37 protein-coding genes (1 of these 37 running past the window's edge) are annotated in these 47,881 nt (G+C 49.1%); 22 read left to right on the top strand and 15 right to left on the bottom strand.

Annotated features, from left to right (window positions below; genetic code table 11):
* The 4 genes from T499_RS0113195 to T499_RS0113175 form a co-directional block, all read right to left on the bottom strand.
* Window positions 1-2,264 (bottom strand): SNF2-related protein (locus T499_RS0113195; RefSeq protein WP_369793407.1); only part of this gene is annotated, 2,264 nt, incomplete at its 3' end.
* A gap of 686 nt (window positions 2,265-2,950) precedes the next feature.
* Window positions 2,951-4,057, bottom strand: a complete 1,107-nt coding sequence (locus tag T499_RS0113190; RefSeq protein ID WP_033151352.1) for a hypothetical protein — start codon at window positions 4,055-4,057, stop codon at window positions 2,951-2,953.
* A gap of 239 nt (window positions 4,058-4,296) precedes the next feature.
* Window positions 4,297-4,911, bottom strand: coding sequence for a CdiA C-terminal domain-containing protein (locus tag T499_RS0113180; RefSeq protein ID WP_033151350.1), 615 nt, complete (start codon window positions 4,909-4,911; stop codon window positions 4,297-4,299).
* A gap of 78 nt (window positions 4,912-4,989) precedes the next feature.
* Window positions 4,990-5,775 carry a metallophosphoesterase gene (locus T499_RS0113175; RefSeq protein ID WP_033151349.1) on the bottom strand — a complete coding sequence of 262 codons (786 nt, stop codon included), beginning with the start codon at window positions 5,773-5,775 and terminating at the stop codon, window positions 4,990-4,992.
* Between the two features lie 497 nt (window positions 5,776-6,272).
* On the opposite strand from T499_RS0113175, the gene T499_RS0113170 reads away from it, so the two are divergent.
* Both T499_RS0113170 and T499_RS14755 read left to right on the top strand, forming a co-directional pair.
* Window positions 6,273-6,818: an HU family DNA-binding protein gene (locus tag T499_RS0113170; RefSeq protein WP_033151348.1), complete on the top strand. Its 546-nt coding sequence runs from the start codon at window positions 6,273-6,275 to the stop codon at window positions 6,816-6,818.
* Between the two features lie 58 nt (window positions 6,819-6,876).
* A complete protein-coding gene (locus T499_RS14755; RefSeq protein ID WP_157054619.1) occupies window positions 6,877-6,978 on the top strand; it encodes a smalltalk protein in 102 nt (33 codons plus the stop codon).
* A gap of 44 nt (window positions 6,979-7,022) precedes the next feature.
* Here the strand turns inward: T499_RS14755 and T499_RS0113165 are convergent, their stop codons facing one another.
* Together T499_RS0113165 and T499_RS0113160 are read right to left on the bottom strand one after the other, a co-directional pair.
* On the bottom strand, window positions 7,023-8,309 hold the full coding sequence (locus tag T499_RS0113165; RefSeq protein ID WP_033151347.1) for an HlyD family secretion protein: 1,287 nt from the start codon (window positions 8,307-8,309) through the stop codon (window positions 7,023-7,025).
* Between the two features lie 6 nt (window positions 8,310-8,315).
* A complete protein-coding gene (locus T499_RS0113160) occupies window positions 8,316-10,532 on the bottom strand; it encodes a peptidase domain-containing ABC transporter (protein WP_033151346.1) in 2,217 nt (738 codons plus the stop codon).
* 224 nt (window positions 10,533-10,756) lie between these two features.
* Here T499_RS0113160 and T499_RS0113155 point away from each other — a divergent pair, with 224 nt between their 5' ends.
* On the top strand, window positions 10,757-10,963 hold the full coding sequence (locus T499_RS0113155; RefSeq protein WP_033151345.1) for a hypothetical protein: 207 nt from the start codon (window positions 10,757-10,759) through the stop codon (window positions 10,961-10,963).
* 74 nt (window positions 10,964-11,037) lie between these two features.
* Here T499_RS0113155 and T499_RS0113150 read toward each other — a convergent pair whose 3' ends face one another.
* Window positions 11,038-13,086, bottom strand: a complete 2,049-nt coding sequence (locus tag T499_RS0113150) for a tetratricopeptide repeat-containing sensor histidine kinase (RefSeq protein ID WP_198021307.1) — start codon at window positions 13,084-13,086, stop codon at window positions 11,038-11,040.
* Between the two features lie 129 nt (window positions 13,087-13,215).
* Between T499_RS0113150 and prfA the strand changes: the two genes are divergently transcribed.
* From prfA to mnmE, 17 genes are all read left to right on the top strand, one after another.
* Window positions 13,216-14,331, top strand: a complete 1,116-nt coding sequence (gene prfA, locus T499_RS0113145) for a peptide chain release factor 1 (RefSeq protein ID WP_013063878.1) — start codon at window positions 13,216-13,218, stop codon at window positions 14,329-14,331.
* 38 nt (window positions 14,332-14,369) lie between these two features.
* Window positions 14,370-15,233, top strand: coding sequence for an orotidine-5'-phosphate decarboxylase (gene pyrF / locus T499_RS0113140; protein WP_033151343.1), 864 nt, complete (start codon window positions 14,370-14,372; stop codon window positions 15,231-15,233).
* A 43-nt stretch (window positions 15,234-15,276) separates the two neighbouring features.
* On the top strand, window positions 15,277-16,506 hold the full coding sequence (locus tag T499_RS0113135; RefSeq protein ID WP_033151342.1) for an HD domain-containing protein: 1,230 nt from the start codon (window positions 15,277-15,279) through the stop codon (window positions 16,504-16,506).
* A 37-nt stretch (window positions 16,507-16,543) separates the two neighbouring features.
* Entirely contained in the window at window positions 16,544-17,587 is a 1,044-nt protein-coding gene (gene lpxD, locus T499_RS0113130; protein WP_013064825.1) for a UDP-3-O-(3-hydroxymyristoyl)glucosamine N-acyltransferase, read from the top strand.
* A gap of 89 nt (window positions 17,588-17,676) precedes the next feature.
* Window positions 17,677-19,068, top strand: a complete 1,392-nt coding sequence (locus T499_RS0113125; RefSeq protein WP_143040074.1) for a bifunctional UDP-3-O-[3-hydroxymyristoyl] N-acetylglucosamine deacetylase/3-hydroxyacyl-ACP dehydratase — start codon at window positions 17,677-17,679, stop codon at window positions 19,066-19,068.
* A gap of 20 nt (window positions 19,069-19,088) precedes the next feature.
* The gene (gene lpxA / locus T499_RS0113120; RefSeq protein WP_033151341.1) at window positions 19,089-19,862 is read left to right on the top strand and encodes an acyl-ACP--UDP-N-acetylglucosamine O-acyltransferase; all 774 of its coding nucleotides are present in this window, start codon (window positions 19,089-19,091) and stop codon (window positions 19,860-19,862) included.
* Window positions 19,849-20,769 carry a tRNA (adenosine(37)-N6)-dimethylallyltransferase MiaA gene (gene miaA, locus T499_RS0113115; RefSeq protein ID WP_033151340.1) on the top strand — a complete coding sequence of 307 codons (921 nt, stop codon included), beginning with the start codon at window positions 19,849-19,851 and terminating at the stop codon, window positions 20,767-20,769. The genes lpxA and miaA overlap by 14 nt, the downstream gene beginning before the upstream one ends.
* Window positions 20,750-23,248 carry a transglycosylase domain-containing protein gene (locus T499_RS0113110; RefSeq protein ID WP_052173758.1) on the top strand — a complete coding sequence of 833 codons (2,499 nt, stop codon included), beginning with the start codon at window positions 20,750-20,752 and terminating at the stop codon, window positions 23,246-23,248. The genes miaA and T499_RS0113110 overlap by 20 nt, the downstream gene beginning before the upstream one ends.
* Window positions 23,248-25,026: an ATP-dependent DNA helicase gene (locus T499_RS0113105; protein WP_033151339.1), complete on the top strand. Its 1,779-nt coding sequence runs from the start codon at window positions 23,248-23,250 to the stop codon at window positions 25,024-25,026. Before T499_RS0113110 ends, T499_RS0113105 begins: the two co-directional genes overlap by 1 nt.
* 459 nt (window positions 25,027-25,485) lie before the next feature.
* Window positions 25,486-25,803, top strand: a complete 318-nt coding sequence (gene rplU / locus T499_RS0113100; RefSeq protein WP_013063597.1) for a 50S ribosomal protein L21 — start codon at window positions 25,486-25,488, stop codon at window positions 25,801-25,803.
* A 21-nt stretch (window positions 25,804-25,824) separates the two neighbouring features.
* Window positions 25,825-26,088 carry a 50S ribosomal protein L27 gene (rpmA, locus tag T499_RS0113095; protein WP_013064241.1) on the top strand — a complete coding sequence of 88 codons (264 nt, stop codon included), beginning with the start codon at window positions 25,825-25,827 and terminating at the stop codon, window positions 26,086-26,088.
* A 166-nt stretch (window positions 26,089-26,254) separates the two neighbouring features.
* Window positions 26,255-27,574 carry a serine--tRNA ligase gene (gene serS / locus T499_RS0113090; RefSeq protein WP_013065156.1) on the top strand — a complete coding sequence of 440 codons (1,320 nt, stop codon included), beginning with the start codon at window positions 26,255-26,257 and terminating at the stop codon, window positions 27,572-27,574.
* Window positions 27,575-27,594: 20 nt separating this feature from the next.
* Complete coding sequence (locus T499_RS0113085; RefSeq protein WP_013063141.1) at window positions 27,595-29,955, top strand: bifunctional dihydroorotate dehydrogenase B NAD binding subunit/NADPH-dependent glutamate synthase; 2,361 nt, start codon at window positions 27,595-27,597, stop codon at window positions 29,953-29,955.
* Window positions 29,942-30,742 carry a tRNA 2-thiocytidine biosynthesis TtcA family protein gene (locus tag T499_RS0113080; protein WP_033151338.1) on the top strand — a complete coding sequence of 267 codons (801 nt, stop codon included), beginning with the start codon at window positions 29,942-29,944 and terminating at the stop codon, window positions 30,740-30,742. Before T499_RS0113085 ends, T499_RS0113080 begins: the two co-directional genes overlap by 14 nt.
* A gap of 3 nt (window positions 30,743-30,745) precedes the next feature.
* On the top strand, window positions 30,746-31,876 hold the full coding sequence (locus tag T499_RS0113075) for a hypothetical protein (RefSeq protein WP_157054618.1): 1,131 nt from the start codon (window positions 30,746-30,748) through the stop codon (window positions 31,874-31,876).
* Window positions 31,877-31,888: 12 nt separating this feature from the next.
* Window positions 31,889-32,761, top strand: a complete 873-nt coding sequence (locus T499_RS0113070; protein WP_013064290.1) for a nucleoside phosphorylase — start codon at window positions 31,889-31,891, stop codon at window positions 32,759-32,761.
* Window positions 32,762-32,795: 34 nt separating this feature from the next.
* Window positions 32,796-34,142, top strand: a complete 1,347-nt coding sequence (gene mnmE, locus T499_RS0113065) for a tRNA uridine-5-carboxymethylaminomethyl(34) synthesis GTPase MnmE (RefSeq protein WP_033151337.1) — start codon at window positions 32,796-32,798, stop codon at window positions 34,140-34,142.
* A 10-nt stretch (window positions 34,143-34,152) separates the two neighbouring features.
* Here mnmE and T499_RS0113060 read toward each other — a convergent pair whose 3' ends face one another.
* From T499_RS0113060 to ettA, 4 genes are all read right to left on the bottom strand, one after another.
* Window positions 34,153-35,481, bottom strand: coding sequence for a uracil-xanthine permease family protein (locus tag T499_RS0113060; RefSeq protein ID WP_139294883.1), 1,329 nt, complete (start codon window positions 35,479-35,481; stop codon window positions 34,153-34,155).
* A gap of 493 nt (window positions 35,482-35,974) precedes the next feature.
* Window positions 35,975-38,788 carry a glycoside hydrolase family 2 TIM barrel-domain containing protein gene (locus T499_RS0113055; RefSeq protein WP_033151336.1) on the bottom strand — a complete coding sequence of 938 codons (2,814 nt, stop codon included), beginning with the start codon at window positions 38,786-38,788 and terminating at the stop codon, window positions 35,975-35,977.
* 1 nt (window position 38,789) lies between these two features.
* Window positions 38,790-41,075, bottom strand: coding sequence for a glycoside hydrolase family 2 TIM barrel-domain containing protein (locus T499_RS0113050; protein WP_033151335.1), 2,286 nt, complete (start codon window positions 41,073-41,075; stop codon window positions 38,790-38,792).
* Between the two features lie 29 nt (window positions 41,076-41,104).
* On the bottom strand, window positions 41,105-42,802 hold the full coding sequence (gene ettA, locus T499_RS0113045) for an energy-dependent translational throttle protein EttA (RefSeq protein WP_033151334.1): 1,698 nt from the start codon (window positions 42,800-42,802) through the stop codon (window positions 41,105-41,107).
* A 136-nt stretch (window positions 42,803-42,938) separates the two neighbouring features.
* Between ettA and T499_RS0113040 the strand changes: the two genes are divergently transcribed.
* On the top strand, window positions 42,939-43,244 hold the full coding sequence (locus T499_RS0113040) for a Dabb family protein (protein ID WP_013065314.1): 306 nt from the start codon (window positions 42,939-42,941) through the stop codon (window positions 43,242-43,244).
* On the opposite strand, the gene T499_RS0113035 is transcribed toward T499_RS0113040, so the two are convergent.
* A complete protein-coding gene (locus T499_RS0113035; RefSeq protein ID WP_033151333.1) occupies window positions 43,241-44,185 on the bottom strand; it encodes a D-2-hydroxyacid dehydrogenase in 945 nt (314 codons plus the stop codon). The genes T499_RS0113040 and T499_RS0113035 overlap by 4 nt on opposite strands.
* Before the next feature lie 76 nt (window positions 44,186-44,261).
* Between T499_RS0113035 and T499_RS0113030 the strand changes: the two genes are divergently transcribed.
* A complete protein-coding gene (locus tag T499_RS0113030) occupies window positions 44,262-44,792 on the top strand; it encodes a hypothetical protein (RefSeq protein WP_033151332.1) in 531 nt (176 codons plus the stop codon).
* An 82-nt stretch (window positions 44,793-44,874) separates the two neighbouring features.
* Here the strand turns inward: T499_RS0113030 and T499_RS0113025 are convergent, their stop codons facing one another.
* The 3 genes from T499_RS0113025 to T499_RS0113015 form a co-directional block, all read right to left on the bottom strand.
* The gene (locus T499_RS0113025; protein ID WP_013063070.1) at window positions 44,875-45,891 is read right to left on the bottom strand and encodes a GGGtGRT protein; all 1,017 of its coding nucleotides are present in this window, start codon (window positions 45,889-45,891) and stop codon (window positions 44,875-44,877) included.
* Window positions 45,892-45,906: 15 nt separating this feature from the next.
* Window positions 45,907-46,608: an iron-sulfur cluster assembly scaffold protein gene (locus T499_RS0113020; protein ID WP_013065322.1), complete on the bottom strand. Its 702-nt coding sequence runs from the start codon at window positions 46,606-46,608 to the stop codon at window positions 45,907-45,909.
* Window positions 46,609-46,737: 129 nt separating this feature from the next.
* Window positions 46,738-47,881: the 3' portion of a M3 family metallopeptidase gene (locus T499_RS0113015; protein ID WP_033151331.1), read on the bottom strand. 947 nt of this gene lie beyond the right edge of the window; the window shows 1,144 of its 2,091 coding nt (coding positions 948-2,091); its start codon lies beyond the right edge, outside the window — the gene reads right to left on this strand; its stop codon occupies window positions 46,738-46,740.

The following is a 47,881-nucleotide window of genomic DNA, read 5'->3' as shown; positions in this document are numbered from 1 at the left end:
GCACGCTCTTTGGATATAGGCGAGAAGAGTGTTAGCACCTTATTGAAATCGAGTTTTTCCTTCAACTTAAGCGTACTCCTTGCTTCTACATCACCCGTAACCAGAGCTACATTCAAACCATATTTAGATTTGATTTTGTCTGCCAAGCAATCATAAAGATAGAGAGCTGTATCTGAGAAAGCGGTGAAGATAATCACCTTCTTATTATCACCATTAATAGGATGGGCAAACTTATGCTGCAAATCTGCAATGAGCTGTTGCAGTTTTGAGTCGTGCTCAGGTGTGATACTCTCCAGCATCGTCAGCAACAGACTAATAACATCAAGGTCTTCCTTGATTTCACGCTGCCATGAGATATAGTCCATATCCTCCAGAAGGATACGGTTTTTCTTCTTACCAATCATGAAGTCCTGCTCATCCTCGTCGCCATCCACATCCTCGTAGTCATCAACAGAAATGCGCTTGTCACCACTTTGATAGCGCTTGATGGCATCGAGTGTTTCCTGCATATAGTCGCGAATACGCTCCAAAGTGAGGCGGAACGAGTTGACACTCGACTCCAGGCGTTTCAGCAACTGGATGTTCATCAGGCGCTGAATACCCTGCTCGCGCTCCTCGATACTCAGTCGGTGACCAGTAGTACTTTCCTCCTCTTTATATTTATAGAGCTGACTATCCAGGATAAAAGCAGAGGGTGCGTAGATGGCCAATCGGAGCGATTGTAACTGCTCGAATATCTCGTTGTAGTTGATAGCCGTATCAAGGTCAGTCAGATGTGGCTGACGAGAGATAGGTTTCAAGCGCTCAGGGAAGGTGCCAATATCTGTCGTGTCATAATACTGCTGGATATGCTTACGACTGCGGGCAATGGTGACAGCATCCAAAAGCTTAAAGAAATCGAAGCTGAGCATTCCCAGCAGGCGCTCAGTAGTGCGCTCCTCGGGTGAGAAGTTTGACCATAGATTATAGGCTGCTTGTGCCTGACGGAAAACATCATCAATACCACGCTCGGTGGGTAATAATTCGTTGAAGTCATCAGCCTTTCCCTCATAGGCCAACTGCAACTGATTTTTCAAATCGTTGAAACGATTGTTGACTGGTGTTGCAGAAAGCATCAGCACCTTGGTCTTCACGCCTGCACGAATCACCTTGTTCATCAGGCGCAGATAGCGATTTTCGCGAGGGTTCTCACCATTTTCGTCTGTACTCACCTTGCCGCCATTGCGGAAGTTGTGACTTTCGTCAATCACAACCAGATCGAATGTTCCCCAATTGAGTCGTTCCAAATCAACATCGTTGCTATAACCCTGGGTACGAGACAGGTCTGTATGATAAAGAATCTTATAGCTTAAACGATCCTTCAGCAATGGATTATTGGTGTATGGCTGGCGATAAGTATTCCAGTTCTCATACAATTTCTTTGGGCAAAGAACCAGTACAGTACGATTACGGCTTTCGAAATACTTGATAACAGATAGAGCCGTAAAGGTTTTACCAAGACCTACGCTATCAGCAAGAATACAGCCATTATACTTTTCCAGCTTATTAATAACTGCTATAGCAGCATCACGCTGGAAATTGTAGAGTTTGTTCCAGATGGCTGAATTCTTAAAACCTGTAGCTTCTTTGGGCAGTTCGTCCTCGCTGATATCTTCTAAGAACTCGTTGAAAATATTATAGAGCGCAACAAAGTAAAGAAACTCAGGTGCATTCTCCTTATAAGCATTACTGATGCTGTCAATCACCTCTTCGGTTACAACCTGAAGGCGACTGCTGTCATTCCATAGCTGATTGAATAGGTCGATATAAGCCTGAGAAAAAGGAGCTTCTGCCTTCTGAATCATCGTATAGGCATTGTTGCCCTTCTCACAACCCAAATCTACAGTTGTAAAACCATTAATGGGCGAATAGCTCGTATCATCGAGATTGATGAAGCCCATCATCTGCTCGTTGGTCTTATTCGACTTAAAGCAAGCTTTCTGTCGAATCCACTCTGCACATTCACGGGCTATAGCTTTCTGAGTGAGCTCATTGCGAAGCTTTACTTCAAACTCTGAACCATAGAGTGTTCGCTCTCGGTCTAATCGTGGGATATAGAATTCACGCTGCTGCTTAGGCGTTTTCTCAGCCGTAAATGTCGGCGAAGTAAAGATAAAGCGCAGTTCCTTGATATCTTTGAGTGCCGCTTTCAGTTCTTGAAAGGCATAGATGGAGAAGCATGAGGCCGCTATAGACAAACGGCTTCCTGCCTTTATTTGCTGCATAAGATCATCACGCAGCGTTTTTTTGACATTGTTTATCAACTCCATCAGAATGTTGGCTTTAGAGCGAATGGACTCTGTTCGGATGAATGTAGGTTCCAGGACTATAAGAAAGAAGAAGGCGTGAAACTGCCCTCATCTACTTCTTACGGTCCTAGGAAAACCTACATTGTCAGATAAGTCCAGTCCACGCCAAAGCGCAGACGTTGGCACTTATTCGAGACAATGTTCTATAGAGTTTCCTAGGTTCTAAGAAGTTCCGAATATAGCACAAACGCTATGTTATTTTACCCTCAAAAATCATACCGGCACCTCCTCTGAGGCTCTGTGACTGAGGAATTTACGTTCCAAGCCACCTCTGCCGTAGCAGCGTCGGGTTACGACGATTAGCCAGTACTTGATGGCAAAGGTACAAAAAGTTTTGGGAAAACACAAGAATGGGGCTAAAAAAATGCAGTATACATCAAAAAAGTCCCAAAATATTTGGAATAAAATAAAAACAATCCTATATTTGCTACAAAGAATAAGTATTTAGAGAAAAATGGGAATAAAGAAGGTTACGTACGAGAAAGCATTAGCACGCTTTAAACGTTCGCTTGAAATCAGGCGTAACGCTGAACGACGTATGGCTGATGAATGGGAAAAGATGGGGTTAAAAGGTACTGTCGAGTCCCTATGATTTTTTCTGCTCACATAGGGTATAATCCCCTTATGGTTTCGGCAGCTGTAGCTTCGTTATATTGGTATATATCCATTAACAACAGTTTGGCACATTCGCGCCAGGCAAATTTTCTTACTCCCATACGTGCAGCAATCTCGCGCGCAACCTTAACAAGTTCCTTAAATGGATCAAAATCTTTATCATTTTCGTCTAAGCCATGCAGATAACGTAAAATAGACGCGTGGGATTCACGGCCGAGTTTAGTCCAAAAATCGGAATCGTAAATAGTAGCGATGCCCATCTGCATAAAAATCTTGCTAAAGGTCATACTTAGTTTCAAACCTCTAGTCTGGAAACTTGTATCTACACCCAGCGACTCCAACTTATCAATCTTATCATAAAAAGCCTTGGCTACATCTTTTATATCGCCACAATTATTTAAACGGCGTTCGGTAACCTCAAGCGGTTCAAAACGGGTAAGATCACCAAGCGAGCGAACATGTTCGGTGCGGGCTGCTTGTGCCTTAGATAGCTGAGCATCTGTAAGGATGGTACGAACCTCGAAGACATTCTCTTTTCCCGACCGACGAATACCATGACCAGTACAATCGGTTGTGATACGGACCGTGATGCGTTCTACACCATTTTCATCGGGCTCCATCGGACTAACAGTGAACGATCTTGTTGAAGTAATAAATTTCATCAAGAGCTCGTTCTTATCGCCACTCACCCCCATACGCTCGGCATAACGCTGAAAAAAATGAGGGGTAAAAATGAGAACACAATTCATGTCGCCACCATGAATCAGTTCGTTAAAACCTACCATGAAAACACCAATAGAGCTGGCTGTTTCGAAATAACAAAAACAATTAGGCATGCAATTAGAAGCCAAGCTATCAGGATAGTAAAAGGCATTTTCGAAGCATATCCAACGATTGCCTTCTGACGAAGTGTAATAGACTGGCTTAGAGAGCATTGGACGCTGAGAATAAGCACACTTACGCAGCAAATCGTCGCGCATGGCTTCATAACGTTTTTCGCCACCGAACTGTTTAATCATCCAGTATTTAGCTTTTTCGTATTCTTTGGCCAAGGTGGCCCACATAACGTCTGATGGAGTATTTAAATTTATCATTTCATTTATTCAGTTTGTTAAGCGGGGCAAAAGTACAAAAAAGTTTTGTAAAAAATACAAGAATGGGGGTAAAAAATGCAATTTGCAACAAAAAAATCCCAAAATGTTTGGAACTTATTGAAAATGTTTTTATCTTTGCACCGTCAGAACATCTGTTTTGGCTATCCGGGTAGAATCCCGCGAGGGGCAAGGCTTTATCGATACTGCCCATTTAAAAACCACCTTCCGGGGTGGTTTTTTTATTTTGTATATTTCACCATAAAGTATTTGATATATGATTCGCCTAATGTGTCTTTGCGAACAATAGAGATAAATTTCTTTCCTTTTATTACAAGAACCTCTATTGCTTCTGGATTCAGTTCGAAGTAATGCTTTATACTCTTAGCCAATGGACGAGGTTCATAATTAGAAACCATATGAAGCAACACACGGTTAGTTTGACCAACAGATTCTTTTAAACGATTATCAACCGAGTTCGATCCCGAAATGGTTTTTAAATCAAACAGTTTATATACACCCTTGCGTTCAAAAATAAAGTCAGGCGTTCTAAACCTCTTGGGATTTGGCAATATAAAAACACGATAACCATGCTCAACAGCTTTCCTTGCTGCATTAATCAAATTCTGATAGTCATCACATGTTTCACCCGCAGCGCTAAAGATCTTCTCTTCATTCTCAACTGGTTCGAATGCTGGATGTTCAGCAATGCGTCGTAGTTGAGTATAAAAACCAGCTCCACTAAAATTGGGCAAATCTTCCAATAACGTATCAAGATTTTGATATGGAGGCTCGCATACCAACATGCAAGTCTCCTCTAATATAGAATATCCTTCCGTTAAATTCTCTTCAGACATAGTTGATTCATTTACAATTGCAAAGATACAAATAAAAAGCGATGTAACAAAAAATTAGCTAGAAAAAACTCATATTTCTTAAAGAATCTCTCTTAACTCCATTATATCGAGCATGTGGTATCTTACCTGATCTATTTCGGCGTGCCAGCTCTCGTGGAAATGTCCGTAATACCAATTACTTAAAGGATGATTCTTGCTATAAAGATAATCATAGATCTGGTCCATCACCTGGCGCTCATATCTCACATCGTCTAACAAATCAGCATCGTGTGCAGCCCAACTCTCCAAGAAATTGTGAGATGACAACTCACAAAATGACGGCGAGGTATGGGTTATTACGGTGTCAACAGCACATTGCTGATTTATCGCATTTAGCTTCTCCTTGTTGAATTCAGGAAGCTCGTTTGACCAATAAAGATTTGGCATAAGTGGATCAGCCGGATTGGGCAAATGAAATTTATTAGAAGCCATACGAAGAGTTCTGTCGATGGAAGTTGCTCCGCCTACACAGAGAATTGTATGGCCACAAGCTTTAATTACCGAATAGTCGCTTAGCGTACGCCAGCGTTGATGCTTTATTGGCAGTCTATTAAAATAAGCAGGATTGTCGTGATTTCCTCTTATAAAAGCAAGCCAGTTGTTGGATTTTGAAAGTCGAGTACGGCAACGATCATAAATCCCCTCATAATAGTCAGGCTTATCAAAGCCAAAACCACAATCGCCAGCTACAATGATAAGGGTATCAGTCATTTCGTACTGTACGCAGCACTTAAATACGATCTGAGTAAAATCGCCATGAATATCGCCACTTACCACGATATTCTTGGCCTGAGGAAATTCAATAATAGTACTACTCCTGCTCATTTATTTTATATTAAGATTTATGTATGCAAAGATAACAAAAATTTTTGATGTAACCAAATATTGCATAGAAAAAGTGACTCAGATATCAGATATCAGTTTATTTATGGATAGGTGGCTTGGGTAGGTAAAATTGAATCTATTATAATTACTATTATATATATTATAATATATATAATAGTAAAACTTTTGGTTACAGTTTTTGTGTGCTCATTAGAAAACTGATATCTGATATCTGAGTCACATGTTGCACTTGTTTACAATTTAACAATTCATTAACAGTTGATATTTCATAGTATGACGAAATTTTCGTACCTTTGCATTGTCAAGATAAAGATGGAGATGAGGCTCCCACACGAGGAAAAAGATTCTCCCACGTGCACTAAGAAAATCTCCCTCACGTGAACGTAAATCTACATCGGAGTTGAGACATTAAACATTAAAGATTAAACATTAAACATTTTATTTACAAACAACAACACAAAAATTAAACTAGAATTATGGCATTGAAAGTTAAAGCACAGGAAAAGTTGCAGAAGATTGGCAAGTATGAGGGCACTTATCGCTACATCATGATGCCGGAGTTGTACACCTCGCTCTCTCAGGAAAAGGTGATTAAGGAGGCTGCCCTGCGCAGCGGAGTTAGCAAAGGCATTATGCAGGCCTGCTGGGATGCTGCTGGCGAGGTGATTAAGGCTTGGGCCACAGAGGGTCACTCGGTTGCGCTGCCAGGTTTGGGAACCATGCGATTCGGCATCCGCGCCAAGAGTGTAGCCAAGGTGGACGAGGTGAAAGCCGGACTGGTAACCAGTCGTCGCATCATCTTCACCCCTGCGGTGGATCTGAAGGAGGAGCTGGCAGGCACAGCCATCCAGATTACCTGCTACGACCGCGATGGTAAGGAGATTAAGCGTGTGACCTCGACAGACCCAGGTACGGTTGAGGATCCCGACGAGCCAAGCAATACCGGTGGAAACACTGGTGGCGGCAACCAAGGTGGTAATACCGGTGGCGGCGGAAATCATAACGAGCCGATTGGTGACTAAGGGCTTGGGGCGAAAGCCCCGCCCTTCCTATTAAACATGAAACATTAAACATTAAATTATGACAAAGAAGGAAACATTTAAGTTCATCGTGCAGATGATAGCGTCGATCGCGACGGCGATAGTGACGGCATTGGGAGCCACCTCGTGTATGGGGTATTAACAAAAGAAACAGAGGATGTCCAACTGGGCACCCTCTGTTTCGTTTTATACGTTGTGATGGAAGATGTACCGCAGGGGTTGGATGATGCGGACGGCGAGGCTGATATCCTCGGTGATGACCTCGGCCTGGCCACTCAACTCGCCAGTGAACCGTAGTTCACGTCCAACGGTGGTATGCAGGCCCTGGGGTAGTGTGATGGTGGCCACATACACATCCTGATTGGCGACTGCTGAAAGACCGCTTACCGTGCCACGCAGATAGCCGAACTCGAGATAGGGATAGCCATCGAGCATGATGTTTACACGCTGGCCCTCCTTGACCTTACCGAAGCCTGTGGCTGGCAGAAGCACCTTACCTACAAAGTGCGATTTGCGCGACTCGACAACGGAGAAGATATGCTGGCCTGTAGTGATATTCTGATTGACCGCCCACACATTGGTGTACGACAGTTTACCGGATGCGGGGGCCACAAGAGCATAGAGATGCTCCCACTGACCGATGGCCACCTTGAGGGTGTTGAGCGCCGACTGCAGCGTGGCCGTAACGTGCTGCATATCCTGCTGGTACTGCACCTGAAGCTCGGCCAGGCGATTATCTATCTGGGCTATGCTGAGTTGGGTTTGGGAGATGTCGGTGCGTACCTGCTCGACGGAGAGCTGAGCCGAGATCAACGAGCGCTGACTCTGTTCCATTTCGGCATCGGAAGTGAGCTTGCGTTCGTGCAGGCTTTTTTCGCGGTCGCGATCGTGCTTCACCAGATCGGCTTGCTGCTGACTCATTTCGAGCTGACGTTTGAGATTACTTTCGTGGCGCAACAACGAGGCATGCTCTTTCTGTGCCGACAGTATCTGCTGGCGATAGATATTGAGACGAACGGCCTGATTGTAGCTGACGACGGCATCGCAGAACTGATTATAGGCATCCTGCACCACGCCCAGGCGCAACGACTGATCGGCAGCGAAGGGAATGGGCTCGCCACTAACCGACAGCTTACCGACGGCCTGTTTCACACTCACCACATCGTCGGTATTGGCGGTATTCTCGACCACAGCGATGATGGCGCCTTTTGATACCTGCTGACCATCGGCCAGGCGAAGCTCCTGCAAACGACCATCGGCACGGGCCACAATACGATTGGGAGGGGTATCGCCCGTGACTACCACCCTACCCTGCACCACATCGGGATAACGGAAAATAAAACTGCCAATGACAACCAGCGCCACCACAGCGGCAATGACTGTAATACCATATTTTATCAGCGACGATGGCGGACGCGAGATGATGTCCTGTACCTCGTCGCTATGTAGTTCGATTCTATCTTCTTCCATCATTTTCTGCTAAACATTCAGTTGGTTCTTTACCAGTTCGTAATAGATGCCGCGACGCTCTAACAGCTGGGCGTGATTACCCGACTCGACAATGCGACCCTCGCTCATCACCAGGATATTGTCGGCATCTACCACCGTACTGAGTCGGTGGGCAATGATGAGCGACGTACGGTTATGCAGGAAGCCAGCCAGATTCTGGATGATGGCATGCTCGTTCTGCGCATCGAGCGAGTTGGTAGCCTCGTCGAAGAACACGTAGTCGGGATTCTTATACACGGCACGGGCTATCAGGATGCGCTGCTTCTGACCCTGACTCAAGCCACTGCCCTCGGCACCAATCTTGGTGTTATAACCCAGCGGCAACTGGCGGATATAATCGTCGATCTCGGCCACGCGAGCTGCCTGCACCAGTCGCTCGGTATCAATCACCTCGAAACCGGCAGCGATATTGCGGGCGATGGTATCGGAATAGATAAAGCCATCCTGCATTACCACACCACAATGCCTGCGCCATGCACGCTTGTCGTAGTTTTCCAGATCCGACGAGCCAATCACCACCTCGCCGGCATCGGGCTTATAGAAGCCGAGAATCATCTTGAGCAGCGTGGTCTTACCACTACCACTCAGTCCGACAATCGCCGTGGTCTTGCCGTGAGGTATCACCACATCAATATGGTCGAGTGTAGGTTTGTCGTTCAGTTTATCGTAACGGTAGGTAAGATTCTTGATCAGGATATCACCATCGCCGCTCACCTGGCTGATAAGCTGGCGATCGGGCTGCACCTCATCGTCCTTCTCGTACACCTCCTGCAGACGCTCCAGACTGAGGCGGGCATCCTGATAGCGATGGATGAAATCGACCAGCTGATTGACAGGACCATTCAGACTACCGATGATATACTGCACCGACAGCATCATACCGAGTGTCATATCGCCACGAAGTACCAGCATGGCCACCAGCGCCGTGATAACCAGATTCTTCACCTCGTTGATGAACGTGGCACCCGACTCCTGATACTGATTGAGCGCCAGGCTCTTGATATTGAGACGGAAGATGCGCGCCTGCACACGCTCCCACTCCCAGCGTTTCTGCTGCTCGCAGGTGTTGAGTTTAATCTCCTGAATACCATCGATGAGTTGCACAATCTTACTCTGATTGGCCGCGTTCTGGGCGAACAACTTGGTATCGAGCTTGGCACGACGGCGCATGAACAGCAGCACCCAGAGCACATAGAGCGCACTGCCCAGCATGAAGATAAAGAAGATGCGCCAGTCGTAAATGAGGATAACGGCACCGAACACCACGATATTGAACAGCGAGAGTATCAGCGACAGGCTGCTACCCGTGAGGAACGTCTGGATACGGTCGTGATCGTCGATACGCTGCAGGATATCACCTGTAAGGCGCGTATCGAAATAGCTGAAAGGCAAACGCATCAGCTTGGCCAGATAGTCGGACAAGAGCGACAGGTTTACGCGCGTAGAAACATGTAGCAGTATCCAACTCTGGATAAACTGTACCGAGGTGCTACCTATCATGAGCATCAGCTGCGCAATAAGCACCAGGACGATGAAACCGAGGTCCTGGCGCGAGATACCGAAATCGACGATAGCCTGCGTGAGGAACGGCAGTACCAGTTGCAGCAGCGAGACCACCGTGAGCCCTAAGAACAGCTGCGCGATGAGCCGCTTATAAGGTCGCATATACGACAGCAACAGCATAAGGCTGCGCTTACGGGCCTTGCGGTCGCTGTCATCCTCGACATACTCGTCGCAATTAAAATCGGGTGTTGGCTCCAGCATCAGGGCGATACCTGCGGGCTGTCCTTCTTCGGTATCCGAAGCCCAGTAGCGCAAAAACTCGCGCTCGGTATAGGTGACACGCTGACCTACAGGATCGGCCACCTTGAACTGTAGCCCCTCTTTGGTTCGCTTCACCTTGTAGAGCACTACAAAATGCCCCTGATTCCAATGCAGGATACACGGAAGCGGAACCTCGTCGACCAACTGTTGCAGCGTAGCTTTCACGCCTGTGGTATGCATGCCTAACTGCTCGGCAGCCTCAGCAACACCGAGTAGCGACACGCCATCGCGCTGTATATGACACATATCGCGCAACCGTTCCAGCGGATAGTTGCGCCCATAATAGGCCATCACCATGCGTAAGCAGGTTGGGCCACATTCCATCACATCGTGTTGAGTGAATATTGGGAATGGTTTATTCATTTACCTTGTTTTTTAGCAATCTGGCCACAAAGTTAGCAAGAAAATGGCAAATAAAACAATAACTTCAAGTTTGTTAACATTCTGTTAATATTTATTTAAACTACGTTAATTAAAACAGCTATTATTAGCATCATCCAAATTATTTGCTTACATTTGCCAAGGAATAAAAAAACTGTTTTCAAATAATTCAAAAGTACAATTACAAATTAATTAAATCAACAATTATGAAACAATTAGAAAGAGCGCAGCTCAAGGCTGTTAAAGGTGGTGACGGATGGATACTGTTTCCTGGTGGTGTTATGATGTTGACACCTACCACTTCACTGATCACTACAACAGGTACAAATGGTAATCAGGATACAAATACTTCTACATCTCTGCTTAATTCTCTGATTAATGCAATCAAGAATAAGATGAATAACAAGAAGTAAAAGTAGAATGTAAAAAACTGCACGAAAAACAAAGTGGCAGCGAGGTAATTCTCACTGCCACTTTATTTTTTGGGTTATTTTCTCGGAAGTGTCATCACAAAGCGGGCACCAGCGGTATAAGTAGTGTCGAGCTTCACATCACCACCCAAACGACGGGCAAAACTGCGGGCTACCGTGAGTCCGATACCTGTACCATCATAATACTCATCGAGCTGTACAAACTCATCAAAGATGCGCTCAGCCTGATTGGCAGGAACACCCATACCTGTATCTTCGACGATGAACTGCACAAGCGTATCGGTAATGCTTACCTTCAAGACGGCACGCTGTTTCTTATCAGCAGCGTCATGATGACCGTAGGCCTCGGCTGGCGCCGTGAACTTGCGTGCATTATCGAGCAACAGCGCAAGCGCACGAACAGCTGCACGCTTATTGGTGGCGATACGCACCGACGAAGCCTCGATGCCTGCCTGCATCTCGAACACTAAATGATCGGCATCGGCTATACCCGAAGCGTCGATAGCATCGGTGGCTATCTGTTCAACTGATACCTGATCGGTAAGATCGATGACCGTACGACTGCTCACATCCGACAGCTCCAGCATCTTATTAACCAGGTTGGTAATGCGGTTGGTATTTTCGAGAATCTGGTGATTGGCATCCTGACGCATGTTCTCGTCGAGATAGGCATCCGAATCTGTGAGCACCTGAGCAAAACCCGAAAGCACATTCAGAGGCGTACGGAACTCGTGCGAAATCTGCTGGATGAACCTGGTCTTCATGCGCGATGCTTCCTCGGCACGGGCATTGGCTATCAACAGCTGCTCGTTCTTCTGGTTCAGACTGGCAGCCGCACGACGACGAGTGAAGGCATAAATAAAGAAGAACACCAAAAGCAGCACAATCACTATCAACAGTACAACTATGCGCATCTGGTTGATCTTAGCCTCTTTTTCGGCAATCTCGGCATCCTTCTTACTCATATCATAGATGGTAGCCAACTCGGCTGTCTTGTCACGTCTCTGCCATACCTCAGCCGAATCGAGTCTGTCAAGAATGCGTGTAGCTACGGCAAGGGCAGAGTCGCGATGACCTGCACCCATATGGGCATCGAACTTTAACTTAACAATACCGTTAAGTGTCTCAAGATCCATCTTCATGCCCAACTGCCCCATCACAGTTTCAACATCATTGATATTACGCTCGGCCTCCTCATAACGATGACTACTATTGAGATATGAAACCGAATTGATACGAGCAGCAACTGATTTAGAAAAGGGGTTCTTCGTAAATTCGTCATAGGCCTGAGCAGCCTCCTGATGATGGCCTGCCTTTTCGAGAATATAGGCTTTGACGCAACTAACCTGATAGCAGAACATGGGGTAAAGCGACTTATCGACACGAGGATTATCCGCCATATTCTGAAGATATTTTTCTGCACGATTCATCCAGGCCTCTGCCTCATCCCATTGGTGCATATTACAATAAGAAATCATAGCGGCAACAGCGAATTGCGTACGCTTAGACGCCCAATTATGCTGTGCAACAGAGTCGTTTACAGACGTTTTCTCAAACTGATCAATCAGCTTCATCACATGCTGCATGTACTTTTCACCCTCGGCTGAACGTTCCAGAAGGATATAGCAAAGTGCCAGATTGTTATAGGCCAACAGATAGCCCGTTTGCAGCAGATAGTGGCGATTGATAAAACTGGTATCAACACTGTTGACCAACTGCTGAGCCTTTCGCAAACCCGACTCGTAGTGACGACTCACGTAGTCAAGCTCAGAATTATTGGCTGCTATCAGGAAGTGATAGATGCGATCCCGTTCTGTGACGACTGGACGCGCCAAGGCGCTATCAGCAATCATACATGAACGATTTACATTACGGCTCATGTTATACGACATATTATAAAAGTCGGCACACATCTGACTGATTTCACCCAGCGCCATCAAACTATCGACGGTACGAGGGATGGAATCAGAATATCGCATGATGTTATGCACACGATCGAATTCCAAATCATGACTCTGCTGAGCTTTGTCACACGATGAGAGAAGCATCACGGTTGCTACTAGGGCTATCCATGAAAACTGAAAAGTTTTTTTAAGTAATGACATATGTTGGTACATTTTTGGGCACAAAGATAGCGATAAAAAACAGAAAAACAACATTAAAACCCAAAAATATTTTGAAATCTTCGCATTTTTTTGTAACTTTGCCGCCCAAATATAATATATATAAATAAGATGGCAGAAACAAGTAACAGCATTCTTCAAAAATTAGATGGACTGGAGGCACGATTCGAGGAGGTTTCGACCCTGATTACCGACCCCGCCGTGATTGCCGACCAGCAGAGATTCGTTAAACTGACTAAGGAATACAAGGACCTGGGCGATATTATGGACGCCCGCAAACGTTATATTGCGTGCTTGAACGGTATTAAGGAGGCTAAGGACATTCTGGCTAACGAGACCGACCCTGAGATGAAGGAGATGGCACGCGAGGAACTGGCTATAAACGAGGAGTTACAGCCACAGCTGGAGGAGGAAATTAAGATTGCGCTGATACCGAAAGACCCAGAAGATGCCAAGAACGTAGAAATGGAGATACGTGCAGGAACAGGTGGCGATGAGGCTGCCCTGTTTGCTGGCGACCTGTTTAAGATGTACAAGAACTACTGCGAGTCGAAGGGCTGGCAGGTGTCGATTACCTACGTATCTGAGGGTGCCGTGGGCGGATTTAAGGAGGTTGACTTCTCGGTAACAGGTGCCGACGTTTACGGTACACTGAAGTACGAGAGTGGTGTACACCGCGTGCAGCGTGTGCCAGTGACCGAGAGCAACGGGCGTATGCAGACGAGTGCTGCCACCGTAGCCGTGCTGCCCGAGGCCGACAAGTTTGAGGTACACGTGAACGAGGGTGAGATCAAGTGGGATACCTTCCGTTCGAGTGGTGCCGGTGGTCAGAACGTGAACAAGGTTGAATCGGGTGTACGCTTGCGTTACATGTGGAAGAACCCTAACACTGGCGAGACCGAGGAGATCCTGATTGAGTGTACCGAGACCCGCGACCAGCCTAAGAACAAGGAGCGCGCACTCTCTCGTTTGTACACCTTTATTTATGATAAGGAGCACCAGAAGTACGTGGACGATATCGCTAACCGTCGTAAGAGTCTGGTTTCTACCGGCGACCGTTCGGCTAAGATTCGCACCTACAACTTCCCACAGGGTCGTGTAACCGATCACCGCATCGGCTATACCACACACGATCTGCAGGGTTTCCTGGGTGGCGATATTCAGGCCATGATTGATGCGCTGACCGTAGCTGAGAATGCTGAGCGCATGAAGGAAAATGAACTTTAATACATTAAACATTAAAGAATTAAATAATTAAATCAGATATGACCAGAAAAGAACTGATTGAACAGATTCGCGAGAAGCAGAGCTTTCTGTGCGTGGGACTGGACACAGACCTGGACAAGATGCCCAAAGGCCTGAAGGAGATTGTGAAGAAAGAGTATGAGGAGGAAGAGATGACCTTCGGCATGCTGTTTGAGTTTAGCACCCGCATTATTGATGCTACTGCTCCCTACTGTGTGGCCTACAAGCCCAACCTGGCCTTCTACGAGGCTTACGGCATTGAGGGTATGGCTGCTTTCGAGGGCATTATCGAATATCTGCAGGAGAACTATCCCAAGCACCTGATTATAGCCGATGCCAAGCGCGGCGATATCGGTAACACATCGAAGATGTACGCCAAGACTTTCTTTGAGCAGTACAATGTAGATGCGCTGACCGTTGCTCCTTACATGGGCGAAGACAGCGTTACACCATTCCTGGGCTACGACGGCAAATGGGTGGTGCTGCTGGCTCTTACCAGCAATAAGGGCAGTCACGACTTCCAGTTGATGAAGGACGAGAATGGCGAGCGCTTGTTTGAGAAGGTACTGAAGAAGAGTCAGGAATGGGGTAACGACGAGAACATGATGTACGTAGTTGGTGCCACACAGGGACAGATGTTTGAGGACATCCGTAAGCTGGCTCCTAACCACTTCCTGCTGGTTCCTGGCGTTGGTGCTCAGGGCGGTAGTCTGGAGGAGGTTTGCAAGTACGGCATGATTAAGGACTGCGGTCTGCTGGTTAACTCTTCTCGCGGCATTATCTACGCCAGCAACGAGAAGGACTTTGACGAGGTGGCTGGACAGAAGGCCCAGGAGCTGCAGCAGCAGATGAAGCAGATCCTGACCGAGGCAGGAATCTGCTAATGGTCAATGGTCAATGTTCAATGGTCAATGTTCAATGTAACAAGTGGGCGAAGTTAAGATCATCAACGACCCGGTTTTCGGGTTTATCAAGATACCACGCGGCATACTCTACGGGATTGTAGAGCACCCGCTTTTTCAGAGGCTGAACCGCATCAATCAGTTGGGGTTGGCCTCTGTGGTGTATCCTGGGGCCAGGCATACGCGATTCCAGCACTCACTGGGTGCTTTCCACCTGATGAGCGAGGCTATACAGAACCTGCAACAGAAGGGACAGTTTATCTTCGACTCGGAAGCCGAGGCGGTACAGGCCGCCATCCTGATGCACGACATCGGTCACGGTCCGTTCTCGCATGTACTGGAGAACACGCTGATTAGCGGCATCAGTCACGAGGAGATTTCGCTGATGATGATGGAGGAGATTAACCGCTCGCTGAACGGACAGCTGAACCTGGCCATATCGATATTCAAAGGCGAGTATCCAAAGAACTTCCTGCACCAGCTGATATCCAGTCAGTTGGATATGGACCGACTGGACTACCTGCGCCGTGACTCGTTCTACACGGGTGTTACCGAGGGTAACATTGGCAGCGCACGTATCATCAAGATGCTGAACGTGGTAGACGATTCGCTTGTAGTAGAACAGAAGGGTATCTACTCGCTGGAGAACTATCTGACCACCCGCCGCCTGATGTACTGGCAGGTGTATCTGCACCGCACATGTGTGGCTTACGAAAAGGTGCTGGTAAACATGCTGAACCGCGCCAAGTGGCTGATACGTAATGGCCAGCAGGTGTTTGCATCGCCCGCCCTACTCTACTTCCTGGAGAACGACATCGATGCCGAGTGGTTTGCCACCCATGCCGAGGCGCTGCAGTACTACAGCGAGCTTGACGACAGCGACATCTGGAGTGCCATGAAGGCCTGGAAGCACCACAGCGACAAGATACTGGCCACACTGGCTACCGACATGCTGGATCGCCACATCTTCAAGGTAGAGGTGCTGGAGGAAGAGCCCACAGCCGAGCGCCTTGACGAGCTGAAGCGCAGCATTGCCCAGCACATGGACATACCTTACGAGGACGCCCACTATCTGATGAGTCTGAACACCATCCAGAAGGACATGTACAACGTAGATGATGACAAGATACAAATACTTTACAAAAACGGCGAAATCAAAGACATATCGGAAGCCTCGGAGCTGCTAAATGTTCAGTTACTTTCAAAAAAAATACGAAAATATTATCTTTGTTATCAAAGATTTGAAGAAAAATAGTTATCTTTGCACGGATTTTTAAATAATTGCAAACAATATGGAGTTTACAGCCAAACAAATTGCAGAACTGATACAGGGAAGAGTGGAAGGCAATGAGAATGCAGCCGTTCGCACTTTCGCTAAGATTGAAGAGGGTGTTGAGGGCGCCATTTCGTTCCTCTCAAACCCAAAATATACCCATTACATTTACGACACCAAGTCGAGCGTAGTACTGATTAACGAGGATGTAGAACTGGAGCGCCCAGTAAGCTGCACACTGATTCGCGTGAAGAACGCCTACGAGTGCGTGGCCAAGCTGTTGCAGTTCTACGAGAGCATGAAGCCTGCCAAGACGGGTATCGACCCGCTGGCATCAATCTCGCCCAAGGCTAAGGTTGGCGAGAACGTGTATATCGGTGCGTTTGCCGTGATTGGCGATGGCGCAGTGATCGGCGACGGCTGTCAGATTTATCCCCACACCGTGATTGGTGATGGCGTACAGGTAGGCCAGAAATGCTTGTTCTACCCCCATGTAACCATCTATCAGGGATGTAAGATTGGAAATAATGTTACAATACACGCAGGTAGCGTGGTAGGTGCCGACGGCTTTGGCTTTGCACCTAACACCGAGGGCTACGATAAGATTCCACAGATTGGTATCGTAGTAATCGAGGATAACGTTGAGATTGGTGCCAACACATGTATCGACCGCAGCACCATGGGACAGACCACCATCCGCAAGGGTGTGAAGCTGGATAACCTGATTCAGGTGGCTCACAACTGTGAGATTGGCGAGAACACCGTGATGAGTGCCCAGGTAGGACTGGCAGGCAGCACCAAGATTGGTGCCTGGTGTATGGTTGGCGGACAGGCTGGATTTGCCGGACACATCCAGGTGGCCGACAAGACCTTTGTAGGTGCCCAGTGCGGTGTGATCAGCAACACCAAGGGTAATGGTGAGCAGCTGATTGGTTCGCCCGCCGTTAATCCAAAGATGTACTTCAAGGCACGCGCCATCGACGCCAAGCTGCCCGACATGTATCGCCAGGTAGCCGCCCTGCAGCGCGAAATCGACGCCCTGAAAGAAAAACTGGAGAAATAATAATTTAGCAACGGACTACAGGACTGAAAGAAAAAAATCCTCGTGATAAAAAAAATCCTAAAGTCCTGTTGTCCGTTGCAAAAAAGAAAATAAATGATATGAAACAGAAAACACTGAAAGGCAGCTTTTCTTTGTTCGGAAAAGGTCTGCATACAGGTTTGAACCTGACCGTTACATTCAACCCTGCACCCGAGAATACAGGTTATAAGATTCAGCGAATCGACCTGGAGGGTCAGCCTATCATCGACGCCATTGCCGAGAACGTAATCGATACCCAGCGCGGTACCGTACTGGCTAAGGGCGATGCGCGCGTTTCGACCGTTGAACATGGCTTGTCGGCCCTCTATGCACTGGGCATCGACAACTGCTTGATTCAGGTAAACGGTCCAGAATTCCCTATCCTCGACGGTTCGGCCATCCTCTACGTCAACAAGATTCAGGAGGTAGGCATCGAGGAGCAGAACGCACCCAAGGATTACTATATCATCCGCAAGAAGATAGAGATTAAGGACGAGCAGACAGGATCGTGCATCACTATCCTGCCCGACGATGCATTTACCATCACCGCTATGTGTTCGTTCGAGAGTAAGTTTATCAACTCGCAGTTTGCAACACTCGACGACCCCGCTAAGTATGCCACCGAGATTGCCAGCGCACGTACATTCGTGTTTGTACGCGATATCGAGCCTCTGCTGCAGGCCAACCTGATTAAGGGCGGCGACCTGGATAACGCCATCGTTATCTACGAGCGTCAGACCACTCAGGAGCGTCTGGACATGCTGGCTGATATGCTGCACGTTGAGCATCGCGACGCTACCGACCTGGGTTACATTCAGCACAAGCCCCTGCAGTGGGAGAACGAGTGCACACGTCACAAGCTGCTGGATATCATCGGCGATATGGCACTGATTGGCAAGCCCATCAAGGGACGTATCATTGCCACACGTCCTGGCCACACCATTAATAATAAGTTCGCACGCATGATGCGCAAGGAGATTCGCAAGCACGAGATCCAGGCACCTATCTACGATCCGAACGAGGAGCCAATCATGGACGTGAACCGTATTCGCGAACTGCTGCCACACCGCTACCCCATGCAGCTGGTAGATAAGGTGGTAGAGCTGGGCGCAACCACTATCGTAGGTATCAAGAACATCACCGCCAACGAGCCTTTCTTCCAGGGACACTTCCCACAGGAACCCGTAATGCCAGGTGTGCTGCAGATTGAGGCTATGGCCCAGTGCGGCGGACTGCTGGTACTGAACACCCTGGAGGAGCCCGAGCGCTGGAGCACCTACTTTATGAAGATAGACGATGTGAAGTTCCGTCAGAAGGTAGTACCAGGCGACACCCTGATTTTCAAGGTTGAGCTGCTGGCACCCGTACGTCACGGTATCTCATCAATGAAGGGCTACGTATTCGTAGGCGACCACGTAGTAAGCGAGGCCACCTTCACCGCCCAGATTGTGAAGAATAAATAAAGTTCAAAGTTCAAAGAAAAATGGCAAATCAGATACACCCAATGGCAATTGTTGACCCCGAGGCAAAACTGGGCGACAACAATATTATCGGCCCTTTCTGCGTGATCGACAAGAACGTAGTAATCGGCGACAACAACAAGCTGTATAACGGCGTAACACTGCACTTTGGTACCCGTCTGGGTAACAACAACGAGATTTTCCCAGGTGCATCAATCTCTACCAAGCCCCAAGATCTGAAGTTCGTGGGCGAAGAGACCACCTGCGAGATTGGCGACAACAACTCAATCCGCGAAAACGTAACCATCAGTCGTGGTACTGCCTCGAAGGGTAAGACCACCGTTGGTAACAACAACCTGCTGATGGAGAATATGCATATCGGACACGACTGTGAGATTGGTAACGGCTGTATCATCGGCAACTCAACCAAGTTTGCCGGCGAGGTAGTAGTTGACGACTGCGCCATCATCTCAGCCTGCTGTCTGTTCCACCAGTTCCTGCACGTGGGTGGATATGGAATGTTCCAGGGCGGTAGCCGTACCAGTCAGGACATTCCTCCCTACGTGATTGCAGGTAAGGAGCCTATCCGCTATGCTGGTGTGAACCTGATCGGACTGCGCCGTCGTGGTTTCTCGAACGAGACCATCGAGGCCATCCACGATGCCTACCGTATCATCTACTCTAAGGGTATGATGAAGGAAGGTGTGGCCGAGGCCCGCGCTAAGTACCCCGACTCTAAGGAGGTAGAATATATCTGCTCGTTTATCGAAAATTCGAAGAGAGGTGTCATCCGCTAAGACGCTTATCGTGATCACAGGGCCAACGGCCGTAGGCAAAACAGCCTTGTGTCTCGACATAGCCCAGCACTTTGGCATACCTATCATCAATGCCGATTCGAGGCAGATTTACAAGGAACTGAAGATAGGGACAGCAAGTCCCACAATCGAGCAAATGCGACGAGTGCCCCACTACTTTGTGGGTTCGCTCTCGCTGCACGATTACTACAGTGCATCGCTCTTTGAACAACAGGTTCTGGAAATTCTGCAGCGCGAATTCGAGCATAGCGACTATGCCCTGCTTACTGGCGGCAGTATGATGTATATTGATGCTGTGTGCAACGGTATCGACGACATACCGACTGTGGACGATGAGACGCGCGAAACCCTGAAACGCCGACTGGCCGACGAAGGACTTGAAGCGCTGGTGGAAGAGCTGCGACAGCTTGACCCTGAGTACTACGAGATAGTTGACAAGCAGAACCCTCGCCGCGTGGTGCACGGACTGGAGATATGCCTGATGACAGGTAAGACTTACACCTCGTTCCGCAAACGCGAAAAGAAAGAACGCCCGTTCCGCATTGTGAAAATCGGACTGAACCGCGACCGCGAGGAACTGTACAACCGCATCAACCAACGCGTTGACCAGATGATGACCGACGGACTGCTGGACGAAGCACAACGTTTGTACCCGATGCGCCACATGAACGCGCTCAACACGGTGGGTTATAAAGAGATGTTTGCCTACATCGACGGCACCTGGACACTGGAAGAGGCCGTTGAACGTATAAAGGGTAACACCAGGCGATACGCACGCAAACAATTAACATGGTATAAGAAAGATGAACAGATAAGGTGGTTTCACCCTGACGAAATAGAACAAATTTATAGTTACATATCTCAAGACTATGAGCAACGAAACAACTGAAAAGATGATGGGCTGGCTGAATCTGGCTCAACAGAAAATCAAAGGCTTCTGGCCTTGGTATAAAGGCTTGTATCAGGGACGTGCCTGGTACGTAAAGACACTGGTGGGCATCGCTTCGCTGGTGGTGGCTTTCTTCCTGTACTTAGGAGCCGTTGACATGAACTTCCTGTGGCTGTTTGGTAAGAGCCCCTCGATGAGCACCATCAAGAACAAGCGCCCAGCCGAGGCTTCGATGATTCTCAGTGCCGATGGCAAACAGATTGGTAAGTTCTTTAGCGAGAACCGTACCCCTGTAGGCTACGACGATGTTAACCCCGCCTTCTGGAAGGCCCTGATTGATACCGAGGATGAGCGTTTCTACAGTCATCATGGTATCGACTATCAGGCTTTTGCTGCTGCCCTGAAGGATTACGCCCTTCATCACGATGCACGTGGCGCATCAACCATCACACAGCAGTTGGCCAAGAACCTGTTCCGTACACGTTCGGAGTATTCTACAGGTTTGCTGGGTAACATCCCCGGTATCAAGATGCTCATCCTGAAGAGTAAGGAGTGGATTACAGCCTACAAGCTGGAGTTCTTCTTTGATAAGAACGAGATTCTGACACAGTATGCCAACACCGTGGATTTCGGTTCGAACGCATTCGGTATCAAGACAGCTTGTAAGACTTACTTTGGTTGCTCGCCAAAGGATCTCACTACCGAGAATGCAGCTGTGCTGGTAGGTATGCTGAAGGCTACCACCTACTACAACCCGCTGATTAACCCCAACAACTCGCTGAAGCGCCGTAACATTGTGCTCGACCTGATGCACCAGCACGGCGACCTGACCAAGCAGGAGTGCGACTCGCTGAAGCAGCTGGAGATTAAGCTCGACTATAGCGTGGAGAATGCCTACGACGGCGAGGCGAACTACTTCCGCGAGGCTGTGGCCGACTTTATGAAGGGTTGGTGTACCGACTACTACGGCGAGAACAACAAATACGCTTACTACACCGAGGGACTGAAGATTTACACCACACTCGACTCGCGTATGCAGAAGTATGCCGAGGAGGCTGCCGTGAAGCAGATGAAGCAGGTGCAGAAGAGCTTTAACTCGCACTGGGGCAGCACTAATCCCTGGCAGGACGAGCGCCACGTTGAGATTCCCCACTTTATCGAGGATCTGGCCAAGAAGACACCTTATTATAAATATCTGAGTAGAAAGTTCGAGGATAATCAGGATTCTATCGATTACTATCTGAACCTGCCTCATAAGGTACGCCTGTTCGACTACGACAGCGAGACTGGCTATATCGAGAAGGAGATTTCTACACTCGACTCGCTGCGCTATATGGAGCGCTTTATGCACTGCGGATTTGTGGCCATCGAGCCTCAGACCGGACACGTAAAGGCTTGGGTGGGCGACGTTGACTTCAAGACCTGGAAGTACGACAAGGTTACCGCTATGCGTCAGCCTGGTTCTACCTTCAAGCTGTTTGTTTACACCGAGGCCATGAATCAGGGCATCACCCCTTGCGACACCCGTAAGGACGAGTACTTCTCGATGAAGGTGATGGATCACGGCGAGGAGGTGACATGGGCACCAACCAATGCCGACGGACGTTTCTCGAACGCCGACATCACCCTGAAGCAGGCATTTGCTATGAGTATCAACTCGGTAGCCGTTCGCCTGGGTCAGGAGTGCGGTATCGACAATATCGTTAAGACTGCCCACGACATGGGTATCAAGAGCAAGCTCGACGCTACCCCAGCCTTGGCTCTGGGTTCGAGCGACGTAAACCTGCTGGAGATGGTAAGCGCTTACTGCACACCTTGTAACGATGGTGTACAGCACGATCCCGTACTGGTAAGCAAGATTGAGGACCGCGACGGTAACGTGATTTACGAGGCTCCCACACAGGGCGAGCAGGCCATTCCTTACCGCAGCGCCTTCCTGGTACAGCAGCTGCTGATGGGTGGTATGAGCGGTACCAGCTCACGACTGAGAGGATTTGTAGGTTATGACGTGACCGACACCGACTTTGGTGGAAAGACCGGTACATCAAACAACCACTCTGATGCCTGGTTTATCGGCACCACACCTAACCTGGTTTGTGGCGCATGGGTAGGCGGCGAGTATCGTTGCATCCACTTCCGTTCGGGTATGCTGGGTCAGGGTAACCGTACGGCACTGCCCATCTGTGGTTACTTCCTGGGTAGCTTGCTCAAGGATCCTGCCTTCCAGAAGTATCACGCTAAGTTTGGTGCATCAAAGGATAATTCGCTCACACAGGCTATGTATGGTTGCGGCGGTTATCTGGCTATGCCTTCGGATTCCGACTCAATCGCTGTTGACTCGCTCCACGTTTCGGAGAGCGGCGAACTGATTGAGGTGCAGGGCGACGGCAGTATCAAGACCGGTGAGGCCGACCACGAGAACGCCAACACCACACCAACACCAAACAATAACGGCGAAGCTACCGAGAAAAAAGATTAATGCAAGCAGAACAGCAACTTGATTTGGACAACAAAGAGTGGCAAGACGCTCTCCAAATCATCAACTATACACGGCGCTCGCTTTTCCTAACCGGAAAAGCGGGCACTGGTAAATCTACCTTTCTGCGCTACGTTTCGAAGAACACCAAAAAGAAGCACGTGATACTGGCACCTACCGGCATTGCAGCTATCAATGCAGGTGGCTCAACACTTCACAGCTTTTTTAAACTCCCCTTCCACCCGCTATTGCCCAACGATGTGCAGTACAGTTGGAAGAACCTGAAGAAAACCCTGAAATATAACGGCGCCCAGTGCAAACTGATACGCGAGGTGGAGCTGATTATCATCGACGAGATATCGATGGTGCGTGCCGATATTATCGACTTTATAGATAAGGTATTACGCGCGTACACGCGTAACCCCGAGCCGTTTGGTGGCAAACAGCTGTTGCTGGTGGGCGATATCTACCAGCTGGAGCCTGTGCTGAAGGACGACGACCGACAGCTGTTGCAGCCCTTCTACCCTTCGGCTTATTTCTTTAACGCCAAAGTGTGGCAGACCATGCCGATTGTGTCTATCGAGCTGCGTAAGGTGTATCGCCAAACCGACGATAAGTTTATCGCCATCCTGGATCGCATCCGCAACAACACCGCCACCCTGCACGATCTGGATTCGCTGAACAGTCGCGTACAAACCACTAACACCCAACACCCATCACCCACCACCCAACTAACAGTAACCCTCGCTGCCCGCAGGGATACCGTTGATTTCATCAACGACCAGCAACTGGATGCGCTGGACGGCGAAGTGAGCATGTTTAAGGGCGAAATCAAAGGCAACTTCCCTGAGAGCTCGTTGCCCACCCCTATGGAGCTGCACCTGAAACCAGGCGCACAGATTATCTTTATCAAGAACGATAAGGAGAAGCGTTGGGTTAACGGTACGCTGGGCACCATCGAGTATATCGACGAGGAAGGCGGCGTGATTGGCGTGATGACCGAAGATAACGAGGAGTTTGACGTGGAGCGCGACATCTGGGAGAACATGCGCTACACCTTTAACGAGAAGGAACAGAAAATTGAGGAAGAACTTTTAGGCACCTATACCCAATTCCCGCTGCGCTTGGCATGGGCCATAACGGTACACAAGAGTCAGGGACTGACATTCTCGCAAATCTCGATCGACTTTGGTGGCGGTGGCGCTTTTGCAGGCGGACAGACTTATGTGGCCCTTTCGCGTTGTACATCGCTCGAAGGCATCACACTGAAAGAGCCCTTGCGCCCCAGCGATATCTTTGTACGCGCCGAGGTAGTAAGGTTTGCCAATCAGTACAACAACCAGCAGATAATTAACCAGGCCCTGCAGGAAGGTAAGGCCGACCGCGAATACCACGATGCCGTAACCGCCTTTGACCGAGGTGATTTCAAATCATTCCTCGACTCATTCTTCAAAGCCATCCATCTGCGCTACGATATCGAGAAGCCGCATATCCGTCGTTATATCCGTCATAAGCTGGAGATTATCAATCGCCAGAAACGCGAGATAGAACGCCTGAAGGACGACCACGAAGCAGAGATGGCCCAGCTGAAGAACGAACTGGATGCCAAGCGCGAGATGCTGAAGCGCCTGGCTGCCGAATACACCATCATGGGCCGCGAGTGCGAGCACGAACACATGACCGAAGCCGCTATCCGCAACTATCAGAAAGCACTCGAATTATACCCTGATGCCGGCGACGCACAACGCCGACTGAAAAAACTTCAGAAAACAACTAAATAAATCACCCCCTCCTCTTTGTTCATAATTCTAAATTCTTAACTATCAAAATACCCCCATTTTGCAATCGTTTACATAGCAATTTTTGTTAATTTTGTTTAAATAGCAACTTTGTGTAGGCACACAGAGCCGATTCGTCAAAAAAAAACGCGAAAAAATTTGTGAGTTTCCAAAAAAAGCCTTACCTTTGCCACCGTTATCCTGAAAACAATCTTTTTACCTTAGAAGACTAATACCTATTGAAGATATGGAGCGATCGCTTGCGAAAGTCATTGCTCTTTTTTTTACCCCTACCCGAAAGGTTAATTTTTCATAAATAATAATAAACTATCAACTATAAACTATCAACTATCAATTAAAATATGTACCTTTGCACCCCGTTAGAGTCCGTTGGGGCAGAGTTAAGTGTGTACGAACGTATGCCGCCTCGCGGAAAAACCCCTAAATACAAATAAAAAGCAAATGTACGCAATTGTAGAAATTCAGGGTCAGCAGTTCAAGGCCGAGCAGGGCAAGAAGCTCTTCGTGCACCACATCAAGGATGTTGAGGCAGGCAAGACTGTTGAATTTGACAAGGTACTGCTCGTAGATGCTGACGGTGCAGTAAAGGTAGGCGCTCCCACCGTAGACGGAGCAAAAGTAGTGTGTGAAGTAGTGAACCCACTCGTAAAGGGTGACAAGGTCATCGTTTTCAAGATGAAGCGTCGTAAGGACTATCGCGTTCGCAACGGTCATCGTGAGCAGTTCACAGAAGTAGTAATCAAGTCGGTAATCGCTTAAAAACGTAGGAGGAACAACATTATGGCACATAAAAAAGGTGTAGGTAGTTCTAAGAACGGTCGTGAGAGCGCAGCTCAGCGACTTGGCATCAAGATCTTCGGTGGTCAGCAGTGCGTTGCTGGTAACATCATCGTTCGCCAGCGTGGTACAAAGCACAATCCTGGTAACAACGTTGCCATCGGTAAGGACGACACTCTCTACGCTCTCGTAGATGGTACCGTAAACTTCCACAAGGGCAAGTACAACAAGAGCGTTGTATCAGTAATTCCAAACGCTGAGGCCTAAGAGAATTATTAAGAAACACTTATTCCAAACAAACAACAGGATCCCGCACTCCGCAAGGAGTAGCGGGATTTCTGCTTTTTTTAGCTTATTTCTTTGGCTATTTAACCGATTATTTGTACCTTTGCGCCTTAGATAAAGAATATAAACTAATAAATACGTATTTAAGATGTTAACACTCAAACTCATCAATGAGGAAACAGAACGCGTAATTCGCGGATTGGAGAAGAAACACTTCGCCGGCGCCAAGGAGGCTATCGACAATGTACTGGCCGTTGACAAGCAGCGTCGCGAAGCTCAGCAGGAACTTGATAAATGCCTGAACGAGCAGAAGCAGCTCTCAGGACAGATAGGCCGTCTGATGAAGGAAGGCAAGAAGGACGAGGCCGAGCAGGTAAAGGCTCAGGTGGCTCAGCTCAAGGAGAAGTCAAAGGAGCTCGACGAGACTATGGCTAAGGCTCAGGAGGAGATGACCACTCTGCTGTGCCAGATTCCTAATATCCCTTACGACGAGGTTCCCGAGGGCAAGGTAGCTGAGGATAACCACGTAGTAAAGAGCAACCTGAAGGAGTGCACCGCTAACGACACCGTTGGCAACTGGGACGTTAACCCATCACTTGGTATCGCTAATCCCCTGCCCCACTGGGAGCTGGCCAAGAAATATAACCTCATCGACTTTGATCTGGGCGTAAAGATCACTGGTGCCGGATTCCCCGTTTATATCGGTAAGGGTGCCCGTCTGCAGCGTGCCCTCATCAACTTCTTCCTCGACGAGGCCCGTAAGAGCGGCTACACCGAGATTATGCCTCCTACAGTAGTTAATGCTGCATCAGGCTACGGTACAGGTCAGCTGCCCGATAAGGAGGGACAGATGTACCACTGCGAGGTTGATGACTTCTATCTCATCCCAACAGCCGAGGTACCTGTAACAAACATCTATCGCGACGTGATCCTCGACGAGAAGGATCTGCCTATCAAGAACTGTGCTTACACAGAGTGCTTCCGTCGTGAGGCTGGCTCATACGGTAAGGACGTTCGCGGACTGAACCGTTTGCACGAGTTCTCGAAGATTGAGATTGTACGTATCGATAAGCCCGAGCACTCAAAGGAGAGCCACAAGGAGATGCTGGAACACGTTGAAGGCCTGCTCAAGAAGTTAGAGCTTCCCTATCGTATTCTGCTGCTTTGCGGTGGCGATCAGAGCTTTACAAGCGCTATCTGCTACGACTTCGAGGTTTACTCAGAGGCTCAGGGACGCTGGCTCGAGGTATCAAGTGTATCTAACTTCGACACCTACCAGGCTAACCGCTTGAAGTGCCGCTATCGTAACAGCGAGACCAAGAAGACCGAGCTGTGCCACACACTGAACGGATCGGCTTTGGCTCTGCCTCGTATCGTGGCTGCCCTGCTGGAGAACAATCAGACCGAAAACGGTATCAAGATCCCAGCAGCACTCGTACCCTACATGGGTTGCGACATGATTGATTAATCAACAACTTACAAATACTTATGAACAAAATCGTTAGAAAAGAGCAGTTCTCTGAGAAAGTATTTCTCTTCGAGATCGAAGCTCCACTGATTGCAAAGAGCCGTAAAGCCGGTAACTTTGTGATTGTGCGCGTAGGCAAGAAGGGTGAGCGCATGCCGCTGACCATCGCTGGCGCAGACATCGAGAAGGGTACCATCACACTGGTTGTACAGATGGTGGGACTCTCATCTAAAAAACTCTGTGCCCTGAATGTGGGCGACTATGTGACCGACGTGGTTGGTCCATTAGGTAACCCCACAAAGATTGAGAACTACGGAACGGTAGTTTGCGCAGGTGGTGGACTGGGCGTTGCTCCTATGCTGCCCATCATCCAGGCCCTGAAGGCTGCTGGCAACCGTGTGCTCTCAGTAATGGCAGGTCGCTCAAAGGACCTGATTATCCTTGAGGATAAGGTACGCGAAAGTTCTGACGAAGTAATCATTATGACCGATGACGGTAGCTACGGCGAAAAGGGCGTAGTAACCGTTGGTATCGAGAAATTCATTGAGCAGGAGCCACACGTGGATAAGGTATTCGCCATCGGACCTCCAATCATGATGAAGTTCTCGAACCTCACCGCTCAGAAGCACAACATTCCTTGCGAAGTTAGCCTGAACACCATTATGGTTGACGGAACAGGTATGTGTGGCGCATGCCGACTCACTATCGGAGGCAAGACCAAGTTTGTTTGTATCGACGGTCCTGAATTTGATGGTGCTCTGGTTGACTGGGACGAGATGTTTAAGCGTATGGGCACCTTTAAGCGCGAAGAGCAGGAGGAGCTGGCCCACTACGAGGAGCATCTGGACAGTCTGAACGCCGAGGAGAAAGCCGAGGCTAAAGGTACCGACATCAAGATGGACAGCGATCCTACCAACGATCCCATCGAGGTGCTGACCGACCGCAACGCTGCTTGGCGCGATGAGCTCAGAAAGAGCATGAAACCAAAAGAGCGCACTCAGATTGAGCGCGTGATTATGCCTGAGCTCGACCCCGTTTATCGTGCTACCACACGTACCGAGGAGGTAAACATCGGACTTACCAAGGAGATGGCAATGACCGAGGCTAAGCGCTGTCTGGACTGCGCCAAGCCAACTTGTGTTGAGGGCTGTCCTGTAAACATCAACATCCCATCGTTCATCAAGAACATCGAGCGCGGTCAGTTCCTGGCTGCTGCTAAGGTGCTGAAGAACACCTCTGCCCTGCCCGCTGTGTGCGGACGTGTTTGTCCTCAGGAGAAGCAGTGCGAGAGCAAGTGTATCCACCTGAAGATGAACGAGCCCGCTGTAGCCATCGGCTACCTGGAGCGTTTCGCAGCTGACTATGAGCGCGAGAGCGGCAACATCAGTCTGCCTGAGATTGCACCAGCCAACGGTATGAAGATTGCCGTAGTTGGTTCGGGTCCTGCCGGACTGAGCTTTGCTGGCGATATGGTGAAGAAAGGTTATGATGTATATGTATTTGAGGCATTGCACGAAATCGGTGGTGTGCTGAAGTACGGTATCCCCGAGTTCCGTCTGCCAAATAAGATTGTAGATGTAGAAATCGAGAATCTGGCTAAGATGGGCGTTCACTTCCAGACCGACGTGATTGTGGGTAAGACCATCAGCGTAGAGCAGCTTGAGGCTCAGGGCTTCAAGGGCATCTTCGTTGGTTCGGGAGCCGGACTGCCAAACTTCATGAATATCCCTGGCGAGAACAGCATCAACATCATGTCATCAAACGAGTACCTTACCCGTGTGAACCTGATGGATGCCGCCAACCCCAAGACCGATACCCCACTGAACCCCGCCAAGAGCGTACTGGTTGTAGGTGGTGGTAACACCGCTATGGACTCTTGTCGTACAGCCAAGCGTCTGGGTGCCGATGTTACTTTGGTATATCGTCGTAGTGAGGTTGAGATGCCAGCCCGACTGGAAGAGGTGAAGCATGCTAAGGAAGAGGGCATTAAGTTCCTCACCCTGCATAATCCTATCGAGTATATTGCCGACGAGACGGGTGCCGTTAAGCAGGCCGTTCTGCAGGTGATGGAGCTGGGCGAGCCCGATGCATCAGGTCGCCGCAGTCCTGTTCCCGTTGAGGGTAAGACCGTAACACTCGATGTTGATCAGGTGATTGTGGCCGTTGGCGTATCACCAAACCCACTGGTACCAAAGAGTATCGAGGGCTTGGAGCTGGGCCGCAAGAACACCATCGCTGTGAGCGAGGAGATGCAGTCGTCTCGTGCTGAGATCTTCGCTGGTGGCGACATCGTGCGTGGTGGTGCAACAGTCATCCTCGCTATGGGTGATGGCCGTCGTGCTGCATTGAATATGGATAAGCATCTGCGTGGAGAAGCTTAATCAAGATAAAGAGAGCCATCGCCTCTGGCATCGTCTCAATGAGCGTTTTGTCAAGGCGATGGCTACTTATCATCTGATAGAAGATGATGACCGCATACTCGTGGGCCTATCGGGCGGTAAGGACTCGCTCCTGTTGCTCGAAATGCTGGCCAAGCGCTCGCGCATACAGCACCCACGTTTTACGGTAGAGGCCTTGCACGTTAGGATGGCAAACATCCACTACGAGACCGACACCAGCTACCTGCAGCAGTTCTGCGACAACCTGGGCGTAAAGCTCCACGTGCTAACTACTAGTTTTGAGGTTACCGATGAGGAAATCGCGAGCAATGAGAACCTAAAGTTCAAAGCTCAAAGCTCAAAGTTCAAAAGAAAGCAAAAGACGCCCTGTTTCCTGTGCTCATGGAACCGCCGCAAGCAGATGTTTAATCTGGCGCAGGAATTAGACTGCAACAAGATTGCCTTAGGGCATCATCAGGACGACCTGCTGCACACGGCATTAATGAATCTCACCTTCCAAGGCCGATTCGACACCATGCCCGCCCTACTCAGGATGCGCAAGATGCCACTCGCCATCATCCGTCCGCTGTGTATGATCGAGGAGAAAGACATCAAGCAATACGCTGAGTTGCAGGGGTATCAGAAACAGCAGAAACTCTGTCCCTACGAGACCCACTCGCATCGCGCCGACATCAAGCACATCTACGATGCTATCGAGCAGATGAACCCTGAAGCCCGCTACAGCATGTGGAACGCGCTGAACGCTGACAACAAACTAATAGAAGAATAAGATATGAACCTGAGAAAGATTACGATACTTGCATTGGCCGTACTGCTGTCGCTCCCGATGGCAGCACAGAAACGTAAACGTGTAAAGCCCAAAGCAAAGCCCGTGCCTGTGATCGAAGAGCTACAGGAGGATCCACGCATCACCAATATGCGCGAGATGACACAGCAAATTGTGATTATCGACAGTATCGTAACCGATAAGGAGCAGTTCTTGGCTTCAATCCGACTCTCATCCGAATCGGGTAAGCTGATGCCTACGGGCACCTTCTTCAACAATCAGCAGCAGGGTTGCCTTTACATCAACGAGATGGGTAACAAGGTGTACTTCAGTCAGCCTGTCGACACGCTGCAGCAGCTCTTCACATCCGACAAACTGGGTAACGAATGGAGCCGTGCGCAGCGCCTTACTGGTATCAGCGAGGGCATCAGCGAGGCCTCCTACCCCTTTATGCTTGCCGATGGCGTAACCTTCTACTTTGCCGGTAAGGGCGAAGAGAGTATTGGTGGCTACGACATCTTTGTGACACGCTACGACTCGCGTAGTGGTTCATTCCTGAAACCCGAGAATATCGGTATGCCTTTCAACTCTGAGGCCAACGACTACATGTACGCTATCGACGAAACCAACCGTATCGGTTACTTCGCCAGCGATCGTCGCCAGCCTGAGGGCAAGGTATGTATCTATATCTTCGTGCCATCAGAGACACGTAAGACTTACGATGGCGCCGTGTATTCAGAAGAGCAGATCCGTAATCTGGCTGATATCACCAGCATTGCTGATACCTGGGGCGATGGCGCTGAGCGTCAGGCTGCCCTCGAGCGTATCAAGCAGAAATACGCCGCTGGCACATCAGTCGAAAAAACAAACAACAAAGGTAAAGCGACAGTAAACTTCCAATCGAAAGAAGCCAAATCGCTCTACCCTGAGCTGGTGGAACAGCAGAGCAAGCTGGATACCGCCAACGCACGCCTGGCCCAGTTGCGCCAGCAGTATCACACAGCCAACACCAACGGTAGAAAAGTGCTGAAGAACGAGATTCTGAAGCTCGAAGCCGAGGTGGTAGAGTTGAACGCCAACGTAAAACAGTTGGATAAAGCAATCCGTAATGCAGAAATTAAAAGTAAAATTAAATAATACATACAGTCTATGAAGAAGAATTTTCCAGAATCAGAACTGATTATCAATGCCGATGGTTCATGTTTCCATCTGCATCTGAAGCCAGAACAGCTGGCCGACAAGGTGGTGCTGGTAGGCGATCCAGCCAGAGTAGACACCGTTGCAGCTCACTTCGACTCAAAGGAGTGTGAGGTTAGCAGTCGCGAGTTCCACACCATCACAGGTATGTATAAAGGCAAACGCATCACTGTACAGAGTCACGGTATCGGTTGCGACAATATTGATATCGTAGCCAACGAGCTCGACACGCTCGCCAACATCGATTATAACACCCGCGAGGAGAAAGCCGAGCATCGCACCCTCACCATGGTACGTATCGGTACCTGTGGCGGTTTGCAGCCCAACACCCCTACCGGATGTTTCGTAGCCAGCGTAAAGAGCATTGGTTTTGATGGTTTGCTGAACTACTATGCCGACCGTAATAAGGTGTGCGACCTGAAGCTTGAAGAGGCTTTTAAGCAGCACATGAACTGGAACCCCATCAAGGGTGCTCCTTACGTATCGGTAGCCGATGCTGAGCTTATCGACCGCATTGCAAAGGACGATATGGTTCGTGGTTATACTATCTCGTGTGGCGGATTCTACGGTCCTCAGGGTCGCGTGCTGCGTGCTAACATCGAGGATCCCAAGCAGAACGAGAAGATTGAGAGCTTTGAGTATGATGGCTTGAAGATCTGCAACTTCGAGATGGAGTCATCAGCCCTCGCCGGTATGGCATCGCTGCTGGGTCATCGTGCTATGACCTGCTGCATGGTTATCGCCAACCGCTACGCCCAGAAGATGAACACCGAGTACAAGAACAGCATCGATACCCTTATCGAAAAAGTTCTCGACCGCATCTAATGTTTAATCTTTAATGTTTAATCTTTAACGTTTAATGTCGGTCGACACAATTTGCGCACTCGCTACCGCCCCTGGCGGAGCAATAGGAATAGTAAGAATCTCAGGTAACGAAACACTTGAGATTCTTTCCCGTGTATTTACCAAGGACCTCACAAACGCCCATCCCAACACCATTCATTATGGGCATATCAAGAACGGCGAAGAGACGATTGACGAGGTTCTGGTAAGCGTATTCCGTGCCCCCCACTCTTATACGGGCGAAGAAAGCGCAGAGATTTCGTGTCACGGTTCACGTTATATCCTGAATAAGGTGTTAGCCTTGCTGATAGCCAATGGTTGTCGCCAGGCGGGCCCAGGTGAGTTTACACAGCGTGCTTATCTGAACGGCAAGATGGACCTCTCGCAGGCCGAAGCTGTAGCCGATCTGATAGCCTCAACCAATCAGGCTACCCACCAGATAGCAATGAGTCAGCTGCGTGGTCATTTTTCATCCAAGCTGGCCCAACTGCGCGAACAGCTGCTCAAGCTCACCTCACTCTTAGAGCTCGAGCTTGATTTCTCCGATCACGAGGATTTGGAGTTTGCCGACCGCAGCGAGCTGATGGATTTAACGAAAACGATTGACAATCACATTACCCGCTTGGCCAAAAGCTTCGAAACAGGTCAGGCACTTAAGCAAGGTATCCCTGTGGCCATTGTGGGCAAGACCAACGTGGGAAAATCTACCCTTCTGAATCGCTTATTGAAGGATGATCGCGCTATTGTGAGCGACGTTCATGGTACCACCCGTGATACCATCGAGGACACCATCGACATCAACGGTATCACCTTCCGCTTTATCGATACAGCAGGTATCCGACAGACCCAGGACGAGGTAGAACAGATAGGTATTACCCGCACATATGCCGCTATCGACAAGGCCCGCATCGTGCTTTGGCTGATTGACGCAGAACCTTCAACAGAAGAAATTAACGATATAATACAACACACTGAAAACAAGAAACTTATCGTTATCAAAAATAAAGCCGACAAGGCGGATAACAATAGTTACAAACTGTTAAATCGTCCATTTATCACCATCAGTGCTAAGTTTGGTACCGGTATCGAAGAGTTAGAGCAAGCCATCTACGAGGCAGCTAATATTCCTGCCCTAACCGAGAACGATATCATTGTTACCAACGCCCGTCATTACGACGCTTTGGTGCGTGCTCACGACAACATCCAACGCGTGATCGACGGTCTCCAAATGCAACTTAGCGGAGACCTTCTGAGTGAAGATCTCCGCCAAGCCCTTGACACCCTCGCCGAAATCACCGGCGGTCAAATCACCCCCAACGAAGTTTTAGGAAATATCTTTAAAAACTTCTGCGTGGGAAAGTGATTCTTGGGTTTTATTTCTTTTCCTTACCGTGAACGCTCTTAATCTTCATGCCTAACTTACCAGGCAGGACGGCGTTAAGACCTACGCCTACGATAGCCGAGAGGGCTAAGCCTGAGAAGTGGATAGGACCGAAGCTTACGTTATCGTCGGCACCGTATTTCACGCCGATGGCGATAACCAGAATCAAAGCAGCCACAAACACATTACGTGAAGAGTTGAAATCTACGCTATCCTCAACCAGGTTACGAACACCCACAGCCGAGATCATACCGTAGAGAATCAAGCTTACACCACCGATGGTAGCAGCAGGCATCAAGCCAATCAAGCAAGCGAACTTAGGACAGAACGACAGCAGGATGGCAAAGACAGCAGCCAGACGAATCACAGCGGGGTCGAACACCTTAGTAAGGTTCAGCACGCCGGTATTCTCGCCGTAAGTGGTGTTAGCAGGCGCACCAAACAGCGATGCAAAAGCAGTAGCCAGTCCGTCGCCCATCAGCGTACGGTGCAAACCGGGTTCCTTCAGGAAGTCCTTACCTACAGTAGAAGAGATAGCACACATATCACCGATGTGCTCCATGATGGTAGCGATGGCGATAGGCATGATGGCGATGATAGTAGAAATCAGGAACGTGGTATCCATATTATCCCACACAGCCAGCGCGGTCTGCTCCTTGCTGAAAGGCAAGCCAATCCAGTCGGCCTCGCCCAGCGAAGTAAAATCAACCTCGCCCATTGCAACGGCAACGCTATAGCTTACTACCACACCCAGCAGAATTGGAATAATCTTGATGATGCCCTTACCATAAATGCTGGCAACAATCACCGTTACAAGTGCTACGAGTGCCAATGGCCAGTTGGTGGTACAGTTCTGAATAGCGCTACCCGAGAGCACCAAGCCAATAGCAATAATCATAGGACCAGTAACCAAAGGTGGGAAGAAATGCAACACTCTCTCGATGCCAAACGACTTGATGAGTCCGGCCATCACGAAATAGCACAAACCGGCAAAGAGCACGCCGATACAGGCATAATCCAAAGCCAGCGTCTCGCTCATTCCCTGCTCTACGCCCAGTGCCTTCACCGACAGATAGCCGCCCAGGAAGGCAAACGATGAGCCAAGGAAAGCAGGCACCTTAAACTTGCTGATAGCATGGAACACCAATGTGCCGATACCCGCAAACAGCAAGGTCGACGACACTGACAAACCGGTTAACACAGGCACCAACACAGTGGCACCAAACATCGCAAACAAATGTTGTACACCCAAAATAATGTATTTTGGCATGCCCAGTTCTCTGGCATCAAAGATGCCCTCTTTTTCTTCTATCTGATTCATCTAAGTGAGAAATTTTATAAAATCGTGCAAATATACAAAAAATCCACAATACTCTCATGATTTTCCCCATTTTTATTTTTACCGAAAGAACTGTTTTCGCACACAATTTAGCTGTGTTCGCACACAATAGCTTGATGTATATCAAAAGAAATGCATTTTATTGCAAAAAGTATATCATTTTTATTGTATGGTAACGAAAATCGCCGTACCTTTGCATCGTCAAAAAGATACAGAGGTATTAGTTAGGTAATATAGATTGATTTAGGTTTTTATTTAGAGTTAATAGTTAGTTAGAATTTGGTTTTAGGTTTATTAGTTAAATTGGAGATAGGTATTTCTAAGGTGTTAGAAAAGATTTGTTAGTAAGGATAACAAAGACGCAGTGGTGACACTCCGTTTTTTCTCAGAAAAAGGTTTTTAGTTATTCATAGATTGTTGGTGCCGCCCTCGAGTCGTTGATGACTCTCGAGCGGCTTTTTTATGCACCAACAAACTAAATACAAGTTAGAATGAACGCATAGTGATATGGTTTGTTACCATCAATGGTGTATTGGGGCAGTGTGCGGCGCCCCCAGGTGTCGATGCCACCAACACCATGAATATTCAAATCGATATTGAGATTTACAAACTGCCCACGCTGAATTTCATACGGATGACGAGCCGCCTCAAGGTTTTCCTCACCATAATCCCAGGCACGAATGCAGAGTGGTTGTAATCCATCAATACGCAATGTGTTAGAACCATTAGATATACAGAACCAACGCACATCAGTACGGCATCCATTGTCTTGAGGACGTATGTATTCGGTTTCGAATTGTGACAATGGCATCTGATAAAGACCGAGGAAAGCACTCCGTTTGCGATCAGGATAGTTTTCCCAGGGTCCACGACCATAATACGCTATATTTGTCATATCAGCTGCCAAACGCATACGCATGCCCAACTTTGGTATAATTGGGCGATTTGTTTCTGTGGGCTGATAGTCAACATCAACAAGAATGCTACGCTCATTAAGCACGGTGTAACGCACCTTCACATCTTTTACCTCTTTCCACATAGCTACACGCCCCGCAAAACCAGCGGCATGCTGATTGTCATTTTCTGGTTTCCAGAAATATGGTTCGAGGGGGGCTTGCAGCACTTCGCGCCCATCTATCATCCATGACGTGAGTGCGTTACCACGGATGGTAATGCCATTACCTGCAACAAGAGAATCAGAAGGAGTCACTACTGGTTTCGGGAACACATAAGGCGAAAGCACAAACTGCTCACTGGCTACCACAAATCCTTTCTGAGCCCAAGGCATATCCTGACGCAAATGCGCAGCCACATTCAACAGTCGTTCACCATCAATCACGATAGTATCACACGTGATGTCGTACTCACTCACATCAGTAAAACTGTCACGATTGATAATATGAATGCTATCCCCTTGTAACACAAACTGCAAAGGTTGATACACATGTTGTACCTCATAGTAATGTGGATGTGGCGTACGGTCGGGTGCCAGCAAACCATTGATACAGAAGGCATCTAAGTTTGGTTTATCACCAAAGTCGCCTCCATAAGCCCAGAACTTCTTATCCCCATCTTTCTTAACGAGTCCCTGGTCCACCCAATCCCAAATGGCAGCGCCACAGATACTTGAGTCGGCATATATCACATCCCAGTACTCCTGCAGGTTACCCACGGAGTTACCCATGGCGTGGGCATATTCGCGTGCTATCAGCGGTTTCTCAGTTTCTTTGATAGCCTCACTGCGCAGTTCGTCGGGTGCAGGATAACCAAAGTCGTGCAGAGCGGAGTAGCGTGGATGACAATCGTAGAAAGGCAGGCGTGTAGAGTCAAGCTCGCACACCTTGTCATACATTGCCTGAATATTAGGACCTACCCCACCCTCATTTCCAAGACTCCAAAGGATGACGCATGGATGATTGAAGTCACGTTTCACCAACGATTCTGCGCGATCCACATGTGCCTGCTTCCAAGCCTCATCATGCCCCATCTCTTCGTTGGCATAGCCATAGCCATGACTCTCCTGATTAGCCTCGTCCATCACATAGAGCCCCCATCTATCGCAGAGTTCATAAAGATATTCGCGATCAGGATAGTGCGACGTACGCAGAAAATTAATATTGGCCTGCTTCATCAGTCGAATGTCCGTCTCATAGGTAGCATCATCTACATAGCGCCCTGTGATAGGATGATGGTCATGACGATTCACGCCGCGCAACTTTACATTCTTGCCGTTGATTTTGAAAACCTCTCCAACGGTTTCTACCCGTTTCACTCCCAGATGATAATCAAAATGCTCAACCACGTTACCCTTCTTATCTACGAGTTCAACGCTAAACGGATAGAGATGAGGCTTCTCAGCCGACCACAAACGGGGATGATCTATCAGGTGCGAAAGCTTAACATGCATGATATCGCCTGCCCCCAGCGTTTTCAGAGCCCCATCGATGGTATGTCCATCCAACTTCAGCACAGCCTTCATATTTTTAGCCACTGAGCGACCGCTATTACAAACGGCAATATCAGCAGTCACACTGGCTTGAGAAAAATGTCGGTTAGGAACAGCCGTTACATGGTAGTCGGCAATATGCACCAAGGGGCGCACCCACAACTGCACCTCACGGAAGATGCCAGAAAGGCGCCACATATCCTGATCTTCCAGATAACTGCCATCGCACCAACGATAAACCTCGACAGCCAGTTTGTTCTCACCTTCATGCAGATACTGCGTCACATCAAACTCGGCCGGCGACATGGAATTCTGACTATAGCCCACCTGCTTTCCATTCAACCAAACATACATCGCCGAATGGACACCACCGAAATGCAGAATAAGATTCTGTGATAGCATTGCTTTAGTGACGTTGATATAGGTAACATAGGAGCCTACAGGATTGCGGTTCTCATAGGCCGTCCAGTCACGTGGCGGTTCACTTGTCACACTGGGCCGATCACGCTTAAAAGGATAGTCTATATTAGTATAGATAGGTGTGCCAAAGCCCTGGGTCTGCCAGTTGCCAGGCACCTTGATTTTATCCCATGCGCTCACATCGAAATGCTCCGCATAAAAGTCAACCGGTCTCTCCTCTGGTTTGCGGCTCCAATGGAAGAACCACTCACCATCCAGACTCACAATCTCCTTGCACTCATGCCACCTAGAAGGTAACTGCAAAGTAGCATGATAAGGCAATTTATTGATACCAAGAACAGCAGGGTTCTCCCAATCACGAGATGTCTGCGCCTGACCATCAACAGCCAGCGCCAACATCAATGCGAAAAAAATTCTTTTCATTCTAATTGATGCTAGTAGTAGCTACAGGCAGACTACTCTTCACACTCACCTGCACCTTACCCTTCTTATGGGTGCTACGTACCACGATGATGGCACGACCTTTAAAAGTAGTGGCGCGTGGCGATGTCTTTATTTCGCGGTCCTTCAGGTCGGCAGAGGCAAAAGCCATCAGCGTGGCCTGGCCCTTTACAATAGCCTCGCAGGAGATAGCAGCATCAGGACATACCCTACCCTCTTTATCCACCACCTCGACGGTGATATAGGCCAGCGACTGCCCGTCGGCAGTCAACTTGGTGCGGTCGGCTGTCAGGCGCAGACGGGCAGGCTCACCGGCAGTGGCCAGCGTAACAGTCTCATCACCAGCCTCAGCCCGCAAGGTGCCAGCCTCGTAAGGCAACGTAAACACAGCCTTAAACTCTGTATCGCGGCTCACCTTCTTCGTGCCCACCAGTTGGTCGTTCAGATAGAGTTTCACCTCGGGCGCCTTGGTATATACCTCTACATCGATGGGCTTACCTTCCCAGCCAGCCCAGTTCCAGCTCTCCCATGTGGGCCATACGCTCCAAGAGGTTTCATATATCTTACCATGATAGCCATTGGGCTCCTTCACTGCCATGTAGAGTGGTTCATTATCATTCCACAGCATACTGCGGTAATGGCTGATGGGGCGACGCCAGCCGGTCATATCCACATCACCGCAGCAGGCGCCGTGCCAATCGGGTTGTCCGCCTTCGGCATAGCTCTCGCCTGGGCGCTCACCCTCATAGTAGTAGCGCCCGATGCCCGACTCTCCCAGATAGTCGAGACCTGTCCATACCATATCACCAATCACATAAGGATAATCATGCACGGTAGCCCAGTTGCGGAAAGCCCCACGTGGATAGCTCTCAGTCTGCCACATCACGCGCTTGGGGTCGCGCTTATGGTCAGTAGCATGCTTGAATATCATGTAGTTATAGCCTGCAATATCCAGCACCTCAAAGTGTGGGTCGTAAATCTCCCAATCGCGATCCCAGGCACAGAGGGCCTCGGTCACAGGACGTGTCTTGTCGCACTCCAGCACAGCAGCCTTCAACTTTCGAGCAGTGGTTACCACAGCTATCTCCTTGCGCTCTATCACCTCGTTGCCGATGCTCCATGAGATGATGCTGGGGTGATTGCGGTCGCGCATCACCATGGCATGGATATCCTCACGATAGCATGAATCGATGAGTGTAGAATAGTCATAGGGTTTCTTGGCTGTGCGCCAACCATCGAAAGCCTCTCCGATAACCAGCATACCCAACGAGTCGCAGGCATCCAGGAAAGCACGTGTTGTGGGGTTATGACTGGTACGAATCAGATTGAACCCGGCAGCCTTCATCAGGCGCACCTTACGTATCTCTGCGTCATCGAAAGCCATGGCTCCTATCACACCGTCGTCGTGGTGCACGCAGGCACCATTCAACAGCATGGGCTTGCCGTTAAGCACAAATCCTTTCTCAGTATCGTAGCTGAACGAGCGCACGCCAAATTTTGTTGAGCATGGAGAATTCTGTGTTGAGAGCTTAGTGTTAACAGTATAGAGATAGGGATCCTGGGGTGACCAGAGATGGGGATTCTGGATGGTATAGCTAAAGCATACCGACTTACTCTCGCCTGCCTGGAGCTCCACCTGCTGTTGCTTGCCTTCCACTTCTACAATGGCCTGACCGGCGTTAGCAGCCTCGTTCTGCACCGTCACTTCTACATTCACTGTGGCTTCTTTAGTCGATATGTTGCTCGTGGTAACAAACACGCCGTTCTCGGCGATGTGCAGGAGTGGCATCGTCTGCAGCCACACGTGACGATAAATACCAGAACCAGAATACCAGCGACAGTTCACCTGCTGACTATTATCAACCTTCACCACCACTTCATTCAGGCGCTTGTCCTTATATAAATAAGGTGTCACATCCACGGTGAAGGGGGTATAGCCATAGGCATGCTGCCCAGCTTTCTGTCCATTCACAAACACCTCGGCACGCTGATACACACCCTCGAAGTGTAATTTCACCAACTCACCCTTAGGAGTAGCAAAAGCCTTACGATACTCCCCCTTGCCAGCGGGGAACCATCCGCCGTCGGTACCCGTGGCACCGGTTTCAGGATTAGAGGCATACGAGATGTCCCAATCGTGAGGTAGGTTTACACTGATGATCTTGCCATCGTGGCTGAAATGCCAGCCATTGTCGAATAGTTGCTGTGTCTGTGCCTGGGCACCCATACAGGCTCCCAACAGCACAGCACATAAAGTTAGTTTTTTCATTTTAAGTTATTGTTTTTTAAATAAAAGAATTACTCTTCCATCAGTTTACGGTATCGGGCGCGTTTAGGCTCCTCTAAGCCTAAGCGCTGGGCCTTGTTACTCTCGTACTCGCTGTAGTTACCCTCGAAGTAGAACACATTTCCTTCGCCCTCGAAAGCCAGGATGTGTGTACAGATACGATCCAGGAACCAACGGTCGTGACTGATGATAACAGCACAACCGGCAAAAGCCTCCAGACCTTCCTCGAGCGCACGCAGGGTGTTTACGTCAATATCGTTGGTAGGCTCGTCGAGCAACAGCACGTTGCCTTCCTGCTTCAGCGCGATGGCCAGATGCAGACGGTTACGCTCACCTCCCGACAGTACGCCGCATTTCTTCTCCTGATCGGCACCACTGAAGTTGAATCGGCTCAGATAGGCGCGCACATTCACGTCCTTGCCCCCCATGCGGATAGTCTCATTACCCTGACTCACTACTTCATATACCGATTTGTTTGGGTCGATATCTTTATGCTGCTGATCCACATAGCTCAACTTCACTGTTTCGCCTACTGAGAACTGACCTGCATCGGGCTGATCCAACCCCATGATGAGTCGGAACAGCGTGGTTTTACCCGCACCGTTAGGACCAATCACACCCACAATACCATTGGGTGGCAGATTGAAGTTCAGATCGGTAAACAATGTTTTCTCGGGGAACGACTTTGCTACATGCTCAGCCTCGATCACCTTATTACCCAAACGAGGTCCGTTAGGAATAAAGATTTCCAGCTTCTCTTCCTTCTGCTTCTGCTCCTCGTTCAGCATCATCTCGTACGAGTTCAGACGGGCTTTACCCTTAGCGTGACGGGCCTTAGGCGCCATACGTACCCACTCCAACTCGCGCTCCAGAGTCTTGCGACGCTTCGAAGCCGATTTCTCTTCCTGTGCCAAACGCTGACTCTTCTGCTCCAGCCAGCTTGAGTAGTTACCCTTCCAGGGGATACCCTCGCCGCGATCCAGTTCCAGAATCCACTCAGCCACATCATCCAGGAAGTAACGGTCGTGCGTAACGGCAATCACCGTACCCTCGTACTGCTGCAGGTGCTGCTCCAACCAATCGATACTCTCAGCATCGAGATGGTTGGTAGGCTCATCGAGCAACAACACATCAGGCTTCTGCAGCAACAAGCGGCACAAAGCCACACGGCGGCGCTCACCACCCGAGAGGTTCTTCACGCTCCAATCACCAGGAGGACAGTTCAGCGCAGCCATCGCGCGATCCAGCTTCGAGTCCATATTCCAGGCATCGGTAGCGTCGATGATATCCTGCAGTTCAGCCTGACGCTGCATCAGCTTATCCATCTTATCGGCATCCTCGTAATATTCTGGTAATCCGAACTTTACGTTTATCTCGTCGTACTCGGCCAGCGCATCGTACACGTGCTGCACGCCTTCCATCACGTTCTCCTTTACCGTTTTCTCCTCGTTCAAAGGTGGTTCCTGTGGCAGATAACCCACGCTGTAGCCTGGGCTCCACACCACGTTTCCCTGATACTGCTGATCCAGTCCGGCGATAATCTTCATCAACGTAGATTTACCGGCACCATTCAAACCGATGATACCAATCTTAGCGCCATAGAAAAAGCTCAGGTAGATGTTTTTGAGTACTTGTTTCTGATTTTGCTGGATAGTTTTGCTCACGCCAACCATCGAGAAAATCACTTTCTTGTCGTCAACTGTTGCCATATTGATTTATTGATTTTTGTTATTTGGCGCAAATTTACTAAAAATCCTTGAATTGTGCTTTGTTTTCGGCAAATTTCTTTGCCAAACAGATTATTTTGCCTATTTTTGCACCTAACAAACATTAATTATTTAGGTTATGGTAAAGCATATTATTCTTTGGACATTGAATCCAGAACTGAGTGAAGAGGAGAAGCAGACCGTTAAGGCAGGTATCAAGGCTGGTCTTGAGGGATTGGTAGGTAAGGTACCCGGACTGCTTGATGTTAAGGTTCATATCGATGGCCGTCTGGCTTCATCAAATGCCGACGTGATGCTCGACAGCACGCTCGAAAGCGAAGAAGCGCTGAAGGGCTATGCCGTTCACCCCGAGCATGTAGCCGTAGCCAACGGTAAGGTTCGTCCTTACACCGTTCAGCGCTCCTGCCTCGATTTCGAGATCTAAACCATATTCTGTGGTTTTCCGCTAATAAAGCAACGTACATTTTCGGTTGCTACCTGTATCAGTCGCACTCTTGCTTCGGTGCTTGCCCAAGCAATGTGCGGCGTGATATAAGCGTTGGGCTGCTTCTGCAGTTTATTATCGGCAGCAGGCGGTTCAACGGTCATCACATCAGCACAGAAGGCACCCAGTCGGTTTTCTTCCAGCGCTTCAGCCACAGCATCGTCGTCAATCAGCGGTCCGCGACCGGTATTAATCAGGATGGCCGATGGCTTCATCTTCTTCAGACTCTCTTTATTAATAAGGTGACGCGTGCTGTCGGTTAACGGACAGTGCAGCGACAGCACATCGCTGGTAGCCAACAACTCATCCAGATTTACTTTCTCGATACCGGCAGGCAGCACCTCTTTACTGCTCAGCGCCTTTACCTTCATACCGAAAGCCAGCGCAATCTGGGCCACACGCATACCGATATTTCCCAAACCTACAATGCCGAATGTCTTACCGGCCAGCTCGGTCAGTGGGGCATCCCAGTAGCAGAAGTCCTTACTCCTACTCCACTTGCCCTCGCGGTTCTGCTGGGCATAATGCTCTGTTCGGTTAGTTACCGTAAGCAGATGCGAGAACACCATCTGTGCCACGCTCTCGGTGCTGTAAGCCGGCACGTTGGTTACCACAATGTCGCGCTCGTGTGCCGCCTTGATATCCACCACGTTGTAGCCTGTTGCCAGCACGCCGATATACTTCAGCTTGGGCAACTGTGCCATCACCTCGCTGGTTATCAGCACCTTGTTGGTTAACACCACGTCGGCCTCGGCCGCACGTACTACCGTCTCCTGGGGCGCCGTACGCTCATACACCGTAACATCGCCCAACTTCTCCAGCTCGTTCCACGACAAATCGCCAGGATTAGCTGTGTACCCGTCAAGAATTACTATTTTCATTGTTGTGTTAGAATTTGGTGCAAAGATACAATTTTTTTTTGTAATTTGCCAGAAAAGAATTAATTTTGCACCCGAAATGGAAAAATTTGAAGAACAATTACGTAATGATCTGCACCAGTTTCTGCAGAGTTTGAACGAGGTAGATGAGCGCCTGCCCGAGTGCCCCGATGTAGAAGACAAGTGGGAGGAGATAGCCAAGGCTTATATCCCCGATGGCATTCGCGAGTTCCAGGCTTATCCTTCGGCCTCGTTGGGTTGGATGATGTATATCGGTCTGGCCGTAGCCAAGATGTGGGATACCGAATGGGAGATCTACTCGAAGGTAGAAGACCTGTATGCTTACATGCGCGACAAGCGCGGCTACGATGCGATGGACGAATACATCCGTGAGGAAGTGCTCCTGCTGCAGGGCGACGATTACAGCGCTCTTGAAAAACTTACCGGCGAGTGCGCCCAGCGTGTTTACAACGCACTGATGCACCAGCACCTGGAGCCCGGCACCAAAGAGGCTTTCAACGGTTATGTGAGCTGTCTGCACCAGCTTTACCTGATGGGAGCCGCCATTCAGCTTAAGCGCATGGGTTATCACATGACCAAGGTGCAGTAAGCCCTGCGCCCGCTTGCTGATAACAACAAAAAATAAGCCCCGCCGATTGGCGAGGCTTTTTAATTATATCTCAAGAAATGATTTATTTCTTGTTCAGGGCGAGGTCGATAGCAACTGCTACAGAAACAGTAGCACCTACCATTGGGTTGTTACCCATACCCAGGAATCCCATCATCTCAACGTGTGCAGGTACTGATGAAGAACCAGCGAACTGAGCGTCAGAGTGCATACGACCCATGGTGTCGGTCATACCGTAAGAAGCAGGACCAGCAGCCATGTTATCTGGGTGCAGAGTACGACCGGTACCACCACCAGAAGCTACTGAGAAGTAAGGCTTACCAGCGAGTACGCGCTCCTTCTTGTAAGTACCAGCTACTGGGTGCTGGAAACGTGTTGGGTTTGTAGAGTTACCAGTGATTGATACGTCTACGTTCTCCTTCCACAGGATAGCTACACCCTCACGTACGTCGTCAGCGCCATAGCACTTAACCTTCAGACGGCTAGGATTGTTACCGTAAGGAACCTCCTTAACCACGTTCAGATCACCAGTGAAGTAATCGAACTTAGTCTGTACGTATGTGAAACCGTTGATACGGCTGATGATCTGAGCAGCGTCCTTACCAAGACCGTTCAGGATAACGCGCAGAGGATTCTTACGAACCTTGTTAGCCATCTCAGCAATCTTGATAGCACCCTCAGCAGCAGCGAAGCTCTCGTGACCAGCGAGGAAAGCGAAGCACTCAGTCTCCTCACGGAGCAGACGAGCGGCGAGGTTACCGTGACCGATACCTACCTTACGATCGTCGGCTACTGATCCGGGGATACAGAAGCTCTGCAGACCGATACCGATGGCCTCAGCAGCCTCGGCAGCAGTCTTAACGCCCTTCTTGATGGCGATAGCAGCACCACAAACATATGCCCATTTAGCGTTCTCGAAGCAGATCAGCTGTGTGTCCTCACACATCTGATATGGATCGATACCAGCCTTTTCACAAATCTCATTGGCCTCCTCGATAGAGTTGATGCCATTCTCCTTCAGAGCAGCAAGAACCTGGTTGATACGGCGCTCCTGACTCTCAAACTGTACTTTTCTAATCATTGTCGTATCCTCCTATTATTCTTTACGTGGATCAATTGCCTTAACTGCACCCTGCTCCTCGGTTGTACGACCGTAAGAACCAGTGAACTTCTTCATAGCCTCGTTGGCGTCCATACCGTTCTTGATGGCCTCCATCATCTTGCCGAGGTGTACATACTCGTAACCGCAAACCTCGTTGTTAGCGTCGAGGTACTGCTTTGTGATGTAACCCTCAGTGAGCTCGAGGTAACGTGTACCCTTAGCAACGGTGCCATAAAGTGTACCAGTCTGTGAGCGAAGACCCTTACCGAGGTCCTCAAGACCAGCGCCGATAGCCAGACCGCCCTCAGAGAAAGCACTCTGTGTACGTCCGTAAACAATCTGCAGGAAGAGCTCGCGCATAGCGGTGTTGATAGCATCGCAAACGAGGTCGGTGTTCAGAGCCTCGAGGATGGTCTTACCAGGCAGAATCTCAGAAGCCATAGCAGCTGAGTGAGTCATACCAGTACATCCGATGGTCTCAACAAGAGCCTCCTGGATTACACCGTCCTTAACGTTCAGGCTCAGCTTGCAGGCACCCTGCTGAGGTGCGCACCAGCCAATACCGTGGGTGTAACCAGAAATTTCCTTGATTTCCTTTACTGCTACCCATTTGCCCTCCTCGGGGATAGGTGCAGGTCCATGGTAAGCGCCCTTACAAACGCTACACATGTTCTCCACTTCTTTTGAATAAATCATTGATAATAAAACATTTAAATGTTAAACAACTTAATATATCCTTCTTTTTGACCTACAAAATTACTCCAATTATTTGATATTACCATTTTTAGGGTCTATCATTTAGGAATTATTAACCAACTAGCAGGTTTACAGACCTCTATACTTCAGGAAACCCGAAGCGTCGGGATTCTTCATGCCAGTAAAGTCGGTAAACATTTCCATCTGGTCCTTGGTGTTACCGCGGCTCAGCACCTTCATTCGGAAGGCATCGCCGGTCTCGGGTTTCAAGGCGCCCAACTTCTCAAAGGTATCGGCCACGTTGCAGGCCAGCACCTCGGTCCACAGATAGCTGTAGTAGCCGGCAGCATAACCTCCGCCCCAAACGTGGTTGAAGTAAGAAGTGCTGTAGCGTGGTGGAATCTGGGTATCGTAAAGACCGATCTTCTTCAGCGCGTCGATTTCGAACTGCGCAGCGTCGTCGGCTGTAGGTATCTCGTTTACTGAAAGATGGTGCCAAGCCAGATCCAGACAAGTAGCAGCCAGGTTCTCGCCCAGGGCGTAGGCTGTTTGGAAGTTAATGCTCTTCAGCATCTTCTCCTTCAGGTCGGCAGGCATAGGCTCACCGGTAACAGTGTGCTTGGCGTAGTGGTCGAAGATCTCAGGAATCGAGGCAAAGCTCTCGTTAAACTGCGATGGCATCTCCACAAAGTCGCGAGCCACAGCGGTACCGCTCAGGGTGTTGTAATAACAGTTAGAGAGCATACCGTGCAGGGCGTGACCAAACTCATGGAACAGTGTTGTTACCTCGTCCCAGGTAATCAGCGTGGGCTGACCCTCGGGAGCCTTGGCATAGTTGGTTACATTATATATAATAGGCAACTGCTGGCGCAAGCCGCTCTGCTTGGCAAAAGCGCTCATCCAGGCACCGCCGCGCTTGGTGGGGCGGCGATAAGGATCGCTATAGAACAAAGCCAGCATTTTTCCATTCTTATCGCGTACCTCAAACACCTTCATGTCGGGGTGATAAGTAGGCACATCCTTGCGCTGTACGAAGTTCAAACCGTAAACACGATGAGCTGCGTAGAACACACCGTTCACAATCACGCTGTCGATGTTAAAGTAAGGCTTTACTTCGTCGTCGCTCAGGTTAAGCATCTCCTGCTTCATCTTAGCCGAATAGTAGAAACGGTCGTAAGGCTGCAGCTTGAAGTTGGGTCCCATCTCCTTGCGGGCAAACTCCTCGATGGCCTTGGTCTCGGCCTGGGCCTTTGGTGTGTACTCAGCAATCAGC

It is taken from the genome of Prevotella sp. RM4, from assembly GCF_000701965.1.
GTDB lineage: Bacteria > Bacteroidota > Bacteroidia > Bacteroidales > Bacteroidaceae > Prevotella > Prevotella ruminicola.
Note: the sequence above shows the minus strand (reverse complement) of the source record. Positions and strands in the feature narration are given on the sequence as shown.

Excerpts from the sequence above, each read along its gene's own strand:
- T499_RS0113190 (WP_033151352.1), bottom strand. The coding sequence starts at position 4,057 with ATGATAAATTTAAATACTCCATCAGACGTTATGTGGGCCACCTTGGCC.
- T499_RS0113180 (WP_033151350.1), bottom strand. The coding sequence starts at position 4,911 with ATGTCTGAAGAGAATTTAACGGAAGGATATTCTATATTAGAGGAGACT.
- T499_RS0113175 (WP_033151349.1), bottom strand. The coding sequence starts at position 5,775 with ATGAGCAGGAGTAGTACTATTATTGAATTTCCTCAGGCCAAGAATATC.
- T499_RS0113170 (WP_033151348.1), top strand. The coding sequence starts at position 6,273 with ATGGCATTGAAAGTTAAAGCACAGGAAAAGTTGCAGAAGATTGGCAAG.
- T499_RS14755 (WP_157054619.1), top strand. The coding sequence starts at position 6,877 with ATGACAAAGAAGGAAACATTTAAGTTCATCGTGCAGATGATAGCGTCG.
- T499_RS0113165 (WP_033151347.1), bottom strand. The coding sequence starts at position 8,309 with ATGATGGAAGAAGATAGAATCGAACTACATAGCGACGAGGTACAGGAC.
- T499_RS0113160 (WP_033151346.1), bottom strand. The coding sequence starts at position 10,532 with ATGAATAAACCATTCCCAATATTCACTCAACACGATGTGATGGAATGT.
- T499_RS0113155 (WP_033151345.1), top strand. The coding sequence starts at position 10,757 with ATGAAACAATTAGAAAGAGCGCAGCTCAAGGCTGTTAAAGGTGGTGAC.
- T499_RS0113150 (WP_198021307.1), bottom strand. The coding sequence starts at position 13,086 with ATGTCATTACTTAAAAAAACTTTTCAGTTTTCATGGATAGCCCTAGTA.
- prfA (WP_013063878.1), top strand. The coding sequence starts at position 13,216 with ATGGCAGAAACAAGTAACAGCATTCTTCAAAAATTAGATGGACTGGAG.
- pyrF (WP_033151343.1), top strand. The coding sequence starts at position 14,370 with ATGACCAGAAAAGAACTGATTGAACAGATTCGCGAGAAGCAGAGCTTT.
- lpxD (WP_013064825.1), top strand. The coding sequence starts at position 16,544 with ATGGAGTTTACAGCCAAACAAATTGCAGAACTGATACAGGGAAGAGTG.
- lpxA (WP_033151341.1), top strand. The coding sequence starts at position 19,089 with ATGGCAAATCAGATACACCCAATGGCAATTGTTGACCCCGAGGCAAAA.
- T499_RS0113110 (WP_052173758.1), top strand. The coding sequence starts at position 20,750 with ATGAGCAACGAAACAACTGAAAAGATGATGGGCTGGCTGAATCTGGCT.
- T499_RS0113105 (WP_033151339.1), top strand. The coding sequence starts at position 23,248 with ATGCAAGCAGAACAGCAACTTGATTTGGACAACAAAGAGTGGCAAGAC.
- rplU (WP_013063597.1), top strand. The coding sequence starts at position 25,486 with ATGTACGCAATTGTAGAAATTCAGGGTCAGCAGTTCAAGGCCGAGCAG.
- rpmA (WP_013064241.1), top strand. The coding sequence starts at position 25,825 with ATGGCACATAAAAAAGGTGTAGGTAGTTCTAAGAACGGTCGTGAGAGC.
- serS (WP_013065156.1), top strand. The coding sequence starts at position 26,255 with ATGTTAACACTCAAACTCATCAATGAGGAAACAGAACGCGTAATTCGC.
- T499_RS0113085 (WP_013063141.1), top strand. The coding sequence starts at position 27,595 with ATGAACAAAATCGTTAGAAAAGAGCAGTTCTCTGAGAAAGTATTTCTC.
- T499_RS0113075 (WP_157054618.1), top strand. The coding sequence starts at position 30,746 with ATGAACCTGAGAAAGATTACGATACTTGCATTGGCCGTACTGCTGTCG.
- T499_RS0113070 (WP_013064290.1), top strand. The coding sequence starts at position 31,889 with ATGAAGAAGAATTTTCCAGAATCAGAACTGATTATCAATGCCGATGGT.
- mnmE (WP_033151337.1), top strand. The coding sequence starts at position 32,796 with ATGTCGGTCGACACAATTTGCGCACTCGCTACCGCCCCTGGCGGAGCA.
- T499_RS0113060 (WP_139294883.1), bottom strand. The coding sequence starts at position 35,481 with ATGAATCAGATAGAAGAAAAAGAGGGCATCTTTGATGCCAGAGAACTG.
- T499_RS0113055 (WP_033151336.1), bottom strand. The coding sequence starts at position 38,788 with ATGAAAAGAATTTTTTTCGCATTGATGTTGGCGCTGGCTGTTGATGGT.
- T499_RS0113050 (WP_033151335.1), bottom strand. The coding sequence starts at position 41,075 with ATGAAAAAACTAACTTTATGTGCTGTGCTGTTGGGAGCCTGTATGGGT.
- ettA (WP_033151334.1), bottom strand. The coding sequence starts at position 42,802 with ATGGCAACAGTTGACGACAAGAAAGTGATTTTCTCGATGGTTGGCGTG.
- T499_RS0113040 (WP_013065314.1), top strand. The coding sequence starts at position 42,939 with ATGGTAAAGCATATTATTCTTTGGACATTGAATCCAGAACTGAGTGAA.
- T499_RS0113035 (WP_033151333.1), bottom strand. The coding sequence starts at position 44,185 with ATGAAAATAGTAATTCTTGACGGGTACACAGCTAATCCTGGCGATTTG.
- T499_RS0113030 (WP_033151332.1), top strand. The coding sequence starts at position 44,262 with ATGGAAAAATTTGAAGAACAATTACGTAATGATCTGCACCAGTTTCTG.
- T499_RS0113025 (WP_013063070.1), bottom strand. The coding sequence starts at position 45,891 with ATGATTAGAAAAGTACAGTTTGAGAGTCAGGAGCGCCGTATCAACCAG.
- T499_RS0113020 (WP_013065322.1), bottom strand. The coding sequence starts at position 46,608 with ATGATTTATTCAAAAGAAGTGGAGAACATGTGTAGCGTTTGTAAGGGC.